Here is a 44,344-nt window from a genome sequence, read left to right as displayed (position 1 = left end):
ACATCGCCATGACCCTGGTCGGCGACCCCCGGATCATCTTCCTGGACGAGCCGACCACCGGCCTCGACCCCCGCTCCCGGCACACCATGTGGCAGATCATCCGCGAACTGGTCTCCGGCGGCACCACCGTCTTCCTCACCACCCAGTACCTGGAGGAGGCCGACCAACTCGCCGACCGCATCGCGGTGTTGAACGGCGGCAGGCTCGTCGCCGAGGGCACCGCCGAGGAACTCAAGCGCCTCGTCCCCGGCGGACACGTACGGCTCCGCTTCTCCGACCCGGTCGTCTACGAACAGGCGGCCACCGCACTGCGCGAGACCACCCGGGACGACGCGGCCCTCTCCGTCCAGATTCCCAGCGACGGGACCCAGCGCGAGCTGCGCGCCATCCTCGACTGGCTCGACAGCGCCGGCGTCGAGGCCGACGAACTGTCCGTGCACACCCCGGACCTGGACGACGTGTTCTTCGCACTCACCGGGAACCCCCTCTCCACCCGGTCCACCGGTTCCGCTACCAAGGAGATCGTTCGATGAGCGCCGCCGGCTACGCGTTCCGCGACAACCTGACCATGCTGCGCCGCAGCCTCCTGCACGCCCGCCGCTATCCCTCGCTCACCCTGAACGTCCTGCTGACCCCGGTCATGCTCCTGCTGCTGTTCGTCTACGTCTTCGGCAACGCGATGAGCGCCGGCATCACCGGAGGTCACGCGGACCGTGCCGAGTACGTCGCCTACCTCGTCCCCGGCGTTCTCCTCATGACCGTGGGCATGATCTCGCTCGGCACCGCGGTGTCCGTGGCCACCGACATGACCGAGGGCATCATGGCCCGGTTCCGCACCATGGCGATCTCCCGCCCCTCGGTGCTGGTCGGCCATGTGATCGGCAGCGTGATCCAGACGCTGCTGGCTCTGGTGCTGATCCTGGGTATCGCACTGGCCATCGGCTTCCGGCCCCACGCGACGCCGCTGGACTGGCTCGCGGCGGCCGGGCTGATGGCCCTGGTGAGCCTCGCGCTGACCTGGATCGCGGTGGGCATCGGCCTGGTGAGCCCCAACGCCGAAGGGGCCAGCAACCTCGGTATGCCGCTGACGCTGCTGCCGCTGCTGTCCAGCGCGTTCGTGCCGGTGGGCACCATGCCGGAGGGCTTCCGCTGGTTCGCCGAGTACCAGCCGTTCTCGCCCGCCATCGAGACCCTGCGCGGGCTACTGCTGGGCACCCACGTCGGCACCAGGAACGCGGTGAGCGCCGTCGCCTGGTCCCTGGGGCTGAGCCTGCTGGGCTACCTGTGGTCCAAGGCGCGGTTCAACCGTGAGCCGCGGCAGTGAGCTCGCGCAGCGCCGCGGCCCGCAACTCCTCCCGCCCCAGGGCGGCGTACACCGACCTCGCCTCGGTGTACGCCGCCCTGGCGGCGTTCTCGGCCGCCTGCCGGGACCGCTCCGAGGACAGGGTGGGGTAGTCGCGCATCACCGGCATCCGCTCCGCCAGTGCCACCAGCCGTGCCGCAGCCGTGTCACCACGGGCCAGTCCGGCGTGACCGAGCGCCAGCAGAACGGTGCCGCACACCGTCAGTTCCACCATGTCCACGGTGCCGGGAGCATCGGACAACAGCGCGAGCAGCCGTTCCCGCAGGCGGACGAACAGGCGGGCCACAGGCTCCAGCCGGCCGTGCTGCGCGTGCGCGGCGAGCGCGGCCGCCTGTATCTGGAGGCACCACTGATCCATGAAGGGATCACCGGGATGCAGCAGGCTGTATTCGCGCAATCCCTCCACCGCCTTGCGCCACAGGCCGAGTCCGACCTCGCTCAGTCCCCGGGCCAGTGCGACCTCGGCTCTGGCCGCCTGCAGTTCGGCGGTGAAGGACTGGGGGGACTCCGGCCGGCGGTCCCGCACGGCGAGGCCCAGCCAGTACTCCGCCTCGTCGACCTCCCCGCGCTGCAGACAGGCGGACACCAGCCCGTAGCGGACGCCGATCGAGTCGGACCAGTCGCCGACCGCGCCGAGCGCGTCCGCGGCCCGCAGATGGTCGTACGCCTCCGCGCCGCGCTCGGTCTTGAGACACAGCTCACTGATCCGCCCATGGCTGAGCAGCAGCATGAACGGATTGCCGAACGGCCCCAGCGCCACGAGCATGCGGCGCGCGCACTCAAGCGCACGCTCCGTCTCGTGCTCGGACTCCCACACATAGCTGGCGACGCCCGACGCGATGCCCGCCAGCATCGGCTCGTCGGCGTCGCACAGTTCCTGCAGCCGGGAGTACCGCGGCGGGTGCAGGTCCGGAACGGCGCACAGCACGACGGCCAGTGCCCGCAGCACACTGTCCGGCGGACCGGGTGGCAGTCTGCGCAGGACGGCCAACTGCCGTACGGCGTGCGGGCCGTAGCCCATGAGGAGACCGGCCGTACACACCACCGCCGCGCTCCGGACCACCTCCACGTCCTCGGGGTGCTCCGGCCCCGGACGGAAGCGGGACAGCGGCCCGCCCGTCTCGGCGGCGAGGGTGATGAACCGGGAGTAGTTGTTGCCGATGGACCACAAGGAGGCCAGCACGGCGGTGACGGCGGCGACGGCCGATCCGTCGGAACGGGCCAGGGCGTGCCGCAGCGCCAGCACCAGGTTGTCCTGCTCCGCACGGAAGCGGTCGACGCAGGACACCGCGTCGGCTCCGTACATCCCGTCGTGGTGCGCCCGGCCGAAGTCCCGGGCCCAGGAAAGGAATCGCCCGGTCACGGCCTCGTCCTCGCCCGCCTCCGCCCGCCGGGCGGCGCTGAACTCCCGCAGCGTCTCCAGCATGTGGAAGCGCGCCCCGGAAGGGCTGTCACCCACCTTGATCAGGGACTGCCCGGCCAGCTGCTCCAGCAGATCCAGCGCGCCCCCGGGCTCCCCGAGCACATACTCCGCCGCGTCCACGGTGAAGCCCCCGGGGAAGACCGACAGCGCGCGCAGCGCCGTCCGGCCGTCGTTCTCCAGCAGGTTCCAGCTCCACTCGACCACGGCTTGCAGCGTGCGATGCCGCTCGGGCGCGTCCCGGGCGCCGCCGCGCAGCAGTGCGAAACGGTCCCGCAGCCGGCGCGAGATGTCGGCAACGGAGAGCACTTTCACCCGGGCCGCGGCGAGTTCCACGGCCAGCGGCAGCCCGTCCAGGTGACGGCAGATCTCGGCCACCTTGTCGGCGGGCAGCTCCACACCGGGCCGGGCCGCTCGCGCGCGCTGCTCGAAGAGCTCGAAGGACGTGGTCAGGGACAGCTCCGGCAGCGTGTACACGGACTCCGAGGTCAGCCCCAGCGGCGCCCGGCTGGTCGCCAGCACCCGCAACTCCTGCGAGCGTGACACCAGTGCCTGTACGAGACCGGCCGCGCCGGCGAGCACATGCTCGCAGTTGTCCAGCACCAGCAGAGCGGGGCGGGGGCCCAGCGCGGCGACGATGCCGCCCACCTCGTCCCCACCGGTGAACTGCCGGCCCTCACCGGCGCCGACCGCCGAGGCCACCTCGCCGACCACGTCCTCGTCGGCGGTGACCCCGGCCAGGGCGACGAAGTGCACCAACGGCTGCTCTGCCGCCCGGCTCACCGCGTGGGAGAGCCGCGTCTTGCCCAGCCCGCCGGGGCCCGTGACGGTGACCACCCGGGCGTCGCGCAGCAACCGGGCGACGGCGGCGACGTCGGCGTCCCGCCCCAGCAGCTGGTTCGGCTCGTGCGGCACACCGTGGCGCACGGGTGGTGCGTCCGCGTGCAGCAACTCCTGGTACACGGACCTGAGTCGGGGCCCGGGATCCGTGCCCAGCTCGTCGCGCAGCCCGCGTCGATAGGTGTCGTACCGGGTGAGTGCCGCGGCCCGGCCCGCCGTGGCCGCCTCGCAGCGCAGCAACTCGGCCAACAGCTCCTCGTCGCGGGGCAGTTCGCCGACCAGTTCGGCCAGCGGTGCCGCGGCCTCCTCCGTGCGCCCCAGCCGGGCCAGCGCGAGCGCCCGGGACCGCACCAGTGAACGAAAGGCCCGGACCCGGTCGGCACGCAGCGCCGTCACGGGGTCGTGCTCTTCCTCGCCGTCCGCGGCGCTCAGACCGCCGTCCCACAGCGCCAGGCCCGCCTCGGCCCGCGTCAGGGCGCCCTCGTGATCTCCCGCCCGCGCCCGCTCGGCGCTCGCGCCCTCGTGCGCCAGCAGCGCCGAGCTGTCGACCTGGGCCTCGTCCAGCGCGAGCCGGTACCCCGTCGGCGTGCTCACGATCAGTCCGGCACCCAGCTGTGCCCGAAGCCGCGACACCAGCACCTGCACCGCCTTGCCCGGCCGCCCCGGCATTTCGTCCGGCCACAGCCCCTCCACCAGCCGGCCCGTGCTGCACCCGGTGCGCAGATCCTCGGCGAGCAACGCCAGCAGTCCGCGCAGCCGAGGCGCCGTGATCTCCTGTCCGCGACAGGCGACTCGGGGCAGCAGGGTCAACTCGATGGTCACGCGTGAAGGTTAGCCAGCAGGGCGCCGAGACGCACCTGGCGGGGCCGGGCCGGAGCCGGTGCGGGTCCGGCGCTCATCCCACGGACGTAAGTCTGCGGAGGCATGCGTGACCGGTGATGCGTTCGCCGGGTGGATGTGTGCGCGTGTGCCGCCTGACAGCGTTCCCGCATGGACACGCACATGAATGTGAGAGCGAACATGAACACGAGCAGGGACAGGGACAGGGACAGGGACAGTCGTGGCGGTCTGACACGCCGCCGTCTGATGGGAGCGGCACTGGCGGCCGGCGCCGCTGTGCCGCTCGGCGTCGCGCGGCCCGCGTGGGCCGCCCGGACGGCTCCGGGCCCGGCGCGGCTCATCCTTCCCGTGCCCACGGGGCCGTACCCGGTGGGCACGGTGTCGCTGCACCTCGTGGACGCCACACGCCCGGATCCCGCGGCCGGCCCGGGCCGACACCGTGAGCTCATGGCCAGTGTCTGGTACCCCGCCCGGGATGTCCGGCGGTATCCGCGGGCACCCTGGATGGCCGCCGAGCCGCTGCGGGAGCTCCTGACGTCCGTGGGGTTCGCCGCGGACGCCGTGTCGGCACCGTTCACGGCCGGTCACGAGGGCGCCCCGGTGCGGCGAACGGGCGGCCGGCTGCCCGTCGTCGTGTTCTCGCACGGCGCCCACGACCACCGGTCCGACGCCACCGTCGTGGTGCAGGAGCTCGCCAGCCACGGGTACGTCGTGGTCACGGTGGACCATACGGGCGACGCGTTCAGCGAGTTCCCCGACGGCCGGGTCGTCGTCCCGCTGCGAGACCCCCAACACGCCCTGGGGCCGGGGGACTTCGCACGGGACATCCGGTTCGTCCTCGACCGTGTCGAGGACCTCGACGCGGGGCGCAGCCCCGACGCTGAGCAGCGGCCGCTGCCGGCCGGCCTGTGCGGCGCCCTCGACCTGCACCGCATCGGCATGTTCGGCTGGTCGAAGGGCGGGACGGCGACCGCCCTCGTCATGATCGAGGACCGACGCGTCCGGGCCGGGCTGAGCTTCGACGGCCCGATGGAACCGACGATCACCACGGACCTGGACCGGCCGTTCATGATGATGACGGCCGTGTTCACCCGGGCCGAGGATCCGAGTGCCGCGGAGTTCTGGTCGCATCTGCGGGGGTGGCGGCTCAATGTCCAGGCCGACGGCGCCGTCCACTCGTCGTACTGCGACAACCAGGTACTGATCCCGCAGCTGGCGAAGGTGGTCGGGATGAGCGACGAGGAGCTGCGCGGCCGGATCGGCACGCTCGATCCGGCTCGGGCGCTGCGGATCCAGCAGGCGTACCCGCTCGCCTTCTTCGACCTGCATCTGCGGCACCGCCGGGGGCACCTGCTCGACGGGCCGTCCACGGCCTTCCCGGAGGTGACGTTCATCCCCTGACATGTCGCCCTCGCCGGTGCGGGTGAGGCATTCGCTGCGGGAGCGGGTGCCGGAGCGCAGCAGGCCGAGGAGGGACGTACCGGCGCGTCAGGCCTCGACGACGACCGGGGTTCCCCGGCCGAGGCGTCGTTGGCGTCACTCGGCCGAGGACGCGCGTGCGGTGAGTGTGTCAGCGCACGTGGACGGTCCTGGCCGGCGTGCTCATGTCCGCGTGGGGGTGGCCGCCACGCGGACCGTCGACGCCGTAGAGCACGCCACGGAACTGCACGACGCCGCGGCGCGTGACCTTGATCTTCGCGTCCACCTTGGCTTCGTTGCCCCCGATCTCCGTGATCCGGCCGCACGCGACGGTGTGCCACGCGCCGCGCGTCCCCGTGCGCTCCTGCGCACAGAGCTTGGCGAAGCGCACGGCGTCGCTTGCGCCGTGCCCGGTGACATGGACGGTGTGCCCGGCCCGGGCCGTGCCGGGCGACGCGGTCAGAACGACGTCGCCCTTGGCGAACGCCGGTGTCACTGCCAGCACGGCGGCGGCCGCGCCGAGTGCGCCGACGGCGACAACCCTGGCTCCCTGACGGCGGAAGCCGGTTTTCCCGGCGGAGCCGATACCACGGTTCATCTTGCTGTCCTGCCCCTCATCTGGTCCCCATCCACGGCCGGGCCGCCGCCCATGTCCTGGGCCGGCGACTGCGCTTCGACCGCAGCCTGATACCCCGCAAGACGGAATTCCCTCGCACCGCGTTGCCTGCCGACCATGAACAGGATCAGTGTGATGCGGAGGGCCCGCCAGTCAGCGCGCGGCGTGGCGGGGTCGTGGACGACACGAATGCTCGTGTACGACACGAATGGGCTCGCCCGGCCGGCTGATCCCCGGCTGGCCTGCGCGTTCATCTCCCGGCCGGCCGCCGCGCTCGCAGCCGTGGCCGCCCGCGAGGACTGTCTGCGTGCCTCGACAGGGGCACTGGGCGTGCCCCTGTCGGCGATGCCCCAGCCGCACGCCACCGCCGCCGATCGATCACCAGCGGCGGCCGACGCCGCCGGAGCGGCTGAGAGGTGATGCCGTCCGAGGCGCGTGGTCGCTCCAACTCCTCGGTGATGCACTGGAGATGGGCACGCGCTCGCCGAAGGTGCCGACGGACGGGCCCGGCGCGATCAGGGCGGGGAACGGCATGGGCAGGCCGAGGTGGTGGGGGACCGTGGGCGTGTCGAAGTCGTGGTGCGTCCCTGTGAGTGATCTTCGGCCACGGTCGGTTCGGCGGGCTGTGAGGCGGTCATCTCCTGAGGCGATCGATCCTTCTGACAAAAGGGAGTGTGATTGCGCGTGCGTACTGTTCTCGCTGCCGTCGTCCTTGCCGCCGCAGCGGCCTTCGGAGGCGCGACCACCGCGGCGGCCCACAGCGGCTCCGCCCCGAGCACCAACGACGACGCCTCGGGCTTCCCGCTCCTGGAGACGCCGGTGAGCCTCATCTGCCACGTCGACGACGTGCTCGGCAATGCCCCCGCCTGCGACTGACAGGGGACCGGGAGACCTCGCCGGCTCGCGCACCGCCGACGTCGTGACGGGCGTCCTCGCGGTCGTGCAGACGGAGGGCCCGGCCACGGACGCCGAAGCCCCGGCTCGGGGGAGCCGGGGCCTCGGTGTCAGGTGTGCGGAGCGGGCAGTTCGTGCCGTCCGAGGGCTGTCAGGGATGCCGGCCGGGCCGGGTGGGGGTGGGCGACGTGCCGCCGTTGGTGCCGCCGGTTGTCCCGCCCGTGTTGCCACTCGTGGTGCCGCCGGTGGCGCCACCGAGCAGGCCGCCGTTGCCTGCGCCGCCGGTCAGGCCGCCGGTGCCGCCGGTCGTGGTGCCGGTGGTGTCCGTCGGGCTCGGGCTGACGCAGTTCTTCTTGTGGTGGCGGCAGGCCCCGTCGGAGGAGCCCGGTGTGGGCTTGGTCGGCTTGGCCGAGGGCTTGGTCGCGGTCGGGGAGGGGGCGGCCGTCGGGGTGCCGAACTCGTTCGCGCCCTGGCCCAGTGTGGGTGCGGGCGGGAACTGCTGGACGGGTTGTCCCTGGAGGGCGCCGGTCATGTAGCCGGTCCACACCTCGGTGGGCATGTCGGCGCCGAAGACCTTGGAGAAGCCGCCGACGCCCTTCATCGACTGGAGGCCGGAGTTCTTCGGGTCCTCCTTGAACATGCTGACCGCCGTGACCATTTGCGGGGTGTAGCCGATGAACCAGGCGGACTTGTAGTCGTCGGTCGTACCGGTCTTGCCGGCCACCGGGCGGCCCAGCGCCTGGGCGTTGGTGCCGGTTCCGCTCTTCACGACACCTTGCAGGACGTCGGTGACCGTGTCGGCGGTCGAGGAGGGCATGGCGGTGATGCCCTTGGGTGCCGCGAAGCCTGGCAGCTGGCGGCCGCCTACGACGACCTTGGTCACCGAGTACGGCTCGTGCTGGACGCCGCTGGCGTCGAAGGTGGCGTACGCGTCGGCCATGCGTATCGCCGAGGGGGTGGAGGTGCCGATGTAGAAGCCGGGGGTGTCGTACTGAAGGCTCTTGCGCAGCAGACCCGCCTTGATGGCCTCTCCCTCCACGTTGTCGTAGCCGACGTACTCGCCGAGCTGGACGTAGGGGGTGTTGACCGACTGTTCCATGGCCTTGCGCAGTGTGATGTAACCCCACTTCGTGGGCACGTCGTTGCGCTGGTGCAGGAGACCCGAGGGGTCGCCCGGGTCCGGCATCTCCTGGCCCTGCTGGTTCTTGATGGTGATGCCGTCGTCACCGTTGAACTTGGAGTCCGGGGTGATCGGTGAGGCCGGCTGCCCCGGCGAGAGGACGGCACCGTGGTCGAGAGCGGCGGCCAGGTCGAAGGGCTTGAAGGTGGAGCCGACCGGCACACCGGTGGCGTCGGCGTTGTTCGTCCAGTGGCCCTTGTTCCAGCCGTCGCCGCCGTACAGGGCCACGACCGCGCCGGTGGACGGATCGATGGACGCCGCGCCGACCTGGACGTCCTTGTCGGCCGAGCGGTGTTTCGGGTCGAGGTGCTTGTTCTCCATCGCCGCCACGGACGCCGACAGCGCGTTCACCTTCTTCTTGTTGAAGGTGGTGTAGATCTGGTAGCCGCCATTGCCCAACTGCTGGTCCGTAAGGGACGTATGGGCTTCGACGTACTTCTCGGCGGTCTGCACCAGATAGCCGGTCTGCCCGGCCATGCCCGCCGACGGGGAGTAGGCCTTGGGCGTCGGGAACCCGGCGGCCAGGTACTGCTGTTCCTGCGCGGCGGTGATCTTGTTGATCTTGGCCATGCGGTCCAGCACGTACTTCCAGCGCCCCGTGGCCTGGGCCTTGGCCTGCGGGTCGGTGTCGGCGTGCATCAGCAGGCTCGGCTCGTTGACCGTGGAGGCGATGAAGGCGCCCTGGCTGACGGTCAGTTGGGAGGCGTGCACGTGGTAGTAGGTGCGCGCCGCGGCCTCGATGCCGTAGGCGTCACGGCCGTAGTAGCAGCTGTTGAGATAGCCCTGGAGGATCTGCTGCTTGGACAGCTGGCCACCGATCTTCAGGGAGATCATGATCTCCCTCAGCTTGCGGGTGACCGACTGGTCCTGGGTCAGGTAGGTGTTCTTCACGAACTGCTGGGTGATGGTGGACCCGGACTGCACCTCGCCGCCGGAAGCCATGTGGTACACGGCGCGCAGCATGCCCTGTGTGTCGATGCCGGGGTCGGTGTAGAAGGTGGCGTTCTCGGCGGCGAGGAAGTCCCACTGCACCAGCTTCGGGACCTGGGCGAGGTCGATGTTCTGCCGGTTGGTCGACCCCTGTGTCGTCATGACAGAGCCGTCCGACCAGTAGTACGTGTTGCTCTGCGCCTGTGTGCTGGGGTTCACACTGGGAATCGTCGTCGTGGCGTAGGCGTACCCGAACAGGCCCACCACGCAGCCAAGGAACAGCAGGAACGTGCCGGACACCAGCTTCCACGACGGTAGCCACCGCCGGACGCCGTGCTTGTCCGCCCGCGGATAGTCGATGAAGCGGCGTCTGCCGGAACTCCCGGCCTGTGCACGCCGAGTACCCGCCGCGGCACGCCCTGTGTCCGTCGCACGGCCCGCTTCCGCCGGGCGACGTCGTCGTCCGCCGTCCCCCCGGGCAGCTCTGCGCGCCTCGGCCCGGCCGCCGTACGGCACGCCGTCCGAGCCGGACGGCCCGGTCCTCCCCGACGTCCGGCGCCGGTGTTCACTCATACTCGCCACTCCTCAGCCAGGCGTATGCCCCCGCTGCTACGCAGCCGGCCCGTCCCGGCGCAGAGCCTGACGGGGGCTTGACCTGGGGTGGATTGCCGTTCCCGGCATCTCCTACAAGTTGTAAGACTAAGCGGTGCCCGGTGTGTGCCGACAACCGCCCCCGGGCAAAGTCCTGCGACGAGGGGGGATGGCCGTCCGGCGACCTATCCGCGGGGCCCGCCGCGCATGCCCTCGTGTCCATGTCCGTGCCCGTCTCCGCGCCTGTCACCGTGCCCGTCTCCGCACCTGTCACCGTGCACTTCTCCGTGCCTGTCCCCGTGCCCGTCGTCGTGTTCCTCGTGGTCCGGCGCGCCGCCCATCATGCGGAGCATCGCCGGACCGCCGGTGCGCAGGAAGCGGATGAGCAGGGATGCGGCCAGCAGCAGGAAGGCGATGTTGAGCCAGGTGGTGTAGTTCCAGGTGATCCCTTCCTCGGGGATCCTGGCGTCGGCCTGATCGGGGATGAGCCCGAGGCCGCCGAAGGCGAATTCCACGACATATCCGGCCACCGCGATCGCCGTGAAGAACGTGACCAGCAGGAAGACGGCCATCCGGGCGCCGTAGTACTTCCGGTAGATGTTCAGGATCGGCAGGATCAGCAGGTCGGCGTAGATGAAGGCGATGACGCCGCCGAAGCTGATGCCGCCCTTCCACAGCACCACGGCAAGCGGCACATTGCCGATGGAACAGACGAAGGTGGCGATTGCCACCAGCGGCCCGATCAGGGGCCCGATCAGCCTGGCCGCCAGCGGGTGGTCGGCCAGGAAGAACGTGCGCCAGAAGTCGTCCGGGACCCACGCCGCGATCGCCCCGGCGATCAGCAGCCCCGCCACCAGGTCACGCAGGATCGCCGCCCATTCCATCACGAAGATGTGCGACACGGACGTCAGGCCGTCCCGGGAGAAGAGACGCCGGGCGAATCCGCCCTCACCGCCCACGGACATGTCCATCGCCGCGTGCCCCTCCATGGAGCCCGTCAGTCCGCGCTCGGCCTGCTCCCGCGCCCGGCGCAGCAACCGCTCGCGCAGCAGGACCCGGAACAGCAGGGCGAGCACGACGATCATGATCGGGCCGCCGACGAACTCCGCGGCGGTGAACTGCCACCCCATCAGCAGGGCCAGGATCACACCCAGCTCGATCACCAGGTTGGTGGAGGCGATCTCGAAAGCCATGGCCGCGGTGAAGTCGGCGCCCTTGCGGAACAGCGAGCGGGCGAGGGCGACAGCGGCGTAGGAACAGGACGAGGACGCCGCGCCGAGGCCCGCGGACAGGGTGAGCGTACGGGGCCGGTCGTCCCCGAGGAGCCGTACGACCGTCTCGCGGCGCACCACCGCCTGGACGACCGCGGAGAGGGCGAAGCCGAGGATCAAGGCCCAGGTGATCTCCCAGGTCATCGACCCGGCAAGGGAGAGCGCGTGCCCGATCGCATGCATGGTGCCTGCCCTTCTCTGTTGACCGCCGCCGTCGGGACCGGAGTCTATACCCCCTCGGGGTATTTGAGGATCGGACGTGTGCTGGTGCAGGCAGTTGGCCTCGTGGTCAGGCGAAGAGGGTGCGCTTCTGGCGCACGATGGTGTTGGCGGGCGATCGGTGGAGGGCGGTGGGGGCAGGCGGTCAGGTTCCGGAGGGGGCGGGCTTCGGGCGCGGGCCGCCGAAGCCGTGTTCCGATAGGCCGAACCAGTCTCCCTACGGATCCATGGCCCGGTACTCGGCGAAGGGCCGGTCGGTGAAGCGCTCCGCCGGTTTCGGAGTGCCCGCCGCAACCAGTGTCTCGGACGTGGCTGCCGTGTCCTCGACGTGGAAGCCGAAGTGGTTCATTCCCGCCGGGGTCTCGCCGTCGAGCTGGTGCTTGATCAGGGCGAGGGACAGATGGCCGCCGGAGAGGAAGCAACTGCCGTCCGGATCACGGTGGAAGAGTTCCATCGCGAAGACCGAGGCGTAGAACTCGGCGAGTTTCTCCGGGTCGCGGGCCACGATGGCCAGGTGGCGGAGTTTCGGCCGGCCGGTGGGTTCCTCCATGGCGGAATCCTTCGCGTCGAGGGCGTGCTCGGTTCCCAACAACACCGAGCCCCGCCCGGAGTGCGCGCACAACCCTGACGCGCTCATCGCCGTGGGGCACGTGGTCGCCATCGAGTTCGCCGCCATCGCGCGGTCAGCAACTACTGGCACTGAGCGGCCTCCCGGGCCTCGCCGCCTGTGTCCGGCGCGGGGTCAGTGGGATCGGCGGGGACGGGCGAGAGTCGGTGGGCGGGCCCGTGCGAGACGACGTGGCCGGCTGTGGGGGGTGCGAAGTGGGTGCCCAGGAGGAGGGTGTCCGTGTCGGCGAATGAGGCGAGCAGCGTGCGGCACGAGGTCTCGGACCGCCGCGGGGCGATGTCGACACAGGCGCCGACGGCGGGGTGGGCGAGCTGGACGGGGTGGTGGATGCAGTCGCCGGTGATCAGGGCCCTGCGGCGGCCGCCGGTCGGCTCCACGGCGAGGTGGCGGTCGGGTCGGTGGCCGGTGGAGTGCTCATGAACCGTCGCTTCCTTCGGTCTCGTCACGGGAGATCGTCGCGGGTCGGTGTGGCGTCCTCGTGCTGGAGCATGGGGTTCGCTTCGGGCCACCGTAGATCGTCCGCCACCGGGCACGCCGCCGTGCGAGAGCTCGCTTCGGAGGTGGACCGGGCTGCCCCGAGGGACGTCCCGCCGACGACGGTGATGTCGACGCCCCGGTAGCGCAGGGCGCCGCCCTCCTTCGGTCAACACCGGCGACCAGCACCCCGGCACCCTCTGGCTATGCTGCCGACGAAACGTTCAGCGAAGCGCTCAATCGAACAGCGGGTTGTGAGGGGGCCATCGGCATGCGCGAACCGGTCGATCTCAGGCGGCAGCGAATCCTCGCCGCGGTGCAGTCGCGCGGCGGGATCCGGGTCAGCGATCTCGCGGCGGAGCTCGCGGTGTCGGTGGTGACCGTACGGCGCGATGTGGAGGAGCTGGCTCGTGCGGGCAAGCTGCGCCGCGGCCATGGTGTGGCCCGCCCGGTGCTGCCCGAGACGGAGCGGCCGGCCGCCCCCACGCCGCGCTCGGCGAACGGCGGTCCGGTCGCGGTCGTGGTGCCCGAGCGCCATGCGTATCTGTACGAGGCGTTGCACGGGGCCCGGACCGTGTTCGAGGAGGCCGGGACCCGTATCGCGCTGCACATCGCACCGGCCGCCCCGGGGGCCGAACAGCCGCTCGTGGAGCGGGCGTTGGCCGAGGGGGCGCGAGGCCTGCTGATCGCGCCGCGCTGGCGCAGCCGCACCACGGAGGAGGCGGACTACGCCTGGTTGTCGCGCCTGGACGTGCCCGTGGTGGTGATGGAACGCAGGCCGCGGCGCGGCAGCGCACTGCACGCCGTGGACACCGTCTGCACGGACCACTGGTACGGCATCCATCTCGCCGTCGGCCACCTCACGGAACTGGGCCATCGGCGGATCGTGCTCGCCGCGCGCGACGACAGTCCGACGGCCCGCGCCATCCGTGCCGCGTTCACCGAGATCGCCGCGGACCACCCGGACGTCGACAAGTGGGCCGTGGCGCTCAGTTCGCCCGGCGCGGTGCCCGACCGGGCGGCGGCCACCACGGAGGCAGCGGTCGAACTCCCTTCAGCACTGGCCGAGTTGGGTGCGACGGCCGCCGTGCTGCACGGCGACGTGGACGCCTTGATGCTGGTGCAGTCGCTGCGCGACAACGGCGTGCGGGTTCCCGAGGACTGCTCCGTGATCGCGTACGACGACGTGGTCGCGGCGCTCGGCAGTACGCCGCTGACGGCGGTGTCCCCGCCGAAGGCGGACGTCGGTCGTGCGGCGGCGGAACTGCTGCTGCGCCGGCTCGACCCGCGGGACCCCGAGGGGGCGAGCGCGCCGGTGCGGCGGCTGGAGTTGCTGCCGTCGCTGAAGGTCCGCGGCTCGACGCAGGTGCCGCGCACGTCCGCGGCCCCCGAGTCAACTGCCGTAGCGAAGTGAGCGTTTGACCGTTCTATTTTCCTCTGATTGGTCTATTGACCGGGTTCATTCAGTCGCTCAGTATTCCCGTGACCCGAACAAGCAGGATCCGCACGAGCCGCGGGAGGCGCCCATGCCTGGTCGACAGAGCCGTCGATCCGTGCTCGCCGCGATCACCGCGCTGCCGCTGACGGGCGCACTGAGCGCGTGCAGCGGAAACGACAGCGCGTCCCTCCGATCCGGGAGCAGCAGCGAGTCCGGCAGGAAAGGCGCGACCACCATCACGTTCTGGTCCGCCCTGCGCGGCAGCCAGCAGGTGGTGGACGCGTTCAACACGACGCACGACGACATCCAGGTCGACTTCGAGCAGATCCCCTCCGGCACACAGGGCGGGTATCTGAAGCTGAGCAACGCGGCACGCGCGGGCAACGCCCCCGACGTCGCCACCATCGAGTACCCCCAGCTGCCGGGCTTCGCGATCGACGGCGTCGCCCGTGACATCACCTCGCTGGTCGGTGCCGGCCTGCGGGCGAAACTGCTGCCCCAGTCGCTGGGCCAGACGACCTTCGGGAAGCGCACGTACAGCGTGCCGCTCGACATCGAGCCCATGGTGCTGCACTACCGCAAGGATCTGTTCGACCAGCTCGGCCTCGATGTCCCCACCACCTGGGACGAGTTCGCCGACCTGGCCCGCACGGTGCGCCGCACGGGCGGTGGCCGCAGGATCGCCGTGTTCCCCACCGACGGCATGTCGCAGATGGCCGCCTGGTGCTGGCAGGCCGGGGCGCAGTGGTTCGACATCTCCCAGGGTGCCTGGAACGTGTCCATGGCGGACGCCCCGACCCGGAAGGTCGCCGCGTACTGGCAGCGGCTCATCGACGAGGACCTCGTCCACTGCAACTCCACCACCGCCCGCCTCTACGACGGGCAGATCGGCAAGGGCCAGGTCCTGACCCGGCTCAGCGGCGCCTGGGACGCGGGCGCGCAGATGAAAGGGCATCCGGAGCAGAAGGGCCAGTGGCGTGTCGCGCCGCTGCCGCAGTGGACCCCGGACCAGCCGGCGCTCGGCACGCACGGCGGCTCGACGTTCGCCGTCACGAAGGACAGCAGGCACCCCGAGGCCGCCATGGAGTTCATCGAGTGGCAGGTCGCGCACCCCGACGCCCTCAGGGCCCGGCTGTCCAGCGGCGCGAGCAGCCAGTACCCGGCCGCGACCGGACTCGTGTCCGTGGGGCGTGCCGCGTTCGACCGCGCCTACTACGGCGGTCAGGACATCTACCGGTTGTTCGAGGAGGAGGCCCACAAGATCCGCGACGGCTGGGTGTGGGGCCCGCGCATGACCGCCACCGGCTACGTCATGCAGGACGCGTTCGCCCGGGCGGGAGCCGGCTCCGGCACGATCCTGTCCGCCATGCGCGCCGCACAGGACGGCACGATGCCCGATCTCAAGGCGCTGGGCCTCGCCACCACCCAGCACTCGACGTGACCGCCCGCACTCCGAGAGGCAGGTGACCCATGACCGCGACAGCCCGCGTCACGACGGTGCGGACCGCCCCGGCACAGCCGGCGGACGGCTCCCGGCGCGCGGCACAGCGTGCGGCGAAGCGCCGTCGTCACGGCGCCGCGGGCGTCCTCATGACGCCGTTCTTCGTCCTTCTCACCCTCGTCTTCCTGCTCCCGGTCGGCACGGCGGTGTGGCTGAGCTTCTTCAGCGACGACCATCCGGGCCTCGGCTTCGGCCCGGCGCGCACCGTGTTCGTGGGCCTGCGCTCGTACTCCGTCGTGCTCGCCGACCCGACGTTCCTGTCCGGGCTCGGCACGGTCGGGCTGTACTGCCTGATCTACATCCCGCTGATGGTGACCGGCTCCCTGGCGCTCGCCCTGCTGCTCGACTCCGGCGTCGTCCGGCTGCGCGCCTGGGCCCAGTTGGGCCTGTTCCTGCCGCACGCGGTGCCCGGCATCATCGCCGCCTTGATCTGGCTGTACCTGTACACACCCGGCATCAGCCCCGTCATCGAGGCGCTCGGCAAGGCCGACGTCACGGTGGACTTCCTCGGCCTGCACACCACGCTGCCGTCGATCGTGAACATCGCCCTGTGGAGCAACGTCGGCTACAACATGGTCGTCTTCTACGCGGCCCTCCAGGCGGTGCCCCGTGAAGTGCTGGAGGCGTCCGTGGTCGACGGCGCGGGGCCGGTGCGCACCGCGCTCCAGGTCAAGGCACCGCTCGTACGCTCCTCGATCGTCATGGTCGCGATGTTCACGCTGATCTGGGCACTGCAACTGTTCACCGAGCCGATGCTGCTCCACCAGTCCTCACAGATGATCAACACTCGGTTCTCGCCCAGCATGTACATCTACGACGCCGCCTTCAGCCGCAACAACTACTCACTCGCGGCCGCCGCCTCCGTGATCCTCCTGGCCATCACCGTCGCCCTCTCCTACGGGGTCACCCGCTGGACCAACCGCGTCGACTCGGCCGAGGAGAGCGCCCGATGAGCGCCACGGACCCGACCCTGACACGCCCGCGGATGCTGGGCCGGGCGACCGTCAACGTCGTCGTCGCGGTCTCCGTCCTGTACACCGTGCTGCCGGTGGTGTGGCTGCTGCTCGCCGCGACGAAGTCCCGCGACGCCCTGTTCAGCAGCAGCATCCTGTCGTTCCGCGACTTCTCCCTCGTCCGCAACATCAAGGACCTGTTCGCCATGGACGGCGGACTGTACGGGCGCTGGTACGGCAACAGCCTGCTGTACGCCGTCCTGGGCGCGGCGCTCGGCGCGCTGATCAGCGTCGCCTGCGGGTACGCCTTCGACAAGTACCACTTCCGGCACAAGGAGAAGCTCTTCGGGCTCGTGCTGGCCGCCGTCATGGTGCCGCAGACGGTGCTCGCGCTGCCGCTGTACCTCATCGCGTCCGAGACCGGTGTCGTGAACACCTTCTGGTCGGTGTTCGTCCCGGTCCTGTTCAACCCCTTCGGCGTGTACCTGGGCCGCGTCTTCGCCCAGGGCTATGTGCCCGACGAGATCCTGGAGGCCGCGCGGGTCGACGGCGCCGGCGAGCTGACGACCTGCATACATGTGTCGCTGCGCATGCTGGGCCCCGGTCTGGTCACGGTCTTCCTGTTCCAGCTGACGGCGATCTGGAACAATTTCTTCCTGCCGATGGTGATGCTGTCCAACCAGAACCTGTATCCCGTGAGCCTGGGGCTGTACCAGTGGAACAGCCAGGCGTCCGTCTCGCCCGAGTACTACCCGGTGGTGATCATGGGCTCGCTCCTCGCCGTCCTCCCGCTCATCGTCGCGTTCGCCCTCCTCCAGCGCTTCTGGCGGTCCGGCCTGACGGCGGGGGCCGTCAAGTGACCAAGCCCCGCGCGGCGTTGGCCATGTCGCGCGAAGCGGCGGCTGCCGTCTTCACCCCGCGGTCGCTGGCCGCGCTCGGGGACGTGTGCGACCTGGCGCCGCTGCCGGTCCTCGACGACCTGACGACCGTACGGGCGAAGGACGTCCTCGGCGATGTCGAGCTGCTCGTCACCGGCTGGGGATGCCCGGGCCTCGACGCGGACGTCCTCGCGGCGGCGCCCCGGCTCACGTGCGTGGTGCACGCGGCCGGTTCGGTGCGCGGCCACATCACCGACGCCTGCTGGGAACGGGGCATCGAGGTGTCCTCGGCGGCCGCGGCCAACGCGCTGCCCGTCGCGGAGTACACGCTCGCCATGATCCTGCTGCACGGAAAACACGTACTGGAGCGCGCCCGCGACTTCCGGCGGACCCGTGAGCGGGCCGACTGGCTGAGCACCTCGCACGAGATCGGCAACTACCGTCGCACGGTGGGCATCCTCTCCGCCTCCCTCATCGGCCGGCGCGTCATCGAACTGCTGCGCCCCTTCGACCACGAGGTGCTGCTGCACGACCCGTACGTCACCGGGGCCGAGGCCGCCGAGCTGGGCGTCCGGTGGGTGCCCCTGCCCGAACTCTTCGCCCGCAGCGACCTGTTGAGCGTCCACACCCCGCTGCTGCCCGCCACCCGCGGACTCGTCAGCCGCGAACTGCTGGACGCGATGCGGCCGGGAGCCGTGCTGATCAACACCTCGCGCGGTGCCGTCGTCGACCAGGACGCGCTCACCGACGTGGTGCGCGCGGGCCGCGTCCGGGCGGTGCTCGATGTGACGGACCCCGAGGTCCTGCCCGCCGACCACCCCCTGTGGGACTGCCCGAACGCGCTGATCACGCCCCACCTCGCCGGCTCCCAGGGCAACGAATGGGAGCGGCTCGCCGACACGGCCGTCGGCGAGGTGGCCAGGTGGGCCGCGGGCGACGGCCTCGCCCACCCCGTACGACGCGAAAGGCTGGCCTTCCTCGCATGAGCATCCCGTTCGAACTCCCGCCGGGCGAGCGGGAATCGAGCCCGTACACCGGCTACACCCGCGCCCACTGGGAGACCGTCGCCGACGGGCTGCTCGGCGCCGCCTGGCGCTGGGCGACCCCCGGCGGCGCCCTGCTCGACCTGCCGGGCCGCCCCTCCAGGTCCGGCGTCCGCTCGGACGGCCTGGAGGGCTATGCGCGTACGTTCCTGGCGGCCGGCTTCCGGGTCGCGGGCGCCGGCGGCAAGGACCCGCACGGCTGGCTGGAGCGGTACGCGACCGGCCTCGCTTCCGGCACCCGCACACCCGGCCGGAACGACACCGAGTCATGGCCGCTGATCCTCGACCACCATATGCAGGGCCAGCCGATGGTCGAGTCGGCGTCGGTGGCGCTCGGCCTGTCACTGACCAGGCCGTGGCTGTGGGACCGGCTCGACGGCGATGTACAGGACCGGGCCGAGACGTGGCTGCGCGGCGCCGTCACGCACACCCCCGCGCCGAACAACTGGTACCTCTTCCCGTTCATGGTGGCGTCGTTCCTGGAGTCGGCAGGCCGCGGCGACGCCGCGACGGCGGGGGTCAGGGAGCGCGCGCTCGACCTGATGGAGACGTGGTACCGGGGCGACGGCTGGTACGCGGACGGCGACGGCCGGGCCTTCGACCACTACAACGGGTGGGCGCTGCACCTGTATCCGCTGCTCCACGCCCATCTGACGGGCGACACGGCGCTGTCGCAGCGGTTCGGGCCGCGGCTGCGCGAGCACCTGGAGGGCTTCTCGCTCCTCTTCGGCGCCGACGGGGCGCCGATCCACTTCGGGCGTTCGCTGACCTACCGGTTCGCGGCGTCGGCGGCGGTCGGCATGGGTGCCGTCACGGGCCACACCCCGCTGCCCCCGGGCACCTCCCGCCGCCTGATCAGCGGAAACCTGCGCTACTTCCTCGACCGGGGCGCGGTCACCGACGAAGGGCTCCTCAGCCTCGGCTGGCACGGCCCGCACACCGCCACGCTGCAAACCTACTCCGGACCCGCGTCGCCCTACTGGGCGTCGAAGGCCTTCGTCGCCCTGCTCGCGGCTGAAGACGACCCGCTGTGGACGGCGACCGAGGAGCCGGCCCCGAGCGACGGCCCCGACCGGGTGCTCGCGCTGCCCGCCCCAGGACTGCTCGTCCAGTCCACCAGGGCCGACGGCATCGTGCGCCTGCACAACCACGGCAGCGACCATGTCCGGCCGCACGAGGGTGAATCCGCCGCGCAGGACGATCCGCTGTACGGCCGCCAGGCGTACTCCACGCACACCGGCCCCACATCGCGGACCAACGTCGCCGACAACCATCTGTCCGTGGAGGTCGGCGGCGTGGCAAGCGTGCGTCGGCGCATCCATCCACTGGGCGCGGGACAGGGCGACGGATGGGGCTGGGCCGCGTCCTGGCACCGGCCGGTGTTCCTGTCCGGCCCGCCGATGGTGCCGGGCCTGCGCGTCGAGAGCGTGACCGTGGCACGCGGCCGCCACGAACTGCGGATCCACCGGGTGACCGGGGCGCCCCACGGCGCACGCGTCACCCTCACCGGATGGGCCACGCGGGCGCTCCGCTCCGAGCTGACGGGGGTGTACGGCTGGGAGGGGGCGGACCAGGTGCGCGCGCCCGAGGGCACGGCCTACGAGCCGTGGGTGCGGATGCCCAGGCTCTCGGCCGAGGTCCAGGGAACGGCGGTGCTCGTCGCACTGGCCGCCCTGGGAGCCGACGCCGGTGATGATGCCGAGGCCCCGCCGCTCGCCGCCGCCGTGGCCGAAGTGACGTGGCTGGACGGCGAGTTGCGTGTGCGCTGGGCAGACGGCCCGCAGGCCGTCGTGACCTTCGACCCGCTCCGGGTGCGGACGGTATAGGTTCCGCGCACGTCGTGCTTCGCCCACAGAGGACGAAGGCGGCCACTGGCGGCGGTGCCGCCGCCGCTGGTGCCCGTGTTCTGGATGCCGAGGGGCGGGCAGCTCTTCTGGTCGGCGTTCTTGTACGGGCCGAACCGGCCGCTCGTCCGCGCACCCACTTGGCCGGCGCCCGGGAAGCCGGACGCGCCATCGCAGATGGTGAGGGAGACGAGCGCGCCGGCGGCGAGCGCGGCGAGGAGAGGGCGGCAGGTGGGTGTCACGGGGCTGACCTCGATGTTCGTAGGGTCAGGGAGTCAGGAGGTGGGCAGCCAGACGCGCATGCTGCCGTCGACCCAGGCGTAGGAGGGCACGGCCGTCAGTTCGAGCGGGTCGCCCTCGGCCGGGCGCTGAGTGGTCCCGGCGGTCTCGGTGGTCTCGGCGGGGGAGGAGCCCGGAGAGAGGTACGGGGTGTACGGCCACCAGCCGGGGTTCGGGACACGGCGCCGGCGGCCCGCGGCCGTGATCGTCGTGACGCCTCCGAGCAGGTCGGGGCGCTGCTTCACGGCGAAGGGGCGGGTGGGGTCGAGGACGATGTCGTCCAGGCCGCCCCGGGGTGGTCGGCCTGCTCCAGACAGTAGACGAGGGGCCGCGCTCGATGGCCACGCAGCCGCGTGCGGCGTTCACGCGCGGGTCGGCAGCGGTGAGACGGGGATCGGGGCGAGTTCCAGGACCACCTGGTCGCCGGGAGCCCAGACGCGGTGCAGGCGCAGTCAGCCGTCGGCGACCGGGGCGTCCGTCCGGTCGTAGGATTCGGTGCCGCAGCGCACATGGAACTCGCGGCATCAGTGGGGGATGCGCAGGGACAGCGCCCGGGGGCGGTCGTCCGGGGTTTCCCCGACGGTGAGCCCGATGGCGCCGTTCCAGGGGTACTCGGTGGCGCAGTTGACGGTGATGCTGTCGCCGGTGTGGGTACCGGTCTCGGTCCTGCTGTGCGACACACGAGGCGACTCGATCCGCGAAGAGCACCGCCTGCGCAACCTCATGGACCGCCGCGTCGACGGCATCTTTGCCACCGGCCGGCGCACCGACCCGCGCCCGCCGCTGACGGGTATCACGGGCCTGGAGACGGTCCCCGTGGTCTACGCGCTCTCACCGTTCACGGATCCCGGCGACATGTCCGTGGTCACGGACGACATGGGCGGCGCCGAGCTCGCCGCGGAGCACCTGCTGGCCACCGGCCGCACCCGCATCGCCCACATCACCGGTCCCGAGCACCACGCGGCCGCCCGCGACCGGGCCCGCCACACCGTGGCGCACCTCGAACAGGCGGGCCTGGCACTGCCCACCGACCGTGTCCACTTCGGCGAGTGGAGCGAGGCATGGGGCCGCCGCGCCGCCGACGCCGTGCCGCGTACGGCGCCCGACACGGACGCCTTCTTCTGCGGCAACGACCAGATCGCCCGCACAGTCACCGACGCGCTGCGCGAACACGGCATCGGCGTCCCCGGGGACATCGCGGTCGTCGGCTACGACAACTGGGACACCATGGCCCCGGCCGCCCCCCCCGCTCACCACGATCGACATGAACCTCCTGGAGATCGGACGCATCGCGGCCCTGCGGCTGCTTGAGGCGATCGACGCCGGAGAGACGGCACCCGGGGTGCGAACGGTGCCGTGGCGGCCGGTGGTGCGGGGGTCGACGTGACGACGCTTGCCCTGAGATTCACGGGCTTATGTCCCATTTAAACCCATACATAACTAAAGCTGGATACGTCATTGTTTAGCCCGCTAAGGCGCTTCGCTCGATACAGGTGACCCAATTCACCTACGACGCGTCTTAGTGCTATAAACGGCGCGTAAATCCCCCAATTCCCGCGCCCGCGCGCCGCGCGAAGCCGACCGGACAACGACGTTGCTTAGTGAAGTGGGGAATTGTCGATTTATTCCCGGCGGGCTAACAATGTGCGCGCCGCAGTGCACCACTAGACGAAATGTGGTGCAGCTTGCCGAGGGAACCGGCAACTGCGGGTCATGCAAATTCTGGAAGAGGACCGCTCCATGCCCCTTCATGCCCGCAAGCGCCCCACCCGGGCGCGCCGCCGTATCGCCGTCACCGTCGGCACCCTCGCCATGGTCTCCGTCGCCGCCCTGGGTACGGCCCAGGCCGCCCCCGCCGCCTCTGCCGCGACGACCTACACCGTCCGGCCCGGCGACCACCTGGCCTCCATAGCCCGCGCCCAGCACGTGCGCGGCGGCTGGCTCGCCATCGCGACGGCCAACCACCTCGCGAGCCCCTACGCCCTCCAGCCGGGACAGGTCCTCACCCTGCCCGCCGGGTCGACCCCCGCCGCTCAGCCGGCAACCACCACGAAGGCCGCGTCCCCGTCCCCCGCGACCGCGTCCGGCGGCCAGACGTACACCAACAACCTGGACGGCTGGATCAAGCACTCGCTGGCGATCATGGCCCAGAACGGCATCCCCGGTAGCTACAACGGGATCTACCGCAACGTGATGCGGGAATCCTCCGGCAACCCCAACGCCATCAACCTCTGGGACTCCAACGCAGCCGCCGGTACGCCCTCCATCGGCCTGCTCCAGGTGATTCAGCCCACCTTCACCGCTTACCACGTGTCGGGCACCTCGACGAATATCTACGACCCTGTCGCCAACATCACCGCCGCGTGCAACTACGCTTTCCACCGCTACGGCTCCATCGACAACGTCAACGGTCCCTACTGACAGGGAATTACCCCTCCAGAGAACTCCCGAAGCTCGCGGTCACGGCGGCACTTGACCGCCGTGACCGCGAGTTGCACCGTCGAAGCACCGACCAGTCCCCGTACGAACCCGCCCCTGAACGATTGGCGCGGCGAGGGCGGAGTTCCGTAGTACTGGGACGGGGTGAGAGCGGGCGGGTTCCGCTCTCCGACGGGGGACGACGTCTCGACATCGGGTTCTTCGGCCCGTCGCCTTCCCCCGTGGCGACGGGCCGGACCTTCGCGCAGTCCCCGGTCCTTACGGGGGTTCATGCGCCGCGCCGCCGGGGCCGGCCGCGGTGAGGCGTTGGAGCGGGGGTGCTGGGCGTAGTTGATCTGTCCGTGCACTTCACTCCGGCTTCTTCGGGGTGACCGAGGGCACGTCACGTGGCTTCTCCCTGCCTTGGAGTTCCGCTCGGCTGGGGGTGGTCAGCGGTGATCTGGTGGCCGTCGCGACGGGCGGCGTGCACGGCGACGTGGACGTTGTCGATGAGGCGGTCGGTGCGGGCCTTCCAGCCGGTGATCTCCGGAGCTCTGGGATGGGAGGATTGGGGATGGTGGGTCAGGGAATCAGGACGACCTTGCCGGTGACGGTTCCGGACTCTGCCAGGCGCAGGGCCTCGGCAGCCCTGGCGAGCGGCAGTCGGGCGGCGATGGGGGCGGTGATGTCGCCGCGGCCCAGAGCGGAGAAGACCTCGCTGAGGTCGGCGTGCAGCCGGGCGCGGAAGCGATCCTTGTGGAGCTTCTGGCCGGCCCAGATGTTGTAGAAGTGGGCGCGGCGGCCGTTGGGCAGGGTGTTCCAGAACCAGGTACGGGCGAGGATCTTCAGGACGGGCCACTGCTTGGAGCCGCTGTCGTCGCGGGTGGAGGCGCTGCCGTAGGAGACCAGGGTGCCGCCGGGGGCGAGCAGGTGCCAGGAGTCGATGACGCTGCGCCCGCCCACATGATCGAAGACGGCGTCCACTCCGCCGGGGGCCAGCTCACGAACCCGGGCCGGCACGTTCGCCGTGCGGTAGTCGACCGGGGTGACGCCGAGGTCCCGCAGCGCGTCGTGGTGCCGGGCGGAGGCGGTGCCGATCACCTGCACACCGGCTGCGCGGGCGAGTTGGACCATGATCAGGCCCACGCCGCCGCCGGCCCCGTGCACCAGGACGGTCTGCCCGGCGCGCACGCGGGCCGTGCCGTGCAGCATCTGCCAGGCGGTGATGCCGTTGACCACGACGGTCTCGGCCTCGGTCGCGGTCAGACCGTCGGGGACCTCGACCGCGTCCTGTGCCTCGACGACCACGTGGCTGGCCCAGCCGCCGACCTTGACCAGCGCCGCCACGCGACGTCCGGCCAGGGCCGGATCGACTCCCTGACCGGTCGACAGCACCCGGCCCACCAGGTCGTAGCCGGGCACGAACGGGAACGGGGGCTGGTCGTAGTACCGCCCGCGGCGCATCTGCTGCTCGGCGAAGGAGACCCCGGTCGCCTCCATGGCGATCACGATCTGTCCCGGGCCGGGCTCCGGGACAGCCGCGCTGCGGACTTGCAGTCCTTCCGGGTCCACGATGCCCGGCAGAACGACTTCGACGAAGGGGTGGTTGCTCACGACCACCCTCCCTTCTCTAGCGACTATCGCGTTCGTTAGAGGTTCTAACACGACTGATGGTGATGGTCAATCGCAACCGTGATACCTTCTAACCATCGCTCATCGCTCATCGCTCATCGCTCATCGCTCATCGCTCATCGCTCATCGCTCATCGCCTGACCGCGCGTCGGCGTCAGGGCCGGAGCAGGCGTCAGCAGAGGCTTCGCCCGCTCACCTGTGGTCACGGAGGAAGGCCGGGATGTCGGATCGGGTCGGGTAGTCGGGCAGCGGTGCGGGTTTGTCCTGGAGGAAGGCGGTGATGACGGCTGCTGCTCGTTCGTCGTTGTCACCCAGGCCGTTCCACATGTGGTGGCCGACGCCGGGCATGTACTGGGTGCGCCGCACGGCGGGGTCGTCGGCGAGGACGGTGGTCTCCCATTGGCGCACCTGGGAGGAGCACTCGGCGATCATCAGCATCGCGGGCGTCCGGGAGGGCCTCAGCCGCCGGGCGATGGAGGGGGAGTCCTTGACCGTCTGCTGGACGCGGAGGCTGGCCGCGGCGCTGAAGGAGAAGTTCCGCGGGGTGTCCTCGACCGGGATGCGGTGCGCGTCGCGCGCGCAGTAGCCGGACGCGGTGTCGCTGCCGAGGTCGGCTGCGGTGAGGGCGTTGTCGCCCTCGGCCTGTCCCACCAGCCCGTTGTCCGGGCTGAGCAGTCCGAGCCGCATGAGGCCGAACGCGACGGCGTAGCGCGGGACGTGCGTCGAGCGCGGTCCGGCCATGGGCGGTGCGATGCCGCGTGCCGACGGCCGGCCCTTCTGCCCCGCGATCCGCGTGGTGGGACCGTCCATCGGGCCGGGTTCGGCGATGATCGCCCGGTGCAGGCGGGCGGCGACGGCCGGGTCGGCCAGCGCGCGGGTGAGCACGACCGCACCTGAGGAGAATCCCAGCACATCGCTGCCGCCCCTGCCCTTGTCCCTGCCCTTCTCCCTGCCCCTGTCCAGCCGGTCGAGGAAGGCCCCGAGATCGCGGACGGACCGGTCGATCGAGTACTGGCCCATGGGCAGCGGTTCGCTCCGCCCGCCACCGGCCTGCTCGTAGGCGTACACGTCGTAGCCCTGCCCCGCCAGGCGCTGGAGGAAGTGGTGGTCGAGCACCGAGATGCCGCGCACCGGACCGCCGTTGAGGTAGACGAGCGGGACGCGGTGCCGGGGCCCGTGGCCGGTGGGCGGGTAGTGGTAGACGGCGACCCGGCTGCCCGTGGAAAGGCTCCAGTGCTCGGTGGTCACGAACGGCAGGGCGGGCGGGTGGCGGCGCGTCGTGGGGACGGTCGGGACGCACACCGACAGCGTCAGGGCGGCCGCGACGAGCACCGGCAGGAACGACACCAACCGCCCACGCCAGGTCCGGCGGCGGCCTCGCCACAACGCCGCGACGATGGCGATCCCGAGGGTCGCGGACCATGCGGCGTACCCCGATCCCGCGCCGTCGGTGGCGACGATCAGCGCCAGGAAGACGGCGACCGGCACGAGGACCGCGGCGGCAGCCGCCAGCAGGCGGCCGATGAGGCGGACGGTACGTATGACGGACGACGGCACGGCAATCCCCCCAGGTTTCAAAACGCCGTTTCAAAACAATGTTATCAGGGTGGGTACACTGCTCCCCGTGGGAAGGCCGAGAACGAACGACGCCGCCGTCAGAGAGCGGCTCGTGGCATGCGCGACCGAGATGTTCGCCACCCGTCCCCGCGAGTCGGTCACGGTCCGCGCGCTGGCCACCGCGGCCGGGACGTCGACGGCGGCGGTGTACACGCTGTTCGACGGCAAGGACGGGCTGGTCGGCGAGGTCTGCGACCGGGCGGTGGCCGGCCTGTTCCAGGACCTGTCGACGGCCCCGACCTCCGACGACGCCCTCGACGACCTGCACGAGCTGGCCGCCGCATACCGTCGCTGGGGACGTGAACACCGCCACCTGTACACGGTGTTGTTCGGCGGCGCGCAGTCCTTCGACCCCTCGGGCAGGGTCGGCGACCGCGACCCCGTACGACTGCTCGTCGCGGCGATCGACCGCGCCGTGGCGGACCACACCCTCGCGGGCGACACGACACTGATCGCCGTGTCACTGTGGGTCGCCCTGCACGGAGTCGTGACCCTCGAACTCGCCGGCGCGCTCGACGGCACCGCGGCCGAGACCGCGTTCCGGTCGACGATCGACGCCGTACTGCGCGGCTGGGCAACTCCCGCCGCACTCACCGGCCTTCGCAGCACCGACACCGCGCCCTGACGCGGATGCCTGGTCCTGTACCTATACCTGTTGTCCGGCCCGGACCCGGCAACCGCGGCAGAAGGCGACGCGGGCTTCATCCGCCGCGAAGTGCTCAGCGCGCGTGCGAACAGCACCCCTCTTGAGGCGCGGCACCAGCGACGGACTCCGTACGGCAGAAGCAGGACGCTTCGATCGGTACGTCCGCCATCGCGGCGGCGATCTTCAGCTGCTGCGCCACGATCTGTGCCTCGCCCGCCCTGCCGAGCCGCACGAGGCACTCGTGGAGGCCGTGCAACGCCCAGACGTTGCCCGGGTGTTGCTGTGCGCGCGGCAGCGTGTCGTCGAGTCCGAGGTCGGCCCGGTAGACGGCTTCGGCCTCCGCCACCAGGCCCTGTTCGAGGAGCAGCGCGCCGTATGCGTGCCGGGTGGGCTGCATCCACCCCCACGGCTCGTCGTACGGAAGGCCGTCGTCCAGCTCGATCGACCGGCGCAGGGCCGCGAACGCGGCCTCGTGGCGCCCCTTGCGGTAGTCCAGCTCCCCGTCCAGCATGCGCGCGGCGATCGCCAGGATGTCCGCACAGGTGTTGTTGAACAGCATCCGGGTCTCCGGGACCCGGGCGGCGGCCTCGCGGAAGAGCTCACGTTCCGCGTCGGCGTCGTCGGTCCGGTTCAACGCGGAGAGCGCGACCCCGCGTGCGTACCGCAGCATCGCCGTGGTCACGCAGTACAAGCGCGCGTCGGCGGGCATCGGCAGGGCCAGGATGTCGTCCCAGTGCCCGAAGCGGATGAGCACGTGCACCCGCATCGCGAGGAAGCCCTCCAACCAGTCCGCCATCGGTGGGCTGTCCACGCGCAGCAGTTCCTCGGGCACGGCCGCTTCAAGCCGGTCCACCGTTTCGAGCGCGTCCTGGAAGCGGCCGAGGAACATCGCCCCGTAGATCTTGAAGTGGTAGTTGTGGCAGCGGTACAGGGTGTAGAAGTTCATCGCCCCGGCCCTGGCGTGGAACTTCTCGTCGGCCGCGATCGCCTCGGTGTTGTCGGAGATCACCCGGCGATAGTCGCCGCAGAGCACTTCCAGGTGCGAGGGCATGTGCTGGAGATGACCCGCGTCCGGCACCAGACCGCGCAGCCGGTCGCCCACCGGCAGGGCCGCCTCGGGCGTCGGGGACATCTCCATCAGGTGGATGTAGAGATGAAGGAGGCCCGGGTGCCGGGTGCCCGCCTCCGTGGCGATCGCCCGCTCCAGTACGGCCCTGGTCTCGACGGTGCGCGACCCCGGGGCCGGCGTGCCCGTGCGGATGTCCCACAGACGCCAGGGCGTGAGGTTCATCAGGGCGTCGGCGTACAGGGCGGCCACGTCGAGGTCGTCGGCCGCCATCTGATGGACGGCCCGCATGCTGTCGGCGTAGCCGGTGTTCCACACGGAACAGTCCTCGACGTCCGGGGCCTGGGCCTGTGGATAGCGGGCACTGAGCGCACCGATGAGGGCTCGCTCGACCGGCGTGGCGCCGACGGCCTTCGCCTGTGCGCGCCGCACCGCGGCATGCGCACGCTCCACCGTCCGTCCCAGGTCCTGTGCGTCGAAGAACTCCCAGGGTTTGTTGTAGTTGGGGCCGAGCGCGTAGGCCACACCCCACTCGGCCATGGCACAGTCGGGATCCGCCGCTACGGCGGCCTCGAAACAGCGGACGGCCTCTTCGTGATTGAAGGCATACGTCCAGTTCAGCCCGCGGTCGAACCACGTCTGTGCCTCGGGGGACGACGTCGTCACACGCCGGCCGTGGCTGCCGAGGTCGTAGTAGCGCATACGAACTCCTCAAGGCTGACGGCCACCGTCCCGGTCGCTGGGAGGGTGCGACGGTGACCAGGGGAGACGACCCTATGCCGACCCCCGGGGCCCAGCAGCCCTGACTCACGACCCGGTGCCATGTAGTGAATTCACACCTGACTATTGATCGCTTTTTTGGTTTGCCGGTCTATCGTCTCAACAGATCATGATCGAATGTCAGCTGAGGTCGGCACGGTGAAGCGAATGATGGGCCGGGGAAAGCGGTACAGGCCGGTGACGTGGACGCTCGCGGGAACGGCCGCGGCCGTCCTGGCGGCCGGCGGTTGCAGCACGAGCGGCGGCGGATCCGGTCATGCGCCGCTCCCCTCCGAAAGCGGCAGGCCAACGGGCACCCCCGGCAACGCGTCCGGAGCTGCCGACACCGCGGCAGCCTGGCACAGGTGGGGCCTGAATCCGCTGCCGGCCGCTCCGCCGCCCCCGGCCGACAAGCCGGTGAAACTCGCCGCCACCGGAACCGTTCCGGTCCTCACGCATATACCGACCACGCAGAAGGTCGTGTTCATCACCGTCGACGACGGTCAGGAAAAGGACCCCAAGTTCATCGAGATGATGCGGGACCTGAACATCCCGATCACGATGTTCCTGATGAACGACGCCATCAAGTCGGACTACGCGTACTTCAAACCGCTTCAGGCGCTGGGCAACCACATCCAGAACCACACCCTGCACCATCCGGTCATGAGCACCGTCCCTCTGGCGCGCCAGAAGGAAGAGGTGTGCGGTGACCAGAAGATCCTCACCAAGGAGTACGGCACCGCACCACTGCTGTTCCGCCCGCCCTACGGCGCGTACAACGAGAACACCAGGATCGCGGTCGGGGAGTGCGGACCCCGCGCGATCGTGTGGTGGCGGGAATCCATGCAGATCCGCAACATGCAGTACCAGGACGCACGCAAGAAGCTGCGCGCCGGTGACATCATCCTCGCGCACTTCCGCGGGCCCAGTGAACTCAAGGGGGCCACGATGACGCAGATGTTCACCAACCTGCTCAGGCGCATCCAGGAGCAGGGATTCACAGTGGCACGCCTGGAGGACTACATCCGGCCACCGGCCGGATGAGCCCTGGTTCACCCAGTTCGTAGGCGTCCGGCGTGGGCCGGGCGTAGGCCTGGTCAGCCATCGCCGTTCGTGGCGGTGAGCTTTTCGACGACGGTCTCGTCCGGGCCGACGAGGCGCCCGTCGCCGGAGTGGATCTCCCATGGACTCAGCGGGCGTCCGTTGGGCTCAGCGGGCGTCCGTTCCGCCGGTCGAGGAGTCGCGAGCGGGTCTCCCCGGGGTCGAAGCAGTGCGTCTCGCCCTACTGGCGCAGTGCCACGATGACAGCGAAGAGCGCCTGCCCGTTGTCCGCGAGTACGCGACGACGGGATGGCCAGGGGTGTCCGCTCTGGGGGCGGCATCCAGTTGCGCCGCCCTGCTGCTGTGGGCGAAGACCCGGTGCGCCGGGAGTGGCGGCGCGGGTGAGCAGGGCTCGGCGCCACGTCTGTCCAGTTGCGAACCACGTGCGCAGACGATTCCGAGCAGCCCCGGGCTGATCCGAGGCCCGCAAGACCTGTCCCGTGCAAGACGCCCCGGCGGCGGTCAGTCCGACAACTGGCCGTCGTGCAGAATCCGTTGGAACAGACGGTGGTCCCGCCACTCGCCGTTGATGTGCAGATAGCGCGGAGCCATGCCGATCGGCTCGAAACCGTTCTTCTCCAGCACCCGTTGCGAGGGGACGTTGTCGAGGAGCGTGGTGGCCTCGATGCGATGCAGGCCGATGATGTCGCGGGCCGTGTCGCAGACGCTCGCCACCGCCGCGCCGGCCAGTCCCCGGCCCTGGCGGTCGGCGGCCACCCAGTACCCCAGGGACGCGCTGCGGAAGGGCCCGAAGACCAGGCTCGTGAGGGTGACCGTGCCGGCGATCGTGCCGTCGCTCTCCAACACCCAGGGCACGAGGCGGCGTTCCGTGAACTCCCTCAGACGCTCGGCCGTGCGCTCGGCCTGCCCCGCGACGGTGAAGAAGCTGTCCGGACGACGAGGTTCCCAAGGAGCCAGATACTCCCGGTTCGCCACATACGCGGCGTGCAGCGCTTCCGCGTCTCTGACGGAGACAAGCCGCAACACCGCGCCGCCCGGCAGCATTTCAGGAGGAATGATCACCTCGGCACTCTAGTACCGCGCTGTCGCGTCGCGCCTCCTGCTCGGCTCCTACGGCACCTCCGCCCCGGTCTCGGGGTACGTCGGCCTGGCCGCCCTCATGACCGTGATCGCCGTCATCGCCGCCCGCGAGACCCGCGGCAGCGATCTCGCGGCCATCGAGGCGGACGGCACCACCGCTCAGCCCGCCTCGGACCAGCGGACCGCCGCCTCCGCCTGAGCCGTGAGACGACGTCCCGACCAGAGGGGCCGGGGCGACGGGCCGTGCCAGGCCAGGGGATCCGGCCCCGCACGTGATCCGCCTGCTCGACCCCTTCACCCTTGCCGCGCGTCGACACGGGCGCTCCCGCGCGCTCCACCAGGTAATTCACGGGCGGTGTGTCCGGCGTTCGTCCTATCGTGTCCGCGGACGCCCGGGGCGGGGCGGGCGGGGGCGACGGGAGGGGTGGCGGAGTGCCGGACGCGTACCGGGTCATGCTCGATGCCGAGTTGAGCAAGGCGTTCGACGTGTGGTCCGGCTATCTGGACGCCGACACGGGCGAGGATCCCCAGGTCCGTGCCCGACTGCGCTCCACGTTGGAACGGGCTCGCGCGGCGGCCGCCGAAGGCGATCCCGTGTCCGCGCGTGCCGCGGTGAGAGACCTGTACGACGATGCCCGGGAAGCACGCCTTCCCTGGGCTCCCGCATTGCCGCGTCCCTGGGAGGCGGACGAGCAGGCGCGTGACTACGCCAAGGACGAGCTGCGTGAGGCCCTTCCTCTGCCCGTGCGCGACGCTCTCGGGATCATCGCGACCTCCCTCTCGGTCACGGCCCGCCGACTCCAGTCCCTCCCCGGGCTCGACTGCGGCACCCGTCAGGACATCCTCTACATCACGGCCCGCGCCAGGATGGCTCTCGACCTCGCCCACCCGAGAGCAGCCCGGCGCGAACTCGAACGTCTGAAGGCGATTGAGCGGCGCTGGAGCACCGAGCCCCGAAGGCCCGCGGGCTAGGGCCTGTCGTCACATTCCCGCCTGCCGTGCGGCGTCCGGCACGCGCTCCCCCAGAGGACCCCCAGCCGCGTTGTCCTCGGTCGCCGACTCCCCCGCGCTCGGCTTCGCTCGGGCGGCAGGGCCCCACGCGTCGACTCCCTCCTCGCCTTGCAGCTGCACGCACCGGACGCCGCGCGGCCCGCCCTTCGGGTGGACGACGGGAATGTGACGACAGGCCCTAGGACAAGGTGCTGATCCTGCTGCGGACCTTTTCCACGATCGTGGCCGGGAGCGTCGCGTAGCCCTGGAAGCTCAAGTCCTCCTGGCCCCTCCTGCCGGAGATGTACGTCAGGAACGCCTTGGTGGCGGACCACGTCGCCGCCTTGTTGCCCTTGTCGCAGACGATCTCGTACGTGACCATGTCGATCGGGTAGGCGCCGGGGGCCTTGGTCCCGTAGTCCAGCTTCAGTACGAGGTCGTCGCCGGGGTCCGCGACGCTGGAGCCGGCGATCGCCTTGGACGCCGTGAGAACGCTGGCGTCGACCGGGGCCGGGGCTCCGGTGGAGATCGAGACCGTGGGAACGCCATGGGCCAGGGCATGGGACAGCTCGACGTAGCCGATCCCACCGGTGGTCTTCTTCACCTGTTCGGCGAGGCCCGAGGAACCCTTCGCGGACTGGCCGCCCTTGGCCATCCACACCTTGTCGTGCCCGTGCGACCAGGCGCCCGGGGCGGCGGCGCTGAGGTAGGAGGTGAAGTTGTCCGTCGTACCGGACGAATCGGAACGGTGTGATGTCCGGATCGGTGTCGAGGGCAGCGTGGTGCCGGGGTTGAGCTTCGCGATCGCCGGATCGTTCCACTTCGTGATCCGCGAGTCGAAGACCTTGGCCAGGGTGGGTGCGTCCAGGACCAGTTTGCTGACCCCCGGCAGGTTGAAGCCGATCGCGATCGGGCCGCCGACCATCGGCAGGTGCACTGCCTGGCCGCCGCCGGAGCACACACTCTTGGACTGGTCGACCTGCGCGGCGCTCAGTGCGGAGTCGGAACCCGCGAAGGCGGTTCTGCCCTTCAGGAAATCGGTCTGACCGGTGCCGGAGCCGTTCCCTACGTAGGTGATCTTGGTACCGGGACACGCCCGCATGTAGTTCTCGATCCAGAACTTCATCGCGAACTCCTGCGCGGTCGAGCCGGAAGCCGGCACCGCGGCCGCCCTGCCGCAGGCGATCCCGGTGGGGGCGGGCGAGGGCGCCGCGGACGGTGTATTGGCGGGCCGGGAACTGCCGGTGGAGCCGCACGCCGTCAGCAACAGGGCACTGCAGACCACCGCCGCTCCGACCGCCGGGCTGCGCGGCCCGCTCTTTGGCTGAAGCACTCTTCGGCTCTCCTTCCTGCGGACCGCCGGGGTCGGCCCGGTACGGGGGTGTGGCGCCGTGTGATCCCCTGCGGCCTGCATGGGCAGCGACACCGACAGTCACCATATACAACCGAAAACTTACGCTTCGTGATGCGTGCGGCGCTGAGCGGGTCGGGTTGGGCATCTCGCTCTTGCAGGGTGAGGAGGTGATCAGTCGGCCCTGCGATCGGCTGGTCGCGCCGCATCGGAGAGCGCCGGGAAGCGTGTTGTCGGCCCGCTCTGGGCCCAGCGGGTCGTCTCCCTCCCGCGGCAGCGCACAGTTTGGCATAGGACAAAGTGTTAGGGTTGCTCACGGAGGTGATCACATGCCGGTCAGCGGTACGACCGCGGCGGAGATCGCCGGCAGTGTGCGGGATCAGGTCGCGTCCGGCGAGCTGGCGCCGCGGGCGGTGCTGCCGCCGGTGCGGGTGCTCGCCGCCGAGCTGGGAGTGAACCGGAACACGGTCGCCCTGGCGTACCGGCGGCTCGTCGAAGCCGGGGTGGCGGAGACCCGGGGCCGTGGCGGCACGGTGATCGCCGCGGTGCCGCAGCTGGCCCGCGAGGGCGTCGGGGCCGAGGGCGACTCTGTCGACCTGGCCAGCGGCAACCCCGATCCCGAACTGCTGCCGGACATCCTGGCCGCGGCCCGTGGCGGCCGCTACCGCCAGCCCCTGTACGGCATGCCCGCCATCGACCCGGGCCTGGCCGAGTGGGCCTCCAACGACTTCGCCGAGGACATCGAGCAGCCGTTCCGCACGCTGGTGACGCACGGAGCGGTCGACGCCACCGAGCGGCTCCTGAACGCCCATCTCGCCCGCGGCGACCTGGTGGCGATCGAGGACCCCTGCTTCCTGGCGAGCATCGGCACGCTGCGGCTGAACGGCTACCGGCCGGCCCCGGTCCGGGTCGACGGCGCGGGCATGCGTCCCGATGCCTTGCGGGCCGCCCTTGAGGACGGTGCCCGAGCGGTCGTCTGCACGCCGCGCGCCCACAATCCGACCGGTGCGAGCCTCACCGAGGAACGGGCGGCCGACCTGCGCGCGGTCCTCGCGGACCACCCCCAGGTCCTGGTGATCGAGGACGACCATTTCTCGGCTGTCTCCGCGCGGCCGTACCAGCGGATCACGCCCCCGAGCACCGCGCGTTGGGCTCTGGTACGGTCCGTGTCCAAGTTCCTCGGCCCGGACCTGCGGCTCGCCCTCGTCGCCGCCGACACGGAGAGCACCCTGCGCCTGGAGGCGCGGTTGAGCGCCGGGACCACATGGGTCAGCCACCTCCTGCAGCACATCGCCCACGCGCTGCTGCTCGACCCCGGCGTCCATGAACTGCACGAACGGGCCCGCGAAGCCTACGCGCACCGCAGTGGTCTGCTCGTCCGGCGGCTGCGCGCTCACGGCGTCGAGGTGCCCTGCCGGCCCGACGGGCTGAACGTATGGGTCGAGCTCGACGTCGACAGCCGGTCAGCGGTCCAGGCCCTGGCACAGCGGGGCTGGGCCGTACGACCCGGCGGCCTCTTCGTCCGTGAGCCGTCCGCCCATCCGGAGGCGATCCGGGTCACCAGCTCCACCGTCACCGAGCCGCAGGCCGAGGCGTTCGCCGCCGAACTCGCCGCAGTCGTCGCCGACTTGCGCGAGACGAACCGGCAACCGTGACCGGCTCTCCCCTCCGAAGGAGTCACCATGTTCCAGGGCCTCAGCGCCTTCCCCCTCACGCCCACCCATGAGGACGGCATCGACGGCACGGCGTACGCCGCGCTCGTCGCCCGCCTCGCTGCCGCCGGAGTCGACTCCATCGGCGCGCTCGGCTCCACCGGCGGTTACGCCTACCTGACCCGGGAGCAGCGCGCTCACGCCGTGCGGATCGCGGTCGAGGCCGCCGGCGGGGTCCCTGTCATGGCCGGGATCGGCGCGCCGCGCACCTCGCACGTGCTCGCGCTGGCCGAGGACGCTCAGAAGGCCGGGGTCTGCGCCGTGCTGCTCGCCCCGATGACGTACCAGCCGCTCACCGAGGACGAGGTGTTCGGCCTGTTCGAGGATGTCACCCGCGAGCTGTCGGTGCCCTTGTGCGTGTACGACAATCCCCGCACCACGCATGTGCACTTCAGCGACGAACTGCACGGCCGGATCGCGCAGTTGCCGAACGTGGGATCGATCAAGATCCCCGGCGTGCCCGGGGACCCGGCACAGGCGAGGGCCCGTGTGGACGCCCTGCGGGCGCTGATCCCGGACACGGTCACCATCGGTGTGAGCGGCGACTGGCTGGCCGCGCTCGGTCTCAACGCCGGGTGCGACGCCTGGTACTCGGTCATCGGCGGCACGTTCCCGCAGACCGCCCTCGCCCTCACCCGTGCCGCCCGGAGCGGTGACGCGTCACGCGCGACGGACCTGTCCCACGCACTTGAGCCGCTGTGGGCGCTGTTCCGCGACCACGGCAGCCTGCGCGTCATGTCCGCCGCCGCGTCCCACCTCGGGCTGACGGGGGAACCGAACCTGCCGCGCCCCTTGCGCGGCCTGGACGAGAACGTGCGTCACGAAGTGGGCGCCGTGCCGAACACCCTCGGGCTCACCGCCTGAGCGGGCACCCCACACGCACGACGAATCGTCGGCACATCTCGTCGGCACATCACGACCAAAGTGCCGTCACGGGGCCGGTGGCAGGTGGACCGTCATGATCAGGTGGCAGGTCTCGGTGCCCGAGCCGCGGTAGGTGTGCGCGGTGTCGCCGTCGAACGTGGCAGTCCGGCCGGCCTCCAGGATGTGCTCGCTGCCGTCGACGACCAGGGTCATCACGCCTGAGGTGACACTGATCGTCTCCACGACCCCCGCCTGGTGGGGATGGCTCGGGTACTCCTCGCCCGGCTCCAGCCGCCAGCGCCACACCTCGACCGGGGCCGGGCCCGAGGTCGTCAGCATGAGCCGGGCCTCGCTGCCCAGTTCGCCGGTCCACAGCGGGGCCACGTCGTCGACGGCCGCGATCCGGACCCTGCCCTCGTGCGGCCCCTGCATGAGGGCGGACACCGAGATGCCGAGGGTGTCGGCGAGCCGGACCAGGGTGGCCAGGTTGGGGTTGCCCTGTGCCTTCTCCAGGGCGACCAGGGCGCCCTTGCTGACCTGGGCGCGGCGGCCGAGCTCCTCCAGGGACAGGCCCGCGCGGACCCGGGCCGTCCGGACGTTGTGTGCGACCGTCCGCAGTGCGGCGCCTGCCTCGGCCACCTGATCACCATCCTTGTGCGCAGGTCGGAGTGATGGACCGCACGGTCGTTTTGTTGGCATCACTCGGTCGATTCGTTGTACCGTGTAGCCGTTCCATTGATAGTAAGGGATGTGCTGTGATCGCTCTGCTGCTGGCCCTGGGCAGCTCTCTCGCCTACGGATGCGCCGACTTCCTGGGCGGGCTGGGGGCCCGAAAGGCTCATGTGCTGCGCACCGTGATGGTCGCGGCGCCGGCCAGCCTCGCCGTGGAGCTGCCGCTGTGGCCGGTGCTCGGCGCCTCGTTCAGCGGCGCGGCCCTCGGCTGGGGTGCGGCGTCCGGGGTCGCCTCGGCGATCGCGTTCGTCCTGCTCTACCGCACCCTGGCGATCGGCCCGATGAACGTGCTCTCGCCCGTCACCGCGCTGGTATCCGCCGCACTGCCCGTCGGCGTCGGTCTGCTCCAGGGCGAGCACCTGAGCACCGCCGGACTGGTGGGTCTGCCGGTCGCGCTGGTCGCGGTGGTGCTGGTCAGCGCCGGACACGGCGCGGGCGCGGTGCGTCCCTCGCGCACGGCACTGCTGCTGGCCTTCGGCGCGGGCGCGGCCATCGCGCTCCAGCTGATCTGCCTGCACCAGGCACCCGCCGACAGCGGAGTGGCGCCGCTGATCATGGGCCGCGCGGTCTCCTCGGCCGTCACTCTGGCCGCTGCCGGTGCGCTGCGCCGCAGGCTCGGCGACGAGCGGCCCGCGTACGGGATGTCGGCCGCGGCGGGTGTGCTGGACTCCATGGCGAACCTGCTCTTCCTGCTCGCCGCCCGCAGCGGTGACCTCACCGTCGTCGCCGTGATCACCGCCCTCTACCCGGCAGGAACGATCCTGCTCGCCCGCGGCGTCCTCGCCGAACGCATCCTCCGCGGCCAACTGGTCGGTCTGGGCACCGCGGTAGCCGCGGTCAGTCTGCTGGCACTCGCCTGACCCCTGTACGTCCGCCCCCGTAGCCGTCCCCATGGAAGGCGACCGGAATGTTCATCGAGAGCTGTGACGCCGGTCCCGGTCTCGGCGAGGCCGAATGGCTCACCTGGATCGCCGACGACCATGACGCACGCAGTCCGGCGAGGCCGAGGCGGACCTGCTGCGCCGTGGACCAGCCGTCGTACGACCGGCCGCACTCCGGCATTTCGCGGTCCGCGCCCCGAAATCGCCGACGTACGTGCCAAGTTCACGTACGACGATCACAGGCCGGTCGAGCACCGCACCGCCGTCGCCGACCGCCCCACAGCGCGGGACCGCGGCCCTCGACGCGGCCACCGTGGGCCGACAACGGTGCGTCGGCGCGATCGTGCAGCCCGGACCGCGTCGGCCCCTGGAAGCCCTGACCCCGCCCGACCACCCACCCCACACACGAATCGGAACCCGCCCATGACCGTCTTCCGCATCGCCCCCGCCGTCGCCGAAGCCTTCCCCGGCACCCTCATCGCCGTGGTCACCGCCACGGGTCTGCGCGGCCGTGAGCCCTGGCCGCACACCGTCACCGCCCTGGAGGAACTGGAACAGCAGCTCGCCGACGGCAGTTGGGCCCCCGCCGACGAGGCCGACCCCCGGATCGAGGCCTGGCACACCGCCTACCGCTCCTTCGGCACCAACCCGCGCCGCATCCGCCCCAGCGTCGACGCGCTCGGCCGCCGCATGGCGAAGAAGGGCGGCCTGCCGCGCATCAACCCGGCCGTGGACTCCTACAACGCCGTCTCCGTGCGCCACGGCCTGCCCTGCGGCGCCTTCGACCTCGACCACGTCACCGGTGCCGTCGACATCCGCCACGCCGACGGCACCGAGTCCTTCACCCCGCTCGGCGAGCCCGACACCGTCGAGACCCCGAAGCCGGGCGAGATCGTCTACGCGGACAGCGAGATCGTCCTGACCCGGCACTGGAACCACCGCGACGCCCACCGCACCCGCGTCACCGAGGACTCCACCCACGTCGCCTTCGTCCTGGAGACCCTCCACGCCGACCGGGACGGCGACCTCCTCAAGGTCGCGGCCGACGAACTCCAGGGCCTCCTCGCCCCCCACGCCCAGCAGACGGCCGTGCACTGCCTCAGCCCGCAACAGCCCCAGGCGACGGCCTGATTCCATGGCGCCGTGCCGTGCCGCACTCCACGCTCGGCACGCCTCTTTGAGTGGGACGCGGATTCAAGGGGGAAGGATTGATGCGCCCGGTGTTCGTCGTCCTGGACCCGTCAGGGAGAGGGAGAGAGGTCAGGCCATGCCCGACTCGCCGCAGATCGATGTCGTCCGCCGCTTCTACGACGCCGAGGGGGACCTCGCGGTGATCAGGTCGCTGGTCGCGCCCGACGCGCAGTGGGACGTGGTGGAGGGGTTCCCCAACGGCGGCGTGTACGACGGGCTGGACAGCATCGTCGACGACTTCTTCGGCTTCTTGTCCCTGTTCTCCAGCTTCCGGGCCATCGCCGACGAGTTCCACGAGGCCGGCGACCGCGTCATCACACTCGGCCGCTACGTCGGCGTCACACGTGGCGGACGGGACGTCACCTCACGGTTCGCCCATTTCTTCACGCTGCGGGACGGCTGGATCGTGCGGCTCCAGCAGACCAACGACACACTGCCCATCGCCCGGGCGTTGGAGGACTGACGACACGCTGCCGGGTCGCCCGCACGGTCAGTGCGGGAAGGCGCGAGGGGGTCGCTGGCGGGGCAGTTCCTCGCGGAAGTCGGAGATGGCGGTGCTGATCTGGCGCATCAGGACCGTGCGTTCCAGGCGGTCGAGGTAGAGGTTCGCGCGTGCCAGGGCGAGCAGGTCGACGCAGAAGTACAGCCCCATGAGCGGGTTGACGAACAGTTCGCTGTCGCGGGTGCGTTCGGTGAACCGTACGTCGCCGAACTCTCCCCGTACGGCTGCGGCGACGGATCCGTGCACGATGCTGGGATGACTGGCATGGCAGTCCTGGGCATGGGCGACCGCGTCGAGATAGGCGGCGCCCTCAAGGCTTTCGCGGGGCAGTGAGAAAGCGCCCAGGTAGCCGCCCGAGCGGTCCAGGCGGGCCAGGTTCTCCAGCACGAGGGAATGGCTGACGCCGTGGTAGGCGTCCACCCCGAAGCCCACGCACGCCACGAGCCGGTGCGGGACCTCGTCCAGCCCGGCGACCGCCGCGAGGCTGGCCATGTCCTCCTCCGGTGTGCCGAGCCCGTGTTCGTCCCCCCGCATCAGGATGTCGGTGCCGCCGTCCACCAGCACGACTGCGTCCACCCCGCCGACGTGGTCCAGCAGCGCCCGGTAGGCGGCACGCAACGGCTGGACGCCCGTGAGGGGAAAGGCGTAGACGGTGTCGGGCAGTTCGCGCGTGCGCAGCCAGCGGGCGAGCGAGCGCTCGGGGAAGTAGTCGCCGCGCAGCGGGGTGTCCGGGCGGACAGCGGCGACGTCCTGCGCGACCCAGGAGTCGAGGTCCAGGCCGTACAGGTCGGAGAAGGACAGACTGGCCAGGTGGACCTCCGCCCCGGCCGAACGCAGGGCGAGGGCCAGGGGCAGCCCGGCGTAGACGTCGAAGCCCCCGCCCGCACCGGCGACGAGGACCCGGCGCGCCTCGCGCAGGCGGGTGAAGAAGGCGGGCTCACGCAACGAGAACATCAGCAGAACCTAACAAGGCCGGTGCGCCACCCGGACAGCGGTCCGGTCAACGAGTGGCTCCGGTACCGGACTTGGGACGACCCGGGACTCGGTCTCCGCCCGCATGGAGTGGCCGACGCCGCGAAACCAAGCGGCGGGCATGCAGCGGATCGCCGACGAGGCCCAGGTGCCTCGTCCCACCGTCTACCGCGGCTACTACCCCCCTGCGGCGCAACGGCACATCAGGGCGGGAACGCGCCCGGCACGAGTCGGGCCGGACCTGTCACGACACCGTCCCAGGCCGCCTCCGTCACCGTCGACGGCCTCCGCCCGCCCGCGCAGGAGTGAACGCCCCGGAAGCGGCAGCGGAGGCACCCTGCACCTGGCGTCGTACTGGGCTCGGGCACGCCACTGCTCACCGGCGGAATGCCGCGCTCGCCGGTGGGGCGTGCGGTCACCTCGTCACCAGGGCACTTCCCCTGCGTCCTCGAAGAACCCGCCGGTCGGACCGTCGTCGGGCAGGGCCGCGAGCCGGATCGCGACCGCCGCGCCCTGTTCCGGGGTGCGCACACCGCGGAAACCGTTGAGGTCGGTCGCGCAGAAGCCGGGGCAGGCGGCGTTGATCAGGATGTTCGTGTCCTTCAGCTCCTTGGCGTACTGGACGGTGACGGCGTTGAGGAAGGTCTTCGAGGGCGCGTAAGCGACGGAGATGGGACCCGTTTCGGCGCCGGGCGTGGTCTGGCGGGTGAGGGAGCCGACGCTGCTGGACATGTTCACGATGCGCGGCGACGGCGAGCGGCGCAGCAACGGCAGCATCGCGTTGGTGACGCGGATGACACCGATCACGTTGGTCTGCACGGCCGCCAGCACCGTCGAGGGGTCGACCGTCGTGGGCGTCTGTGGCGCGTTTCCCGTGATCCCGGCGTTGTTGACCAGCACGTCGAGGCGTCCGGCGCGGTCCTCGATCAGCCCGGCGGCGGCTGCCACGCTCGCGTCGTCGGTCACGTCGAGCGGTACGCCGAAGGCGTCGACGCCGGCCGCCAGCAGCTTAGCCACGGCGGCCTCGCACCGCTCCTCGTCCCGGGCGCCGACACCGACGCTCCAGCCGAGGGCGCCCAGACCCGCCGCGATCTCGTAGCCGATTCCCTTGTTCGCGCCGGTCACCAGCGCGATCGTCTGTTCGTTCATACGGCCGATCCTCTCCGGGCCTCGCCCGATCCGGCCAACACCGAATGGGTGGGCAGCGATACCTGACGGGTATCGATCCCGGTCGGGGGCCGGGTAGCATCGCGGCGTGGAGACACGGGAGCTGCGGTACTTCGTCGCCGTCGCCGAGGAGTTGCACTTCGGGAGGGCCGCGCAGCGGCTCGGCATCGCGCAGCCTCCGCTGTCGCGGGCGATCCATCGGCTCGAACGGCGTCTGGGCGCGTCGCTGCTGGAACGCACCAGCCGCGCGGTCACCCTGACCGAGGCCGGGTCGGTGCTCCTGCGGGAGGCCCGGGCGGCGCTGGACGCGGTCGAGGCCGCCGAGCGTCGTACCCGCCGCGCCGCCCTCGCCGCGACCGGCCGGCCCGGCGTGGTCCTCGCCACGAAGGCCGGCGCCTCCAGCGAACTGCTGGCGAAACTGCTCGACGCCTACGCCGCCGAACCCGATGCGGTCACCGTGGACCTGCTCCTGTGCGGGATCGGCGAGCAGGAACGACTGCTGCGCGACGGCCGGGCCGACGTGGCCCTGCTGCACCTGCCGTTCGACACCGCGGCCGGCTTCGACATCGAGGAACTGCGCACGGAGGGACAGGTCGTGGTCCTGCCGGCCGGGCATCCCCTCACCGGCCGGACCCATGTACGGATGGCCGAGGTCACCGAGCTGTCCGACCTGCCGCTGCCGCGCTGGCCGGGCCCCGACGGCGCGTACCCCGAAGGCCCGGGGCCGCGGGCTCGCGACCATGCGCAACTGCTCCAGCTGATCGCGCTCGGCCGCGCCTGCTGGATCGCGCCGGAGTCCTGCCGGGTGCAGCTGAGCGAGGATCTCGCCGCCGTGCCGGTGCTGGACGCGCCGGCGGTCACGACGGTGATCGCGTGGCCGCCCCACAGCCGCTCCCGAGCCGTCGCGGGCCTCGTCCGGGCCGCGACACGTCACTGAACGCCCGCCCGCACCTCCCCTCACGCACCCGCCGGCCGGATGCCGCGTCGCCGACGTGATTCAGCCGTGGCGCGCCAGTTCCCGCTGCGCCACCTCGCGGAAGCTGTTCGGCGGGCGTCCGGTGAGGTGCTGGACGGTGTCGGTGATCCGGTCCTCGGCTCCCTGGGCGATGGCGCGGTCCATGCCGGCCAGCATCGTGGCGAACTCCAGCGGCATCTGCGCGGCGAGGCGGTCGCGCAACTGCTCGGACGTCAGATGCCGGTGCGCCACGCGGCGGCCGGTGACCTCGGTGACGATGGCGGCGATGTCGTCGTGGCCGAGGGTCCGCGGGCCGGTCAGGACGAGGTCGGCATGGGGCGCGCGGTCGTCGGTCAGGGCGTGTACGGCCACGGCGGCGATGTCGTCGGCGTCGACGAATCCGATCCGTCCGGTACCGGCCGCGGTCAGGATGACGCCGTCCTCGCGGATGCTGTGGGCGTGGGCGTGCGTGCCGGTGAAGTTCTGCATGAACCAGGAGGGCCGCAGCACCGCCCATTCGTCGAACAGGTCGGGCAGACGGCGGTGCACGGCTCCCACTCCCGGTCCTCCCTCGGGGATGGCGGACGAACTGAGCAGTACCGCACGTCGCAGACCGGCGGCCCGAGCCTCGCGGAGGAAGGGCAGCATGACCTCGGCCGGGTCCGGGTCGCCCGGGGGCGGGACGAGGTAGACGCGGTCGGTCTCCGCGAGGGCGGGGCCGAAGGTGGCGGGGTCGTACCAGTCGAAGCGGACCGGCTCCGCGCCCGGGAGCCGGGTGGCCCGGCGGCTTCCGGCCCTGACGAGGTGGCCGGCGGCGGCCAGGGCGGCGGTCGTGCGCCGGCCGGTGGTGCCCGTGGCCCCGATGACCAGGGTGTGGCTCATCGCGCACCGTTCCCGGCGAAGTCCAGGCCGGGCTGCTGGACGGCGAGGGGGTTCCAGTAGTCCCGGTAGGAGGCGAACCGTCCCTCGCGGACGGTCACCACGGCGATGTAGGTCATGTCGAACGGCGCCCCTGTCTCGACCAGACGGCCCAGGCCGCGCATCTCGGCCACGATGGTCTGCACGTCGGTGGTCCGGTGGATCCGCAGGTCGGGGAAGTCGTGCAGGTCGATGTGGTCGGGGTAGCCGCGCATGTAGGCGGCGATCGCGTCCCGGCCCTCCAGCCGTCGGGGCCAGCCCGGCGGCGCGAAGGGGAACTCCATCACGCCGTCCTCGACGGCCCACAGGGCCGCCCAGGCGTCAATGTCCTTGTCGAGGAGCAGCCGCAGGCTGTGACGGTACAGCTGTTCCGGCGAGCGGTGCGTGGGCATGGGTGCCTCCGTCCCATACGATCCGGACCCATGGTCCGGTTTGGTGGGCGCTACGATACGGACCACGGGTCCGGATCGCAAAGGAGGAACCACGTGACCGAGCGCCGACAGCGCAAGGACGCCCTGCGCAACCGTGCGGCCGTCTTCGCCGCCGCCGACACGCTCTTCGCCCAGTGCCAGAGCCCCGACGGCGTCACCATGGCCGACATCGCGGCGGCGGCCGGAGTCGGCAAGGCCACCCTCTTCCGTGCCTTCGGTGATCGCACCGGGCTGATCCGCGCGCTCTACGAAGCGCGCCTCGAACCGATCATGGACGCCGTCGCGGTCGGCCCGCCGCCCTTGGGCCCCGCCGCCCCGCCACTGGAGCGCGTCCCGGCCCTGCTCGACGCCGTCCTGTGTCTGAAACTGGACAACCGTCACCTCGCACTCGCCCTGGAGCAGACCGGCGCGGACAGCCCCTACGCCACCGCGCACTACGAGGGCTGGCACGCGCTGCTCCGCGACACGCTGGACCGGATTCCGGGCCTGGCCGACAGCGACTTCACCGCCCATGCCCTGCTCGCCGCGACCCGCGCCGACCTCGTCGAATACCTGACCGGCGGCAAGGGCACGCCCCGCGAGGAACTGCGGGAGAAGCTGGCGAAGTTCACCGCCTCCGTCCTCAGCACCGGCTCCGGACAAGGGCCGATCGCCGAACACTGACAACGGCCGGGACGGGTCGGCTTCCGACGTCAGCCGTCCGGACCATGCCCGATGGAACGCACCGCTTCGAGCCCGTCCGCGGGAAGAACGAGTAACTCCAGCGCGCCTCCCAGG

Annotated in this window: 40 protein-coding genes and 1 pseudogene; 24 read left to right on the top strand and 17 right to left on the bottom strand. The window is 71.1% G+C overall.

Translation table 11 applies throughout. The features are described from left to right. Positions 1 to 533: DrrA family ABC transporter ATP-binding protein (locus tag ACZ4MF_RS36785; RefSeq protein ID WP_467497054.1), on the top strand; the 533-nt coding region annotated here is incomplete at its 5' end. Further along, positions 530 to 1,324 (top strand): ABC transporter permease, encoded by a 795-nt coding sequence (locus tag ACZ4MF_RS36780; protein ID WP_467497052.1) that lies wholly within the window; start codon positions 530 to 532, stop codon positions 1,322 to 1,324. The genes ACZ4MF_RS36785 and ACZ4MF_RS36780, both read left to right, overlap by 4 nt. Here the strand turns inward: ACZ4MF_RS36780 and ACZ4MF_RS36775 are convergent. Beyond that, a complete protein-coding gene (locus ACZ4MF_RS36775) occupies positions 1,302 to 4,445 on the bottom strand; it encodes an ATP-binding protein (RefSeq protein ID WP_467497050.1) in 3,144 nt (1,047 codons plus the stop codon). The genes ACZ4MF_RS36780 and ACZ4MF_RS36775 overlap by 23 nt on opposite strands. 465 nt (positions 4,446 to 4,910) lie before the next feature. Here ACZ4MF_RS36775 and ACZ4MF_RS36770 point away from each other — a divergent pair, with 465 nt between their 5' ends. Next, complete coding sequence (locus tag ACZ4MF_RS36770; RefSeq protein ID WP_467497048.1) at positions 4,911 to 5,864, top strand: alpha/beta hydrolase family protein; 954 nt, start codon at positions 4,911 to 4,913, stop codon at positions 5,862 to 5,864. A gap of 169 nt (positions 5,865 to 6,033) precedes the next feature. Here the strand turns inward: ACZ4MF_RS36770 and ACZ4MF_RS36765 are convergent, their stop codons facing one another. After that, entirely contained in the window at positions 6,034 to 6,480 is a 447-nt protein-coding gene (locus ACZ4MF_RS36765) for a hypothetical protein (protein WP_467497047.1), read from the bottom strand. Between the two features lie 213 nt (positions 6,481 to 6,693). On the opposite strand from ACZ4MF_RS36765, the gene ACZ4MF_RS36760 reads away from it, so the two are divergent. Together ACZ4MF_RS36760 and ACZ4MF_RS36755 are read left to right on the top strand one after the other, a co-directional pair. Beyond that, positions 6,694 to 6,918, top strand: coding sequence for a hypothetical protein (locus ACZ4MF_RS36760; RefSeq protein WP_467497045.1), 225 nt, complete (start codon positions 6,694 to 6,696; stop codon positions 6,916 to 6,918). Positions 6,919 to 7,182: 264 nt separating this feature from the next. Beyond that, on the top strand, positions 7,183 to 7,374 hold the full coding sequence (locus tag ACZ4MF_RS36755; RefSeq protein WP_467497043.1) for a hypothetical protein: 192 nt from the start codon (positions 7,183 to 7,185) through the stop codon (positions 7,372 to 7,374). 169 nt (positions 7,375 to 7,543) lie between these two features. Here the strand turns inward: ACZ4MF_RS36755 and ACZ4MF_RS36750 are convergent, their stop codons facing one another. From ACZ4MF_RS36750 to ACZ4MF_RS36735, 4 genes and pseudogenes are all read right to left on the bottom strand, one after another. Further along, the gene (locus ACZ4MF_RS36750; RefSeq protein WP_467497041.1) at positions 7,544 to 9,802 is read right to left on the bottom strand and encodes a transglycosylase domain-containing protein; all 2,259 of its coding nucleotides are present in this window, start codon (positions 9,800 to 9,802) and stop codon (positions 7,544 to 7,546) included. Positions 9,803 to 10,278: 476 nt separating this feature from the next. Then, a complete protein-coding gene (locus ACZ4MF_RS36745; protein WP_467497039.1) occupies positions 10,279 to 11,547 on the bottom strand; it encodes a permease in 1,269 nt (422 codons plus the stop codon). Between the two features lie 253 nt (positions 11,548 to 11,800). Beyond that, positions 11,801 to 12,133, bottom strand: coding sequence for a VOC family protein (locus tag ACZ4MF_RS36740; RefSeq protein ID WP_467497037.1), 333 nt, complete (start codon positions 12,131 to 12,133; stop codon positions 11,801 to 11,803). 140 nt (positions 12,134 to 12,273) lie between these two features. Further along, a pseudogene (locus ACZ4MF_RS36735) lies at positions 12,274 to 12,615 on the bottom strand (hypothetical protein); the annotation flags it as partial. A 341-nt stretch (positions 12,616 to 12,956) separates the two neighbouring features. Between ACZ4MF_RS36735 and ACZ4MF_RS36730 the strand changes: the two are divergent. From ACZ4MF_RS36730 to ACZ4MF_RS36705, 6 genes are all read left to right on the top strand, one after another. Then, positions 12,957 to 14,099 (top strand): substrate-binding domain-containing protein, encoded by a 1,143-nt coding sequence (locus ACZ4MF_RS36730; RefSeq protein WP_467497035.1) that lies wholly within the window; start codon positions 12,957 to 12,959, stop codon positions 14,097 to 14,099. A gap of 112 nt (positions 14,100 to 14,211) precedes the next feature. Next, complete coding sequence (locus ACZ4MF_RS36725) at positions 14,212 to 15,564, top strand: ABC transporter substrate-binding protein (RefSeq protein WP_467497033.1); 1,353 nt, start codon at positions 14,212 to 14,214, stop codon at positions 15,562 to 15,564. Positions 15,565 to 15,593: 29 nt separating this feature from the next. After that, a complete protein-coding gene (locus ACZ4MF_RS36720; RefSeq protein WP_467497031.1) occupies positions 15,594 to 16,577 on the top strand; it encodes a carbohydrate ABC transporter permease in 984 nt (327 codons plus the stop codon). Continuing rightward, positions 16,574 to 17,437: a carbohydrate ABC transporter permease gene (locus ACZ4MF_RS36715; protein ID WP_467497029.1), complete on the top strand. Its 864-nt coding sequence runs from the start codon at positions 16,574 to 16,576 to the stop codon at positions 17,435 to 17,437. The genes ACZ4MF_RS36720 and ACZ4MF_RS36715 overlap by 4 nt, the downstream gene beginning before the upstream one ends. Before the next feature lie 23 nt (positions 17,438 to 17,460). Further along, the gene (locus ACZ4MF_RS36710; RefSeq protein ID WP_467497059.1) at positions 17,461 to 18,441 is read left to right on the top strand and encodes a hydroxyacid dehydrogenase; all 981 of its coding nucleotides are present in this window, start codon (positions 17,461 to 17,463) and stop codon (positions 18,439 to 18,441) included. Continuing rightward, positions 18,438 to 20,324 carry a DUF2264 domain-containing protein gene (locus ACZ4MF_RS36705; protein ID WP_467497027.1) on the top strand — a complete coding sequence of 629 codons (1,887 nt, stop codon included), beginning with the start codon at positions 18,438 to 18,440 and terminating at the stop codon, positions 20,322 to 20,324. Before ACZ4MF_RS36710 ends, ACZ4MF_RS36705 begins: the two co-directional genes overlap by 4 nt. A gap of 293 nt (positions 20,325 to 20,617) precedes the next feature. Here the strand turns inward: ACZ4MF_RS36705 and ACZ4MF_RS36700 are convergent, their stop codons facing one another. Beyond that, complete coding sequence (locus ACZ4MF_RS36700) at positions 20,618 to 20,866, bottom strand: hypothetical protein (RefSeq protein WP_467497025.1); 249 nt, start codon at positions 20,864 to 20,866, stop codon at positions 20,618 to 20,620. Between the two features lie 346 nt (positions 20,867 to 21,212). On the opposite strand from ACZ4MF_RS36700, the gene ACZ4MF_RS36695 reads away from it, so the two are divergent. The 3 genes from ACZ4MF_RS36695 to ACZ4MF_RS36685 all read left to right on the top strand — a co-directional run bounded on the left by ACZ4MF_RS36695 (position 21,213) and on the right by ACZ4MF_RS36685 (position 23,042). Continuing rightward, positions 21,213 to 21,932 (top strand): substrate-binding domain-containing protein, encoded by a 720-nt coding sequence (locus ACZ4MF_RS36695; protein WP_467497023.1) that lies wholly within the window; start codon positions 21,213 to 21,215, stop codon positions 21,930 to 21,932. Next, the gene (locus ACZ4MF_RS36690) at positions 21,886 to 22,008 is read left to right on the top strand and encodes a hypothetical protein (protein WP_467497021.1); all 123 of its coding nucleotides are present in this window, start codon (positions 21,886 to 21,888) and stop codon (positions 22,006 to 22,008) included. The genes ACZ4MF_RS36695 and ACZ4MF_RS36690 overlap by 47 nt, the downstream gene beginning before the upstream one ends. A gap of 353 nt (positions 22,009 to 22,361) precedes the next feature. Then, positions 22,362 to 23,042, top strand: a complete 681-nt coding sequence (locus ACZ4MF_RS36685) for a transglycosylase SLT domain-containing protein (protein WP_467497020.1) — start codon at positions 22,362 to 22,364, stop codon at positions 23,040 to 23,042. A 579-nt stretch (positions 23,043 to 23,621) separates the two neighbouring features. Here the strand turns inward: ACZ4MF_RS36685 and ACZ4MF_RS36680 are convergent. Together ACZ4MF_RS36680 and ACZ4MF_RS36675 are read right to left on the bottom strand one after the other, a co-directional pair. Next, positions 23,622 to 24,653 carry a medium chain dehydrogenase/reductase family protein gene (locus ACZ4MF_RS36680; RefSeq protein ID WP_467497019.1) on the bottom strand — a complete coding sequence of 344 codons (1,032 nt, stop codon included), beginning with the start codon at positions 24,651 to 24,653 and terminating at the stop codon, positions 23,622 to 23,624. Positions 24,654 to 24,863: 210 nt separating this feature from the next. Further along, a complete protein-coding gene (locus ACZ4MF_RS36675; protein WP_467497018.1) occupies positions 24,864 to 26,228 on the bottom strand; it encodes a serine aminopeptidase domain-containing protein in 1,365 nt (454 codons plus the stop codon). A 67-nt stretch (positions 26,229 to 26,295) separates the two neighbouring features. On the opposite strand from ACZ4MF_RS36675, the gene ACZ4MF_RS36670 reads away from it, so the two are divergent. Then, complete coding sequence (locus ACZ4MF_RS36670; RefSeq protein ID WP_467497016.1) at positions 26,296 to 26,913, top strand: TetR/AcrR family transcriptional regulator; 618 nt, start codon at positions 26,296 to 26,298, stop codon at positions 26,911 to 26,913. Positions 26,914 to 27,007: 94 nt separating this feature from the next. On the opposite strand, the gene ACZ4MF_RS36665 is transcribed toward ACZ4MF_RS36670, so the two are convergent. Next, positions 27,008 to 28,702: a hypothetical protein gene (locus ACZ4MF_RS36665; RefSeq protein WP_467497015.1), complete on the bottom strand. Its 1,695-nt coding sequence runs from the start codon at positions 28,700 to 28,702 to the stop codon at positions 27,008 to 27,010. 195 nt (positions 28,703 to 28,897) lie between these two features. Between ACZ4MF_RS36665 and ACZ4MF_RS36660 the strand changes: the two genes are divergently transcribed. Continuing rightward, entirely contained in the window at positions 28,898 to 29,803 is a 906-nt protein-coding gene (locus tag ACZ4MF_RS36660; protein WP_467497013.1) for a polysaccharide deacetylase family protein, read from the top strand. Between the two features lie 519 nt (positions 29,804 to 30,322). Here ACZ4MF_RS36660 and ACZ4MF_RS36655 read toward each other — a convergent pair. Continuing rightward, the gene (locus ACZ4MF_RS36655; protein ID WP_467497012.1) at positions 30,323 to 30,883 is read right to left on the bottom strand and encodes a GNAT family N-acetyltransferase; all 561 of its coding nucleotides are present in this window, start codon (positions 30,881 to 30,883) and stop codon (positions 30,323 to 30,325) included. A 396-nt stretch (positions 30,884 to 31,279) separates the two neighbouring features. Between ACZ4MF_RS36655 and ACZ4MF_RS36650 the strand changes: the two genes are divergently transcribed. Further along, positions 31,280 to 31,873, top strand: coding sequence for a hypothetical protein (locus ACZ4MF_RS36650; protein WP_467497011.1), 594 nt, complete (start codon positions 31,280 to 31,282; stop codon positions 31,871 to 31,873). A 217-nt stretch (positions 31,874 to 32,090) separates the two neighbouring features. Here the strand turns inward: ACZ4MF_RS36650 and pstS are convergent, their stop codons facing one another. Next, positions 32,091 to 33,224: a phosphate ABC transporter substrate-binding protein PstS gene (gene pstS / locus ACZ4MF_RS36645; RefSeq protein ID WP_467497009.1), complete on the bottom strand. Its 1,134-nt coding sequence runs from the start codon at positions 33,222 to 33,224 to the stop codon at positions 32,091 to 32,093. Between the two features lie 347 nt (positions 33,225 to 33,571). On the opposite strand from pstS, the gene ACZ4MF_RS36640 reads away from it, so the two are divergent. After that, positions 33,572 to 34,897, top strand: a complete 1,326-nt coding sequence (locus ACZ4MF_RS36640; protein WP_467497007.1) for an aminotransferase class I/II-fold pyridoxal phosphate-dependent enzyme — start codon at positions 33,572 to 33,574, stop codon at positions 34,895 to 34,897. A gap of 27 nt (positions 34,898 to 34,924) precedes the next feature. Further along, on the top strand, positions 34,925 to 35,818 hold the full coding sequence (locus ACZ4MF_RS36635; RefSeq protein WP_467497005.1) for a dihydrodipicolinate synthase family protein: 894 nt from the start codon (positions 34,925 to 34,927) through the stop codon (positions 35,816 to 35,818). A 66-nt stretch (positions 35,819 to 35,884) separates the two neighbouring features. Here the strand turns inward: ACZ4MF_RS36635 and ACZ4MF_RS36630 are convergent, their stop codons facing one another. Continuing rightward, complete coding sequence (locus ACZ4MF_RS36630; protein ID WP_467497003.1) at positions 35,885 to 36,457, bottom strand: helix-turn-helix domain-containing protein; 573 nt, start codon at positions 36,455 to 36,457, stop codon at positions 35,885 to 35,887. Between the two features lie 116 nt (positions 36,458 to 36,573). Here ACZ4MF_RS36630 and ACZ4MF_RS36625 point away from each other — a divergent pair, with 116 nt between their 5' ends. From ACZ4MF_RS36625 to ACZ4MF_RS36615, 3 genes are all read left to right on the top strand, one after another. Next, positions 36,574 to 37,410 (top strand): EamA family transporter, encoded by an 837-nt coding sequence (locus ACZ4MF_RS36625; RefSeq protein ID WP_467497001.1) that lies wholly within the window; start codon positions 36,574 to 36,576, stop codon positions 37,408 to 37,410. Between the two features lie 444 nt (positions 37,411 to 37,854). Continuing rightward, positions 37,855 to 38,562: a B3/B4 domain-containing protein gene (locus ACZ4MF_RS36620; RefSeq protein ID WP_467497000.1), complete on the top strand. Its 708-nt coding sequence runs from the start codon at positions 37,855 to 37,857 to the stop codon at positions 38,560 to 38,562. A 136-nt stretch (positions 38,563 to 38,698) separates the two neighbouring features. Then, positions 38,699 to 39,085: a nuclear transport factor 2 family protein gene (locus ACZ4MF_RS36615; protein ID WP_467496998.1), complete on the top strand. Its 387-nt coding sequence runs from the start codon at positions 38,699 to 38,701 to the stop codon at positions 39,083 to 39,085. A gap of 27 nt (positions 39,086 to 39,112) precedes the next feature. Here ACZ4MF_RS36615 and ACZ4MF_RS36610 read toward each other — a convergent pair whose 3' ends face one another. Both ACZ4MF_RS36610 and ACZ4MF_RS36605 read right to left on the bottom strand, forming a co-directional pair. Beyond that, a complete protein-coding gene (locus tag ACZ4MF_RS36610; protein WP_467496996.1) occupies positions 39,113 to 40,078 on the bottom strand; it encodes a DUF1152 domain-containing protein in 966 nt (321 codons plus the stop codon). Positions 40,079 to 40,519: 441 nt separating this feature from the next. Further along, positions 40,520 to 41,245, bottom strand: a complete 726-nt coding sequence (locus ACZ4MF_RS36605) for an SDR family oxidoreductase (protein ID WP_467496994.1) — start codon at positions 41,243 to 41,245, stop codon at positions 40,520 to 40,522. Between the two features lie 106 nt (positions 41,246 to 41,351). On the opposite strand from ACZ4MF_RS36605, the gene ACZ4MF_RS36600 reads away from it, so the two are divergent. Next, the gene (locus ACZ4MF_RS36600; protein WP_467496992.1) at positions 41,352 to 42,200 is read left to right on the top strand and encodes a LysR family transcriptional regulator; all 849 of its coding nucleotides are present in this window, start codon (positions 41,352 to 41,354) and stop codon (positions 42,198 to 42,200) included. Positions 42,201 to 42,260: 60 nt separating this feature from the next. On the opposite strand, the gene ACZ4MF_RS36595 is transcribed toward ACZ4MF_RS36600, so the two are convergent. Both ACZ4MF_RS36595 and ACZ4MF_RS36590 read right to left on the bottom strand, forming a co-directional pair. Further along, positions 42,261 to 43,100, bottom strand: a complete 840-nt coding sequence (locus ACZ4MF_RS36595; protein WP_467496990.1) for an NmrA family NAD(P)-binding protein — start codon at positions 43,098 to 43,100, stop codon at positions 42,261 to 42,263. Further along, positions 43,097 to 43,528 carry a nuclear transport factor 2 family protein gene (locus tag ACZ4MF_RS36590; protein ID WP_467496989.1) on the bottom strand — a complete coding sequence of 144 codons (432 nt, stop codon included), beginning with the start codon at positions 43,526 to 43,528 and terminating at the stop codon, positions 43,097 to 43,099. Before ACZ4MF_RS36590 ends, ACZ4MF_RS36595 begins: the two co-directional genes overlap by 4 nt. A gap of 93 nt (positions 43,529 to 43,621) precedes the next feature. Here ACZ4MF_RS36590 and ACZ4MF_RS36585 point away from each other — a divergent pair, with 93 nt between their 5' ends. Then, a complete protein-coding gene (locus ACZ4MF_RS36585; RefSeq protein ID WP_467496987.1) occupies positions 43,622 to 44,230 on the top strand; it encodes a TetR/AcrR family transcriptional regulator in 609 nt (202 codons plus the stop codon). Positions 44,231 to 44,344 lie beyond the last annotated feature (114 nt).

The organism is Streptomyces sp. NPDC025793 (assembly GCF_055558375.1).
Note: the sequence above shows the minus strand (reverse complement) of the source record. Positions and strands in the feature narration are given on the sequence as shown.

Excerpts from the sequence above, each read along its gene's own strand:
- ACZ4MF_RS36730 (WP_467497035.1), top strand. The coding sequence starts at position 12,957 with ATGCGCGAACCGGTCGATCTCAGGCGGCAGCGAATCCTCGCCGCGGTG.
- ACZ4MF_RS36610 (WP_467496996.1), bottom strand. The coding sequence starts at position 40,078 with ATGTTCTCGTTGCGTGAGCCCGCCTTCTTCACCCGCCTGCGCGAGGCG.
- ACZ4MF_RS36715 (WP_467497029.1), top strand. The coding sequence starts at position 16,574 with ATGAGCGCCACGGACCCGACCCTGACACGCCCGCGGATGCTGGGCCGG.
- ACZ4MF_RS36605 (WP_467496994.1), bottom strand. The coding sequence starts at position 41,245 with ATGAACGAACAGACGATCGCGCTGGTGACCGGCGCGAACAAGGGAATC.
- ACZ4MF_RS36745 (WP_467497039.1), bottom strand. The coding sequence starts at position 11,547 with ATGCATGCGATCGGGCACGCGCTCTCCCTTGCCGGGTCGATGACCTGG.
- ACZ4MF_RS36640 (WP_467497007.1), top strand. The coding sequence starts at position 33,572 with ATGCCGGTCAGCGGTACGACCGCGGCGGAGATCGCCGGCAGTGTGCGG.
- ACZ4MF_RS36665 (WP_467497015.1), bottom strand. The coding sequence starts at position 28,702 with ATGCGCTACTACGACCTCGGCAGCCACGGCCGGCGTGTGACGACGTCG.
- ACZ4MF_RS36720 (WP_467497031.1), top strand. The coding sequence starts at position 15,594 with ATGACCGCGACAGCCCGCGTCACGACGGTGCGGACCGCCCCGGCACAG.
- ACZ4MF_RS36595 (WP_467496990.1), bottom strand. The coding sequence starts at position 43,100 with ATGAGCCACACCCTGGTCATCGGGGCCACGGGCACCACCGGCCGGCGC.
- ACZ4MF_RS36765 (WP_467497047.1), bottom strand. The coding sequence starts at position 6,480 with ATGAACCGTGGTATCGGCTCCGCCGGGAAAACCGGCTTCCGCCGTCAG.
- ACZ4MF_RS36620 (WP_467497000.1), top strand. The coding sequence starts at position 37,855 with ATGACCGTCTTCCGCATCGCCCCCGCCGTCGCCGAAGCCTTCCCCGGC.
- ACZ4MF_RS36690 (WP_467497021.1), top strand. The coding sequence starts at position 21,886 with ATGAACCTCCTGGAGATCGGACGCATCGCGGCCCTGCGGCTGCTTGAG.
- ACZ4MF_RS36705 (WP_467497027.1), top strand. The coding sequence starts at position 18,438 with ATGAGCATCCCGTTCGAACTCCCGCCGGGCGAGCGGGAATCGAGCCCG.
- ACZ4MF_RS36685 (WP_467497020.1), top strand. The coding sequence starts at position 22,362 with ATGCCCCTTCATGCCCGCAAGCGCCCCACCCGGGCGCGCCGCCGTATC.
- ACZ4MF_RS36725 (WP_467497033.1), top strand. The coding sequence starts at position 14,212 with ATGCCTGGTCGACAGAGCCGTCGATCCGTGCTCGCCGCGATCACCGCG.
- ACZ4MF_RS36740 (WP_467497037.1), bottom strand. The coding sequence starts at position 12,133 with ATGGAGGAACCCACCGGCCGGCCGAAACTCCGCCACCTGGCCATCGTG.
- ACZ4MF_RS36660 (WP_467497013.1), top strand. The coding sequence starts at position 28,898 with ATGTCAGCTGAGGTCGGCACGGTGAAGCGAATGATGGGCCGGGGAAAG.
- ACZ4MF_RS36590 (WP_467496989.1), bottom strand. The coding sequence starts at position 43,528 with ATGCCCACGCACCGCTCGCCGGAACAGCTGTACCGTCACAGCCTGCGG.
- ACZ4MF_RS36780 (WP_467497052.1), top strand. The coding sequence starts at position 530 with ATGAGCGCCGCCGGCTACGCGTTCCGCGACAACCTGACCATGCTGCGC.
- ACZ4MF_RS36710 (WP_467497059.1), top strand. The coding sequence starts at position 17,461 with ATGTCGCGCGAAGCGGCGGCTGCCGTCTTCACCCCGCGGTCGCTGGCC.
- ACZ4MF_RS36615 (WP_467496998.1), top strand. The coding sequence starts at position 38,699 with ATGCCCGACTCGCCGCAGATCGATGTCGTCCGCCGCTTCTACGACGCC.
- ACZ4MF_RS36635 (WP_467497005.1), top strand. The coding sequence starts at position 34,925 with ATGTTCCAGGGCCTCAGCGCCTTCCCCCTCACGCCCACCCATGAGGAC.
- ACZ4MF_RS36695 (WP_467497023.1), top strand. The coding sequence starts at position 21,213 with ATGGCGCCGTTCCAGGGGTACTCGGTGGCGCAGTTGACGGTGATGCTG.
- ACZ4MF_RS36770 (WP_467497048.1), top strand. The coding sequence starts at position 4,911 with ATGGCCAGTGTCTGGTACCCCGCCCGGGATGTCCGGCGGTATCCGCGG.